The sequence below is a fragment of the Pseudomonas sp. H1_G08 genome, assembly GCF_054681355.1.
In genome coordinates, this window is record NZ_CP162822.1 from 5,204,641 (window position 1) to 5,262,311 (window position 57,671).

At 61.3% G+C, this 57,671-nt stretch carries 48 protein-coding genes and 1 pseudogene (2 of these 49 only partly in view); 26 read left to right on the forward strand and 23 right to left on the reverse strand.

Annotation, left to right across the window (positions count from 1 at the left end; translation table 11 throughout):
* The 8 genes from hutH (AB4N85_RS23640) to mdoH form a co-directional block, all read left to right on the forward strand.
* Nucleotides 1–1,004, forward strand: partial view of a histidine ammonia-lyase gene (gene hutH, locus AB4N85_RS23640; protein WP_252868647.1) — the 3' portion only. The gene continues 520 nt to the left of window position 1, outside the view; the window shows 1,004 of its 1,524 coding nt (coding positions 521–1,524); its start codon lies off the left edge, out of view; it ends in the stop codon at nucleotides 1,002–1,004.
* Between the two features lie 116 nt (nucleotides 1,005–1,120).
* Nucleotides 1,121–2,653, forward strand: coding sequence for a histidine ammonia-lyase (gene hutH, locus AB4N85_RS23645; protein WP_252868648.1), 1,533 nt, complete (start codon nucleotides 1,121–1,123; stop codon nucleotides 2,651–2,653).
* A gap of 244 nt (nucleotides 2,654–2,897) precedes the next feature.
* A complete protein-coding gene (hutI, locus tag AB4N85_RS23650) occupies nucleotides 2,898–4,103 on the forward strand; it encodes an imidazolonepropionase (protein ID WP_252868649.1) in 1,206 nt (401 codons plus the stop codon).
* 10 nt (nucleotides 4,104–4,113) lie between these two features.
* Complete coding sequence (gene hutG / locus AB4N85_RS23655; RefSeq protein WP_252868650.1) at nucleotides 4,114–4,917, forward strand: N-formylglutamate deformylase; 804 nt, start codon at nucleotides 4,114–4,116, stop codon at nucleotides 4,915–4,917.
* A 243-nt stretch (nucleotides 4,918–5,160) separates the two neighbouring features.
* Nucleotides 5,161–6,132, forward strand: coding sequence for a prolyl aminopeptidase (pip, locus tag AB4N85_RS23660; protein WP_056787286.1), 972 nt, complete (start codon nucleotides 5,161–5,163; stop codon nucleotides 6,130–6,132).
* Nucleotides 6,129–6,566, forward strand: coding sequence for a D-aminoacyl-tRNA deacylase (gene dtd / locus AB4N85_RS23665; protein ID WP_056787289.1), 438 nt, complete (start codon nucleotides 6,129–6,131; stop codon nucleotides 6,564–6,566). The genes pip and dtd overlap by 4 nt, the downstream gene beginning before the upstream one ends.
* Before the next feature lie 305 nt (nucleotides 6,567–6,871).
* Nucleotides 6,872–8,653 carry a glucan biosynthesis protein G gene (locus tag AB4N85_RS23670; RefSeq protein WP_162098724.1) on the forward strand — a complete coding sequence of 594 codons (1,782 nt, stop codon included), beginning with the start codon at nucleotides 6,872–6,874 and terminating at the stop codon, nucleotides 8,651–8,653.
* Nucleotides 8,646–11,216 carry a glucans biosynthesis glucosyltransferase MdoH gene (mdoH, locus tag AB4N85_RS23675; RefSeq protein WP_056787293.1) on the forward strand — a complete coding sequence of 857 codons (2,571 nt, stop codon included), beginning with the start codon at nucleotides 8,646–8,648 and terminating at the stop codon, nucleotides 11,214–11,216. Before AB4N85_RS23670 ends, mdoH begins: the two co-directional genes overlap by 8 nt.
* A gap of 253 nt (nucleotides 11,217–11,469) precedes the next feature.
* Here the strand turns inward: mdoH and AB4N85_RS23680 are convergent, their stop codons facing one another.
* From AB4N85_RS23680 to ubiE, 11 genes and pseudogenes are all read right to left on the reverse strand, one after another.
* Nucleotides 11,470–12,342, reverse strand: coding sequence for a methyl-accepting chemotaxis protein (locus tag AB4N85_RS23680; RefSeq protein WP_370695128.1), 873 nt, complete (start codon nucleotides 12,340–12,342; stop codon nucleotides 11,470–11,472).
* Nucleotides 12,325–13,386 (reverse strand): annotated as a pseudogene (locus tag AB4N85_RS23685) (methyl-accepting chemotaxis protein); the annotation flags it as partial. The gene AB4N85_RS23680 and the pseudogene AB4N85_RS23685, both read right to left, overlap by 18 nt.
* A gap of 203 nt (nucleotides 13,387–13,589) precedes the next feature.
* Nucleotides 13,590–14,297 carry a 16S rRNA (uracil(1498)-N(3))-methyltransferase gene (locus AB4N85_RS23690; protein WP_056787298.1) on the reverse strand — a complete coding sequence of 236 codons (708 nt, stop codon included), beginning with the start codon at nucleotides 14,295–14,297 and terminating at the stop codon, nucleotides 13,590–13,592.
* The gene (gene tatC, locus AB4N85_RS23695) at nucleotides 14,294–15,085 is read right to left on the reverse strand and encodes a twin-arginine translocase subunit TatC (RefSeq protein ID WP_016772075.1); all 792 of its coding nucleotides are present in this window, start codon (nucleotides 15,083–15,085) and stop codon (nucleotides 14,294–14,296) included. Before tatC ends, AB4N85_RS23690 begins: the two co-directional genes overlap by 4 nt.
* Entirely contained in the window at nucleotides 15,082–15,525 is a 444-nt protein-coding gene (gene tatB, locus AB4N85_RS23700) for a Sec-independent protein translocase protein TatB (protein WP_095181038.1), read from the reverse strand. Before tatB ends, tatC begins: the two co-directional genes overlap by 4 nt.
* A 10-nt stretch (nucleotides 15,526–15,535) precedes the next feature.
* Nucleotides 15,536–15,817 (reverse strand): twin-arginine translocase TatA/TatE family subunit, encoded by a 282-nt coding sequence (locus AB4N85_RS23705; protein WP_016772073.1) that lies wholly within the window; start codon nucleotides 15,815–15,817, stop codon nucleotides 15,536–15,538.
* A gap of 25 nt (nucleotides 15,818–15,842) precedes the next feature.
* The gene (locus tag AB4N85_RS23710) at nucleotides 15,843–16,175 is read right to left on the reverse strand and encodes a phosphoribosyl-ATP diphosphatase (RefSeq protein WP_003220849.1); all 333 of its coding nucleotides are present in this window, start codon (nucleotides 16,173–16,175) and stop codon (nucleotides 15,843–15,845) included.
* The gene (hisI, locus tag AB4N85_RS23715) at nucleotides 16,168–16,569 is read right to left on the reverse strand and encodes a phosphoribosyl-AMP cyclohydrolase (RefSeq protein ID WP_007899278.1); all 402 of its coding nucleotides are present in this window, start codon (nucleotides 16,567–16,569) and stop codon (nucleotides 16,168–16,170) included. The genes AB4N85_RS23710 and hisI overlap by 8 nt, the downstream gene beginning before the upstream one ends.
* 120 nt (nucleotides 16,570–16,689) lie before the next feature.
* Nucleotides 16,690–18,294, reverse strand: a complete 1,605-nt coding sequence (gene ubiB / locus AB4N85_RS23720; RefSeq protein WP_056787303.1) for a ubiquinone biosynthesis regulatory protein kinase UbiB — start codon at nucleotides 18,292–18,294, stop codon at nucleotides 16,690–16,692.
* Nucleotides 18,291–18,914: a ubiquinone biosynthesis accessory factor UbiJ gene (locus tag AB4N85_RS23725; protein ID WP_150638021.1), complete on the reverse strand. Its 624-nt coding sequence runs from the start codon at nucleotides 18,912–18,914 to the stop codon at nucleotides 18,291–18,293. The genes ubiB and AB4N85_RS23725 overlap by 4 nt, the downstream gene beginning before the upstream one ends.
* Nucleotides 18,914–19,684 carry a bifunctional demethylmenaquinone methyltransferase/2-methoxy-6-polyprenyl-1,4-benzoquinol methylase UbiE gene (ubiE, locus tag AB4N85_RS23730; protein WP_016772069.1) on the reverse strand — a complete coding sequence of 257 codons (771 nt, stop codon included), beginning with the start codon at nucleotides 19,682–19,684 and terminating at the stop codon, nucleotides 18,914–18,916. Before ubiE ends, AB4N85_RS23725 begins: the two co-directional genes overlap by 1 nt.
* Before the next feature lie 154 nt (nucleotides 19,685–19,838).
* Here ubiE and AB4N85_RS23735 point away from each other — a divergent pair, with 154 nt between their 5' ends.
* From AB4N85_RS23735 to AB4N85_RS23745, 3 genes are all read left to right on the forward strand, one after another.
* Nucleotides 19,839–20,114 (forward strand): polyhydroxyalkanoic acid system family protein, encoded by a 276-nt coding sequence (locus tag AB4N85_RS23735; RefSeq protein WP_076565213.1) that lies wholly within the window; start codon nucleotides 19,839–19,841, stop codon nucleotides 20,112–20,114.
* 231 nt (nucleotides 20,115–20,345) lie between these two features.
* Complete coding sequence (locus tag AB4N85_RS23740; RefSeq protein WP_076565216.1) at nucleotides 20,346–20,768, forward strand: phasin family protein; 423 nt, start codon at nucleotides 20,346–20,348, stop codon at nucleotides 20,766–20,768.
* Nucleotides 20,769–20,778: 10 nt separating this feature from the next.
* Nucleotides 20,779–21,684, forward strand: coding sequence for a phasin family protein (locus tag AB4N85_RS23745; protein ID WP_460066105.1), 906 nt, complete (start codon nucleotides 20,779–20,781; stop codon nucleotides 21,682–21,684).
* Between the two features lie 254 nt (nucleotides 21,685–21,938).
* Here the strand turns inward: AB4N85_RS23745 and AB4N85_RS23750 are convergent, their stop codons facing one another.
* The 9 genes from AB4N85_RS23750 to argS all read right to left on the reverse strand — a co-directional run bounded on the left by AB4N85_RS23750 (nucleotide 21,939) and on the right by argS (nucleotide 32,613).
* Nucleotides 21,939–22,559 (reverse strand): TetR/AcrR family transcriptional regulator, encoded by a 621-nt coding sequence (locus tag AB4N85_RS23750; RefSeq protein WP_024011259.1) that lies wholly within the window; start codon nucleotides 22,557–22,559, stop codon nucleotides 21,939–21,941.
* Nucleotides 22,560–22,589: 30 nt separating this feature from the next.
* Nucleotides 22,590–24,272, reverse strand: a complete 1,683-nt coding sequence (phaC, locus tag AB4N85_RS23755; RefSeq protein ID WP_095181035.1) for a class II poly(R)-hydroxyalkanoic acid synthase — start codon at nucleotides 24,270–24,272, stop codon at nucleotides 22,590–22,592.
* Between the two features lie 140 nt (nucleotides 24,273–24,412).
* Entirely contained in the window at nucleotides 24,413–25,267 is an 855-nt protein-coding gene (phaZ, locus tag AB4N85_RS23760; protein ID WP_076565220.1) for a poly(3-hydroxyalkanoate) depolymerase, read from the reverse strand.
* Between the two features lie 215 nt (nucleotides 25,268–25,482).
* Nucleotides 25,483–27,162, reverse strand: a complete 1,680-nt coding sequence (gene phaC / locus AB4N85_RS23765; RefSeq protein WP_460066109.1) for a class II poly(R)-hydroxyalkanoic acid synthase — start codon at nucleotides 27,160–27,162, stop codon at nucleotides 25,483–25,485.
* A gap of 257 nt (nucleotides 27,163–27,419) precedes the next feature.
* Entirely contained in the window at nucleotides 27,420–27,797 is a 378-nt protein-coding gene (locus AB4N85_RS23770) for a gamma-butyrobetaine hydroxylase family protein (protein ID WP_133337328.1), read from the reverse strand.
* Between the two features lie 153 nt (nucleotides 27,798–27,950).
* Entirely contained in the window at nucleotides 27,951–29,288 is a 1,338-nt protein-coding gene (hslU, locus tag AB4N85_RS23775; RefSeq protein ID WP_041477561.1) for an ATP-dependent protease ATPase subunit HslU, read from the reverse strand.
* A 55-nt stretch (nucleotides 29,289–29,343) separates the two neighbouring features.
* Nucleotides 29,344–29,874 (reverse strand): ATP-dependent protease subunit HslV, encoded by a 531-nt coding sequence (gene hslV, locus AB4N85_RS23780; protein ID WP_007968352.1) that lies wholly within the window; start codon nucleotides 29,872–29,874, stop codon nucleotides 29,344–29,346.
* A 290-nt stretch (nucleotides 29,875–30,164) separates the two neighbouring features.
* On the reverse strand, nucleotides 30,165–30,875 hold the full coding sequence (locus AB4N85_RS23785; protein WP_076565226.1) for an SPOR domain-containing protein: 711 nt from the start codon (nucleotides 30,873–30,875) through the stop codon (nucleotides 30,165–30,167).
* Between the two features lies 1 nt (nucleotide 30,876).
* Nucleotides 30,877–32,613, reverse strand: a complete 1,737-nt coding sequence (gene argS, locus AB4N85_RS23790) for an arginine--tRNA ligase (protein WP_041477563.1) — start codon at nucleotides 32,611–32,613, stop codon at nucleotides 30,877–30,879.
* Between argS and AB4N85_RS23795 the strand changes: the two genes are divergently transcribed.
* Entirely contained in the window at nucleotides 32,612–32,734 is a 123-nt protein-coding gene (locus AB4N85_RS23795) for a hypothetical protein (protein WP_016772057.1), read from the forward strand. The genes argS and AB4N85_RS23795 overlap by 2 nt on opposite strands.
* A gap of 118 nt (nucleotides 32,735–32,852) precedes the next feature.
* Here AB4N85_RS23795 and AB4N85_RS23800 read toward each other — a convergent pair whose 3' ends face one another.
* Complete coding sequence (locus tag AB4N85_RS23800; protein WP_041477564.1) at nucleotides 32,853–35,072, reverse strand: primosomal protein N'; 2,220 nt, start codon at nucleotides 35,070–35,072, stop codon at nucleotides 32,853–32,855.
* 284 nt (nucleotides 35,073–35,356) lie between these two features.
* Here AB4N85_RS23800 and rpmE point away from each other — a divergent pair, with 284 nt between their 5' ends.
* The 3 genes from rpmE (at nucleotide 35,357) to AB4N85_RS23815 (ending at nucleotide 37,855) form a co-directional block, all read left to right on the forward strand.
* On the forward strand, nucleotides 35,357–35,578 hold the full coding sequence (gene rpmE, locus AB4N85_RS23805) for a 50S ribosomal protein L31 (RefSeq protein ID WP_041477565.1): 222 nt from the start codon (nucleotides 35,357–35,359) through the stop codon (nucleotides 35,576–35,578).
* A 41-nt stretch (nucleotides 35,579–35,619) separates the two neighbouring features.
* The gene (locus AB4N85_RS23810) at nucleotides 35,620–36,402 is read left to right on the forward strand and encodes a thermonuclease family protein (protein WP_460068388.1); all 783 of its coding nucleotides are present in this window, start codon (nucleotides 35,620–35,622) and stop codon (nucleotides 36,400–36,402) included.
* 184 nt (nucleotides 36,403–36,586) lie between these two features.
* Nucleotides 36,587–37,855 (forward strand): malic enzyme-like NAD(P)-binding protein, encoded by a 1,269-nt coding sequence (locus tag AB4N85_RS23815; protein ID WP_016772053.1) that lies wholly within the window; start codon nucleotides 36,587–36,589, stop codon nucleotides 37,853–37,855.
* Nucleotides 37,856–38,175: 320 nt separating this feature from the next.
* On the opposite strand, the gene AB4N85_RS23820 is transcribed toward AB4N85_RS23815, so the two are convergent.
* Entirely contained in the window at nucleotides 38,176–40,620 is a 2,445-nt protein-coding gene (locus tag AB4N85_RS23820; protein WP_375709703.1) for a penicillin-binding protein 1A, read from the reverse strand.
* 219 nt (nucleotides 40,621–40,839) lie between these two features.
* Here AB4N85_RS23820 and AB4N85_RS23825 point away from each other — a divergent pair, with 219 nt between their 5' ends.
* The 11 genes from AB4N85_RS23825 to hemE all read left to right on the forward strand — a co-directional run bounded on the left by AB4N85_RS23825 (nucleotide 40,840) and on the right by hemE (nucleotide 56,639).
* On the forward strand, nucleotides 40,840–41,904 hold the full coding sequence (locus AB4N85_RS23825; protein ID WP_056787331.1) for a pilus assembly protein PilM: 1,065 nt from the start codon (nucleotides 40,840–40,842) through the stop codon (nucleotides 41,902–41,904).
* The gene (locus AB4N85_RS23830) at nucleotides 41,904–42,470 is read left to right on the forward strand and encodes a PilN domain-containing protein (RefSeq protein ID WP_056787334.1); all 567 of its coding nucleotides are present in this window, start codon (nucleotides 41,904–41,906) and stop codon (nucleotides 42,468–42,470) included. Before AB4N85_RS23825 ends, AB4N85_RS23830 begins: the two co-directional genes overlap by 1 nt.
* Nucleotides 42,467–43,090 (forward strand): type 4a pilus biogenesis protein PilO, encoded by a 624-nt coding sequence (gene pilO / locus AB4N85_RS23835; protein ID WP_041477570.1) that lies wholly within the window; start codon nucleotides 42,467–42,469, stop codon nucleotides 43,088–43,090. Before AB4N85_RS23830 ends, pilO begins: the two co-directional genes overlap by 4 nt.
* The gene (locus AB4N85_RS23840; RefSeq protein WP_460066119.1) at nucleotides 43,087–43,611 is read left to right on the forward strand and encodes a pilus assembly protein PilP; all 525 of its coding nucleotides are present in this window, start codon (nucleotides 43,087–43,089) and stop codon (nucleotides 43,609–43,611) included. The genes pilO and AB4N85_RS23840 overlap by 4 nt, the downstream gene beginning before the upstream one ends.
* Nucleotides 43,612–43,624: 13 nt before the next feature.
* Nucleotides 43,625–45,703 carry a type IV pilus secretin PilQ gene (pilQ, locus tag AB4N85_RS23845; protein ID WP_460066121.1) on the forward strand — a complete coding sequence of 693 codons (2,079 nt, stop codon included), beginning with the start codon at nucleotides 43,625–43,627 and terminating at the stop codon, nucleotides 45,701–45,703.
* A gap of 4 nt (nucleotides 45,704–45,707) precedes the next feature.
* Nucleotides 45,708–46,226 (forward strand): shikimate kinase AroK, encoded by a 519-nt coding sequence (gene aroK / locus AB4N85_RS23850; protein ID WP_024011270.1) that lies wholly within the window; start codon nucleotides 45,708–45,710, stop codon nucleotides 46,224–46,226.
* Nucleotides 46,227–46,378: 152 nt separating this feature from the next.
* Nucleotides 46,379–47,479 carry a 3-dehydroquinate synthase gene (aroB, locus tag AB4N85_RS23855; protein ID WP_073471604.1) on the forward strand — a complete coding sequence of 367 codons (1,101 nt, stop codon included), beginning with the start codon at nucleotides 46,379–46,381 and terminating at the stop codon, nucleotides 47,477–47,479.
* Nucleotides 47,480–47,489: 10 nt separating this feature from the next.
* Complete coding sequence (locus AB4N85_RS23860) at nucleotides 47,490–49,076, forward strand: AAA family ATPase (protein ID WP_056787348.1); 1,587 nt, start codon at nucleotides 47,490–47,492, stop codon at nucleotides 49,074–49,076.
* A 350-nt stretch (nucleotides 49,077–49,426) separates the two neighbouring features.
* On the forward strand, nucleotides 49,427–53,872 hold the full coding sequence (gene gltB, locus AB4N85_RS23865; protein ID WP_460066125.1) for a glutamate synthase large subunit: 4,446 nt from the start codon (nucleotides 49,427–49,429) through the stop codon (nucleotides 53,870–53,872).
* Nucleotides 53,873–53,905: 33 nt separating this feature from the next.
* On the forward strand, nucleotides 53,906–55,324 hold the full coding sequence (locus AB4N85_RS23870; RefSeq protein WP_460066127.1) for an FAD-dependent oxidoreductase: 1,419 nt from the start codon (nucleotides 53,906–53,908) through the stop codon (nucleotides 55,322–55,324).
* A gap of 247 nt (nucleotides 55,325–55,571) precedes the next feature.
* Nucleotides 55,572–56,639 (forward strand): uroporphyrinogen decarboxylase, encoded by a 1,068-nt coding sequence (hemE, locus tag AB4N85_RS23875; protein WP_056787355.1) that lies wholly within the window; start codon nucleotides 55,572–55,574, stop codon nucleotides 56,637–56,639.
* Between the two features lie 177 nt (nucleotides 56,640–56,816).
* Here hemE and AB4N85_RS23880 read toward each other — a convergent pair whose 3' ends face one another.
* Nucleotides 56,817–57,671: the 3' portion of an MFS transporter gene (locus AB4N85_RS23880; RefSeq protein WP_150741720.1), read on the reverse strand. Its footprint extends 420 nt past the window's final position; the window shows 855 of its 1,275 coding nt (coding positions 421–1,275); its start codon lies off the right edge, out of view — the gene reads right to left on this strand; its stop codon occupies nucleotides 56,817–56,819.

Here is a 57,671-nt window from a genome sequence, read left to right on the forward strand (position 1 = left end):
AGGCGCTGGCCGAAGAGGGCCTGCAACCTGTGCAGCTCGGCGCGAAGGATGGCTTGTGTCTGGTCAACGGCACGCCCTGCATGACCGGCCTCAGTTGCCTGGCGATTGCCGATGCTACGCGGCTGTTGCAATGGGCCGATGTCATTGGTGCGATGAGTTTCGAAGCCCAGCGCGGCCAGATCGATGCCTTCGATGCCGAGATCATTGCGCTCAAGCCGCATCCGGGCATGCAGCAGGTCGGCGAAAATCTGCGTGCATTACTCGATGGCAGCCAAGTGATCGCCGCAAGCAAAGGCATTCGCACTCAGGACGCGCTGAGCATCCGTTCGATCCCGCAGGTCCACGGCGCCGCGCGTGATCAACTCGCGCATGCGATCAAACAGGTCGAAGCCGAACTCAACGGCTGCACCGACAACCCGTTACTGCTCGGCACACCGGACAATTTCCGGGTGATGTCGCAGGCCAACCCGCACGGTCAATCCGTGGCGATGGCTGCGGATCTGCTGGCGATTGCCATGGCCGAAATCGGCTCGATTGCCGAGCGCCGTCTGGACCGTTTGGTCAATCCGCACGTCAGCGGTCTGCCGGCGTTTCTGGTGGCCAATCCCGGGGTCAACTCGGGGATGATGATCGTGCAATACGTCGCCGCCTCGCTGTGTGCGGAAAACCGTCAATTGGCGCAACCGGCGGTACTCGACAACTACATCACCTCGGGCCTGCAGGAAGATCACCTGAGCATGGGCACCAACGCCGCGCTGAAGCTGCATCGCGCGCTGGAAAACTGCACGCAGATCCTCGCAATTGAATACCTGCTGGCGGCGCAGGCGTTTGAATTCCTCAAGGAACAGCGCTTTGGCGTGGGCACTGACCGCGCGTGGAAACTGCTGCGCGAAACGGTCCCCGCCTACGATCAGGATCGCTGGCTGGCGCCGGATATCGCTGCCGCTGCGACCGTGCTGAAAGACCCGAATCTGCCGCACAACGTTCTACCGAATTTGCACTGACAACTACCCATACCAGCGTGCCAAGGCGTGGATCGTTCACAAGACGAGAAACGACGGATAACGGAATGCTCCGGAGCGACTGGTAGTTAATAACAATGCCTGACAGGAGCATTTTAATGACTGCGCTGAATCTGATCCCCGGCCAACTGAGCCTGGCCCAACTGCGTGACGTCTATCAGAACCCGGTCACACTGACCCTCGACAACAGCGCCAGCGCGCAGATCGAGGCCAGCGTCGCCTGCGTCGAACAGATCCTCGCCGAGAACCGCACCGCCTACGGCATCAACACCGGTTTCGGCCTGCTGGCCTCGACGCGCATCGCCAGCGAAGACCTGGAGAACCTGCAGCGTTCGCTGGTGCTCTCGCACGCTGCCGGCGTCGGCCAGCCGATCAGCGATGACCTTGTGCGACTGATCATGGTGCTCAAGGTCAACAGTCTCAGCCGTGGTTTTTCCGGCATCCGTCGGCAGGTGATCGATGCGCTGATCGCGCTGATCAATGCCGAGGTCTATCCGCACATTCCGCTGAAAGGTTCGGTCGGTGCGTCGGGGGATCTGGCGCCGTTGGCGCACATGTCGCTGGTGCTGCTGGGCGAGGGCAAGGCGCGCTACAAGGGCGAATGGCTTGAAGCCACCGAAGCACTGAAAGTCGCCGGCCTGGCGCCGCTGACTTTAGCGGCTAAAGAAGGTCTGGCGCTGCTCAACGGTACCCAGGTTTCCACAGCGTTTGCCCTGCGCGGCCTGTTCGAAGGCGAAGATCTGTTTGCCGGTGCAGTGGCGCTGGGCAGTCTCACCGTAGAAGCCGTGCTTGGTTCGCGCTCGCCGTTCGACGCGCGCATTCATGCCGCACGTGGGCAGAGAGGGCAGATCGATGCCGCTGCGGCCTACCGCGATCTGCTCGGTGAGCGCAGCGAAGTCTCCGCCTCGCATCAGAACTGCGACAAGGTCCAGGACCCGTACTCGCTGCGCTGCCAGCCGCAAGTCATGGGCGCCTGCCTGACCCAGTTCCGCCAGGCCGCTGAAGTGCTGGCGGTCGAAGCCAACGCGGTTTCCGACAACCCCTTGGTCTTCGCCGCTGAAGGCGACGTGATTTCCGGCGGCAACTTCCACGCCGAACCGGTAGCCATGGCCGCTGACAACATGGCCCTGGCCATCGCTGAAATCGGCTCGCTGAGCGAACGCCGCATCTCGCTGATGATGGACAAGCACATGTCGCAACTGCCGCCGTTCCTGGTGGCCAATGGCGGGGTGAACTCCGGTTTCATGATCGCCCAGGTCACCGCTGCGGCGCTGGCCAGCGAAAACAAGGCGTTGTCCCACCCGCATTCGGTGGACAGCCTGCCGACCTCGGCCAACCAGGAAGACCATGTATCGATGGCCCCGGCCGCCGGCAAGCGCCTGTGGGAAATGGCTGAGAACACTCGCGGCATTCTCGCCGTGGAGTGGCTGGCGGCAGTGCAGGGCCTGGATCTGCGCAACGGCCTGAAGACTTCGCCGAAGCTGGAACAGGCGCGGGCGATCTTGCGCAAGGAAGTGCCGTTCTATGAGAAGGACCGCTTCTTTGCGCCGGACATCAATGCGGCGACTGAATTGCTGGCGTCGCGGTGCTTGACCCAGCTTGTCGCTGGGCAGTTGTTGCCTAGTTTGTAAGCGCTTTACGGGGAGATTTGTATTGTTAGTGAAATCGCTCCCCCTCACCCCAGCCCTCTCCCCCAAGGGGGAGAGGGGGAAGGGAGCCGATCTTCATTGTTTTCGCAACGTGAGTTCGGCTGAGAAATTTCAGGTCGGCATATCTCGACGGAACAACACGGTCAGTCCCCTCTCCCTCTGGGAGAGGGCTAGGGTGAGGGGCTTTTGAGGCTGCTCACCATACAAACCCAAACGGAGGCCAACAGTGAAAACCCTCTGGCAACACTGCTACGTCGCAACCATGGCCAACGGCGCCTATTCGATCATCGAGGATGCCGCGATCGTGACGTCCGGCACGCTGATCGAGTGGATCGGCCCGCGCACTCAATTGCCGTCCGGCGAATACCCGGCGGTCAATGATTTGCAGGGTGCGTGGGTCACCCCCGGTCTGATCGACTGCCACACCCACACCGTGTTCGGCGGCAACCGCAGCGGCGAATTCGAGCAGCGCCTGCAAGGCGTCAGCTATGCCGAGATCGCCGCGCAGGGCGGCGGCATCGCCAGCACCGTGCGCGCCACTCGCGAAGCCACTGAGCACGAGTTGTTCGCCAGCGCCGCCAAACGCCTGAAAAGCCTGATGCGCGACGGCGTGACCACGGTGGAAATGAAATCCGGCTACGGTCTCGATCTGGCCAACGAGCGCAAGCTGCTGCGGGTCATCCGGCGCTTGGCCGAAGAGCTGCCGATCAGCGTGCGCAGCACTTGCCTGGCGGCGCACGCGTTGCCACCGGAGTACAAGGATCGCGCCGACGATTACATCGATCTGGTCTGCGAGCAGATGCTTCCGGCCCTCGCCGCCGAAGGTTTGGTCGACGCCGTGGATGCGTTCTGCGAATACCTGGCGTTTTCGCCGGAGCAGGTCGAGCGGGTCTTCGTCGCCGCGCAACAACTCGGACTGCCGGTGAAGCTGCACGCCGAGCAATTGTCCTCGCTGCACGGCTCCAGCCTCGCCGCGCGCTACAAAGCCTTGTCCGCCGATCACCTGGAGTTCATGGACGAGGACGATGCCATCGCCATGGCCGCCGCCGACACCGTCGCCGTGCTGCTACCGGGCGCGTTCTACTTTTTGCGCGAAACCCAGTTGCCGCCTATGGAAGCGCTGCGCAAGCACAAGGTGAAAATCGCCATCGCCAGCGACCTCAACCCCGGCACCTCGCCGGCGCTGTCGTTGCGCCTGATGCTGAACATGGCCTGCACCTGTTTCCGCATGACCCCGGAAGAAGCTCTGGCCGGGGCGACCATCCATGCCGCGCAGGCGATGGGCATGGCGCAGACCCATGGCTCGCTGGAGGTCGGCAAGGTCGCTGATTTCGTGGCGTGGGACATCGAGCGTCCAGCGGATCTGGCCTATTGGCTCGGTGGCGATCTGGACAAGCGCGTCGTGCGTCACGGCGTCGAATCGAATTTCTAGGAGGGCGGTTGTGGACAAGGTTCTGAGTTTCAAACAAGGCCGCGTGCCGCTGCTGATCAGCATGCCCCACGCCGGCGTGCGTCTGACCCCGGCGGTCGAAGCCGGGTTGATCCCCGCCGCGAAGAGTTTGCCGGACACCGACTGGCATATCCCGCAGCTCTACGATTTTGCCGAGGAACTGGGCGCCAGCACCCTGGCTGCCGAGTATTCGCGTTTCGTCATCGACCTCAACCGGCCGTCCGACGACAAGCCGTTGTATGCCGGGGCGACCACCGGGTTGTATCCGGCGACGTTGTTCGACGGCATTCCGTTGTTTGAGGAGGGGCAGGAGCCGTCGAAAGAGGAACGCGCGACTTATCTGGAGCAGATCTGGACGCCGTATCACCGCACCTTGCAGGAGGAACTGGCGCGACTGAAAGCCGAATTCGGTTACGCGCTGTTGTTCGATGCGCACTCGATCCGCTCGCTCATCCCGCACCTGTTCGACGGCAAACTGCCGGACTTCAACCTTGGCACCTTCAATGGCGCTAGTTGCGATGCGCAACTGGCGAGTCAACTGGAAGCGATCTGTGCGCAGCACGCGCAGTTCACCCATGTGCTGAACGGTCGCTTCAAAGGCGGGCACATCACCCGCCAATACGGCGACCCGGCGCAGAACATCCACGCCGTGCAGCTGGAACTGTGCCAGTCCACCTACATGGAAGAGTTCGAACCGTTCCGCTACCGCGCCGATCTGGCCGAACCGACGCGGGTGGTGCTCAGGGAATTGCTGCAGGGACTGCTCGCTTGGGGTGAAAAACACCACAACGCCTGATGCACCCCTGTAGGAGCTGCCGAAGGCTGCGATCTTTGATCGTTCCCACGCTCTGCGTGGGAATGCAGCCCGTGACGCTCCGCGTCACTGGACGCGGAGCGTCCCAAGAGGCGTTCCCACGCAGAGCGTGGGAACGATCAGGCCCCGGAGCATGCTCATTGACGCAAATCGGGTTTATGATGCCCAACGGCAGAATAATACGAGTCCCCCCAGGGATGACCTCGACCCCTTACGGAGCGCGCAATGCAGACTTTGTTTCCGCAGATCAAACCCCACGCCCGGCACGATCTGGCTGTCGATGACACCCACACGCTGTACGTCGATGAAAGCGGCTCGCCGGAAGGATTGCCGGTCGTATTCATCCACGGTGGCCCCGGCGCCGGCTGCGACGCCCAGAGCCGACGCTATTTCGATCCGAATCTGTATCGCATCGTCACCTTCGACCAGCGCGGCTGCGGTCGCTCCACCCCGCACGCCAGCCTGGAAAACAACACCACCTGGGATCTGGTCGAAGACCTTGAGCGCATCCGCAAACACCTGGGCATTGAAAAATGGGTGCTGTTCGGCGGCTCGTGGGGTTCGACCCTGGCGCTGGCCTACGCGCAAACCCACCCGGAGCGGGTCCATGGTCTGATTCTGCGCGGGATTTTCCTCTGCCGTCCGCAGGAAATCGAATGGTTCTATCAGGCCGGCGCCAGCCGTCTATTCCCGGATTACTGGCAGGACTACATCGCGCCGATCCCGCTGGACGAGCGCGACGACCTGCTCAGTGCTTTCCACAAACGCCTGACCGGCAACGACCAGATCGCCCAGATGCATGCAGCGAAGGCGTGGTCGACCTGGGAAGGGCGTACCGCGACCCTGCGGCCGAACCCGCTGGTGGTCGATCGTTTCTCCGAGCCGCAGCGCGCGCTGTCGATCGCGCGGATCGAATGCCACTACTTCACCAACAACGCCTTCCTTGAGCCGAACCAGCTGATCCGCGATATGGGCAAGATCGCTCATCTGCCCGGCGTTATCATTCACGGTCGCTACGACGTGATCTGCCCGCTCGACAACGCCTGGGAATTGCACCAGGCCTGGCCGAACAGCGAATTGCAGGTGATCCGCGACGCCGGCCACGCTGCGTCCGAGCCGGGCATCACCGATGCGCTGGTGCGCGCGGCGAGCAAAATGGCCCAGCGCCTGCTCGACTTGCCACTCGAAGAAGCATGAAGGCGCTGTTACAACGCGTAAGCGGCGCGCGGGTAGAGGTCGCCGGCGAGGTAGTCGGCGCAATCGATCAGGGTTTGCTCGTGCTGGTCGCGGTAGAACCCGACGATACGCGTACCAGCGCCGACAAACTTCTGCATAAGCTGCTTAACTATCGAGTATTCAGTGACGCCGAGGGCAAGATGAATCTGTCCCTGGCGGATGTGGGTGGCGGGTTGCTGCTGGTCTCTCAGTTCACACTTGCCGCCGACACCAAAAGCGGCCTGCGCCCGAGCTTTTCCACGGCCGCACCGCCGGCACTGGGTGAGGAATTGTTCGACTATTTATTGAGCCAGGCGAAACAGGTGCATGGCACTGTGGCATCAGGTAGATTCGGCGCCGATATGCAGGTGCACCTGGTCAACGATGGCCCGGTTACCTTTTTGTTACAGACCTGACAGTGCCTGAAACACCTTTTTCGGAAATTTCGACTGTTTTTAGGCTGTTTTCGCGATAAATACTTTGTTACCCCTGATGCGTTGTCATCCGGGCTACTAGATAATCGCGCGCTGCGGGGATCGACATTCGTTGATCCGTTTTGACTTAGGTAGAGACTTGTCTGGATCCGATTGGGGAATCATTTTGCCCCGGCGGAGTCGGAACAATGCTCGCCAACCTGGCATAAAGATAGCTGGCCGTTGGTTTATTGATCTGTTTTCGGCGAGGGTTGCTCGTGATTGTTAGTCCCTGTAATGCAGCAAAAATGTCTGCCAAACGCATGCGAAGTGCTCTGGTAGCGGGTTCGGCGCTCCTGTGCCTGCTCAGCGCCGGTCAGCTTTGGGCGTTCAATCTTGACGACGTATCGGCCAAGGCCAAAGAGCTGGCCGGGCAGAAGTTCGAAGCCCCGCGCAGCAACCTGCCGAACGAATTCCGCGAAATGAAGTTCGCGGACTACCAGAAGATCCGCTTCCTCACCGAAAAGGCTGAGTGGGCCGATCAGAAGACGCCGTTCAAGCTCTCCTTCTATCACCAGGGTATGCACTTCGATACACCGGTGAAAATCAACGAAATCACCACCAATACCGTCTCGGAGATCAAATACGATCCGAGCCGCTTCGATTTCGGCGATCTGAAATTCGATCCGAAAGCCACCGAGCAACTGGGTTATGCCGGTTTCCGTGTGCTTTACCCGATCAACAAGGCCGACAAGCAAGACGAGATCATGACCATGCTCGGCGCGAGCTACTTCCGCGTCGTCGGCAAGGGCCACACCTATGGTCTGTCGGCCCGTGGTCTGGCGATCGATACCGCGCTGCCGTCGGGTGAAGAGTTCCCGCGTTTCCGCGAGTTCTGGATTCAGCAGCCCAAGCCGGGCGACAAGCACCTGGTGATCTTTGCTCTGCTCGACTCGCCGCGTGCCACTGGTGCCTACCGTTTGATCCTGCGTCCGGGCAGCGACACCATCGTCGACGTCAAGGCGCAGATGTTCCTGCGTGACAAGGTCGGCAAACTGGGCATCGCGCCGCTGACCAGCATGTTCCTGTTCGGCGCCAACCAGCCGTCGAAAGTCCTCAACTACCGTCGTGAACTGCACGACTCCAGCGGTCTGTCGATCCATGCCGGCAACGGCGAGTGGATCTGGCGCCCACTGAACAACCCGAAACATCTGGCTGTGAGCAACTTCAGCGTCGAGAACCCGCGTGGTTTCGGTCTGCTGCAGCGTGGCCGTGATTTCAGCCACTACGAAGACCTCGACGACCGCTACGACAAGCGCCCAAGTGCCTGGATCGAGCCGAAGGGCGAGTGGGGCAAGGGCACTGTCGATCTGGTAGAGATTCCGACCGCTGACGAAACCAACGACAACATCGTTGCGTTCTGGAGCCCGGAAAAAATGCCGGAGCCAGGCCAGCCGCTGGACTTCGCCTACCGTATGCACTGGACCATGGACGAAGCAGCACTCCATGCGCCGGACAGCGCCTGGGTGGCGCAGACCCTGCGTTCGACCGGTGACGTCAAGCAATCGAACCTGATCCGTCAGCCCGATGGCAGCGTGGCCTATCTGGTCGACTTCGAAGGCCCGTCGCTGGCGGCCCTGACGCCGGATGCCGACGTGCGCAGTCAGGTCAGCGTCGGTGACAACGCCGAACTGGTCGAGAACAGCGTGCGCTACAACCCGGAAACCAAGGGCTGGCGTTTGACCCTGCGGATGAAGATTAAGGATCCGAGCAAGGCAACCGAGATGCGCGCTGCTCTGGTTCAGCCGGTGGTCACCGCGGATCTGGGCAAATCGGTCCCGGCCTCCAACTCGTCGGTCGCCAAGGCTGACAAGGTTGCTGCCAAGCAACAGGAAAAACTCGACAAGGAAGCCAAGGCCGCCGAAGCCAAACAGGCTGAAGCCAAGCCTGCAGCCGACGCCAAGGACAAGGCCAACAAAGACGCCAAGCAGCCAGTCGCTGCCGACGCGGCCCCAGCCACACCGGAATCGGCGCCGACTGAAGAAGTCCTGACCGAGACCTGGAGCTATCAGTTGCCTGCCGATGAGTAATTCACCAGTACAGCCAGAGACTCTGTCCGAGTATCTGGCGCATCTGCCGATGACCGACGAGCAACGCGCGGAACTCGCGGGTTGCCAGTCGTTCAGCGAGCTGCATGAACGCCTGTCGTCCTCGACATTCGACGCCCCTGCCGAAGCCGCCCAGGCTTCGGTGGGCAAGCGTCTGACCCTGAGCACTGCCGAAGAACTGGCTGAAGCGGAAATGCTGGTGCTCGATGCCAGCGGTCGGGTCAGCCTCAAGGCGACCCCGCCGATCCGCCGCACCAAGGTCGTGCCGGAGCCATGGCGCACCAATATCCTGGTGCGTGGCTGGCGCCGTCTGACCGGGCGCACCAACCCGCCGCAGCCACCGAAGGACGCCAATGTCCTGCCGGCCGCGCGCTGGCGCACGGTCGGTTCGATCCGCCGCTACATTCTGTTGCTGCTGATGCTCGGCCAGACCATCGTTGCCGGTTGGTACATGAAAGGCATCATGCCGTACCAAGGCTGGTCGTTCGTCGATCTGGAAGAAGTCCTGCATCAGCCGCTGCTGCAAACCGCCACGCAAGTGCTGCCGTATGCGCTGCAAACCAGCATCCTGATTCTGTTCGGGATTCTGTTCTGCTGGGTATCGGCCGGTTTCTGGACCGCACTGATGGGCTTCCTCGAGTTGCTCACTGGCCACGATAAATACCGTATCTCCGGGAAAAGCGCGGGTAACGAGCCGATTCCGAAAGATGCGCGTACTGCGCTGGTGATGCCGATCTGCAACGAAGACGTGCCGCGTGTATTCGCCGGTCTGCGTGCGACGTTCGAATCGGTAGCGGCCACCGGTGATCTGGATCGCTTCGACTTCTTCGTCCTCAGTGACAGTAACGACACCGATATCTGCGTCGCCGAGCAACAGGCCTGGCTGGATGTCTGCCGCGAGGCCAAGGGCTTCGGCAAGATCTTCTATCGCCGTCGTCGCCGTCGTGTGAAGCGCAAGAGCGGCAACCTCGACGACTTCTGCCGTCGTTGGGGCGGTGACTACAAGTACATGGTCGTGCTCGACGCCGACTCGGTGATGAGCGGTGAGTGCCTGACCAGTCTGGTGCGCTTGATGGAAGCCACGCCGGACGCCGGGATCATCCAGACCGCGCCGCGTGCGTCGGGCATGGACACCCTGTATGCGCGCATGCAGCAGTTCGCCACCCGCGTGTACGGCCCGCTGTTTACCGCCGGTCTGCACTTCTGGCAGTTGGGTGAATCGCACTACTGGGGTCACAACGCGATCATCCGCATGAAGCCGTTCATCGACCACTGCGCTCTGGCGCCGTTGCCGGGTAAAGGAGCGTTCTCCGGTGCGATCCTGTCCCACGACTTCGTCGAAGCTGCGCTGATGCGCCGTGCCGGCTGGGGCGTGTGGATTGCCTACGACCTGCCGGGCAGTTACGAAGAGTTGCCGCCGAACCTGCTCGACGAACTCAAGCGTGACCGTCGCTGGTGCCACGGCAATCTGATGAACTTCCGCCTGTTCCTGGTCAAGGGCATGCACCCGGTGCACCGCGCGGTGTTCCTGACCGGCGTGATGTCCTACCTGTCGGCGCCGTTGTGGTTCTTCTTCCTGGTGTTGTCGACCGCGCTGCTGGCGGTGAACACGCTGATGGAGCCGCAGTACTTCCTCGAACCGCGCCAGCTCTATCCGCTGTGGCCACAATGGCACCCGGACAAGGCCATCGCGCTGTTCTCGACGACCATCGTGCTGCTGTTCCTGCCGAAGCTGTTGAGCATCATCCTGATCTGGGCCAAGGGCGCGAAAGAGTTCGGCGGCAAGTTCAAGGTGACTCTGTCGATGCTCCTGGAGATGCTGTTCTCCATGCTGCTGGCGCCGGTGCGGATGATTTTCCACACCCGCTTCGTCCTCGCCGCGTTCCTCGGTTGGGCCGCGACCTGGAACTCGCCGCAGCGTGACGACGACTCGACGCCATGGAGCGAAGCGGTCAAGCGCCACGGTCCGCAGACGTTGCTGGGCTTCTTGTGGGCGCTGCTGGTGATCTGGTTGAACCCGAGCTTCCTCTGGTGGCTGGTGCCGATCGTCGGTTCGCTGATGCTGTCGATCCCGGTCTCGGTGATCTCCAGCCGTGTCGGCCTTGGTCTGAAGACCCGTGACGAGAGCCTGTTCCTCATCCCTGAGGAATACAATCCGCCACAGGCCTTGCTGGCAACCGATCAGTACACCCACGAAAACCGCTATCACGCCCTCAACGACGGCTTCGTCCGCGCCGTGGTCGATCCACAGCAGAACGCCCTGGCGTGCTCGCTGGCGACCTCGCGTCACGGCCAGGCCGAGCCGATCGAGTGGCTGCGTCAGGAACGTGTGCGTCACGCGATCAAGGTCGGCCCGGCCGGGCTGAACAACCATGATCGTCTGCAACTGCTCAGCGACCCTGTCGCACTGGCACGCCTGCACGAGCAGGTCTGGGCCGAAGGGCTTGCCGAGTGGCTCGATGCTTGGCGCGCTTCGGTGAAAGCCGATCCGCATGCGCCGTTGCTGCCGCTGCGACCGGTGAGCCTGCAGGCTCAGCCGGCCTGATAAAAGAACCCCGCTGATTCAGCGGGGTTTTTTTATGTCCGCTGTTGAGCTGCGAACAAACACCGATCAAACCTAAAACCAGTGCAAAGCATCCGTCGCCGAATTGGCGCGCCCGTTAACTACGACGCGCAAACCGCGCCGCTGCCTTCGCGAGCAGGCTCGCTCCCACCTTGGAATGCGTTTCCCTGTGGGAGCGAGCCTGCTCGCGAATGGCATCACCTCGGTTACAGGCGAATCGGGGTTGTGCATCAACTCAGACTTTGAAACGGCCTACCAGCATCTGCAGATGCGTGCCCAACCGCGCCAGTTCAACACTGGACGCAGCGGTCTCTTCACTCGCCGCCGAGGTCTGATCCGACACATCGCGCACGTTCAGCACGCTGCGGTTGATCTCTTCGGCCACGGCGCTCTGCTGCTCGGCAGCGGCGGCGATCTGCTGGTTCATCGCCTGGATCGCCGAGACGGTGCGGGTGATGCTCTCCAGTGAGCCACCGGCACGCCGGGTCAGTTCGACGCTGCTGTCGGTGAGGCTGCGGCTGTTGTCCATGATCGTCGCCACTTGCTGAGTGCCGTTTTGCAGGCCGACGATCAGCTCTTCGATCTCTTCGGTGGACTTCTGGGTGCGCTGGGCGAGGCTGCGCACTTCGTCGGCAACCACGGCGAAACCACGTCCGGCTTCCCCGGCACGGGCCGCTTCGATGGCAGCGTTGAGGGCCAACAGGTTGGTTTGTTGGGCGACAGACTTGATCACGTCGAGGACGCTGCCGATCTTGTCGCTTTCACGCTTGAGCTCGCCCATGGCTTCAGTGGAGTGACCCACCTCGATTGCCAGACGCTCGATCTGCGCGATGGCTTCGCCGACGACCTTGTCGCCTTCACGGGCCTGTTGGTCAGCGGCGACAGCGGCCTCTGAGGCTTCTTCAGCATTGCGTGCGACTTCCTGCACGGTGGCGGCCATCTCGTTCATGGCGGTGGCGACCTGATCGGTCTCCACCTTCTGATTGTTGACCCCGGCGCTGGTCTGCTCGGTCACCGCCGAAAGTTCTTCAGCGGCGCTGGCGATCTGCGTGACGCCGTCGCTGATGCCACCGATCAACTCGCGCAGGCCTTGGGTCATGCTTTGCATCGAGCGCTGCAATTGCCCGAGCTCATCGCGACGCAGGGAAACCAGGTTGTGGGTCAGGTCACCGGCGGCCACGCGCTCGGCCACTTTCAGAGTCTGGGTCAGCGGAATGATGATTTGTCGGGTGATCGCCCAAGCGGCAATCAGACCGAAGGCCAGCGCCAGCGCAGTGGCGATCAGCAGCATGTTCTTGGCATGGGCGGCATCGGTGTCGCGCACCACGGTTTGCGATTCGGTGAGCTTCTTGCTGGCCGCGATCAGGATGTCGCCCTGAGCCGACATGTTGGCCAGTGCGGCGGCGTTCTTGACCTGCGAATCGCGGAACTGAGCGACGGCGGCGCGGTAAGCCTTGAGCGAATCGGTGGCTTGCTGCAGGTTGGCGATGTGCTGCTCTGGCACGCGGGTCGGCAGGCTTTCGAGGTTCTTCAAGGCGTTGTCGATGGCGGTCAGCGCCGGTTGCTCGGCATCGGCCTTGCCGCTGTAGGTGTAGCCGCGCACCTGATAGCGCGCCTGCTGCAACAGTTTGCTCAGCTCGATGACAGCGTTGTACTGCGCAACGCTGTCGCCTTGCAGCAGCGCACTTTCGACTTCGCCGACCTTGGCCACAGCATTGTCAGCGTTGGCGCCAAGCTTGCTGCGCGCATCTTCACGGTGCACGGTGGCCTGGGTCATTTCGCCGAAAGCGCGTTTGTATTCGGCGACCGCAGCAAGCTGTTGATCGACCATTGCCACATCCGACGGCTGCTCGATCATGCCGCGTGCCGATTGCAAACCGCTTTCGAGTTTGCTGAGCAATTCATTGACCGCGCCCGGACCCTGTTCACCACGACGCATGTCGTAGTCCATGCGCGCCAGGCGCAGGTCTTTGGTCAGCTCATTGAGGCTGGAAATGAAGCCGAGCTTGTCGCCACGGCTGATGATGCCGCTCATGCCGGTCCAGCCGGTGAACGTGATCAACAGCGTCAGCAACAGCACCAGGCCGAAACCGATGCCCAGCTTGCGTTTGACGCTGACGTTTCCAAGACTCTCGGCTAACCAACGGTACATGCGACCACTCCCTTCGGACCACTTAATTGGACTTATAGGGGCTGTATCGGCTGGGTGGTGGCAATCTGTAACGCCACTTGTCTGCGACTGTAGGGGCTTGTAGGAGCTGACGAGTGCAACGAGGCTGCGATCCTTTGATCTTGCTTTTAAAACAACATCAAGATCGCAGCCTTCGGCAGCTCCTACACAGGATCGGTGTCGCGCTAGAACAGGCGTGCGAGCAGGGCGGTGACGGCGGTTTCGACGCGCAGGATGCGCTCGCCCAATTGCACCGGTTGCAGGCCGGATTTGGCCAGCAGATCGATTTCGTAGGGAATCCAGCCACCCTCGGGGCCAATGGCCAGGGTCACCGGTTCGTTCAGGGCGCGCGGGCAGGGCGGGAAGTGGCCGGGGTGCCCGACCAGGCCGAGGGTGCCCGCGCTGATCGCCGGCAGCCGATCCTCAACGAAAGGCTTGAAGCGCTTTTCGATGACGATCTCCGGCAATACCGTATCGCGAGCCTGTTCGAGCCCGAGGATCAACTGCTCACGAATCGCTTCCGGCTCCAGAAACGGCGTCTGCCAGAAGCTTTTTTCGACGCGATAGCTGTTGACCAGAATCACCTTGGCCACACCCATGGTCGCGACGGTCTGGAACACGCGGCGCAGCATTTTCGGCCGGGGCAGGGCCAGCACCAGGGTCAGCGGCAGCTTGGCCGGCGGTGGCTGATCAAGGCTGACACGCAACTCTGCTTCGCCCGCTTCCAGACGCAGCAGCTCAGCCGAACCCATCAGTCCGTTGATGCGCCCGACGCGCAGGCTGTCGCCGACTTCCGAGCGATGAACTTCCTGCATGTGGGTCAGGCGCCGGTCGCGCAGGACCACGCGGTCGGCCGCAATGAAGTCGGCCTCTTCGAGCAGCAGCAGGTTCATGCCTGGGTCGCTGGCGGCTGGTCGTTGTGGTCGTCGGCCGGCGTTTCGTCCGGGCGTTCGCGCTTGCTGACCAGCGCGCCGAAGAGGATGCCGATCTCGAACAGCATCCACATCGGCACAGCCAGCAGGGTCTGCGAGAAGATGTCCGGCGGGGTCAGGATCATGCCGACCACGAAGCAGCCGATGATCACGTACGGGCGGATCTTCTTCAGGTATTTGACGTCGACCACGCCGATCCACACCAGCAGGACCACGGCCACCGGAATCTCGAACGCCACGCCGAAAGCGAAGAACAGCGTCATGACGAAATCGAGGTAGCTGGCGATGTCGGTCATCATTTCCACGCCGGCCGGGGTGGCAGCGGCGAAGAATTTGAAGATCAATGGAAAGACGAAGTAATAGGCGAACGCCATGCCGATGTAGAACAGCAGGATGCTGGAGATCAGCAGCGGTACCGCGACGCGTTTTTCATGCTTGTACAGGCCCGGAGCGATAAAGCCCCAGATCTGATGCAGGATCACCGGAATCGCAAGAAACAGCGAAACCATCATCGTCAGTTTCAGCGGCGTCAGGAACGGCGACGACACGTCTGTGGCGATCATCGTCGCGCCGACCGGCAGGTACTGGCGCAGCGGCGTCGAGACGAAGGTGTAGATCTGCTGGGTGAACGCGAACAGCCCGGCAAAGATGATGAAGATCGCCGCCACGCAACGCAGCAGGCGGGTGCGCAACTCGGTGAGGTGCGATACCAGCGGCATGTGCTGGTCGTTTTCCGGAAGATCGCTCATGGGGCTCGCGGCGGCAGTGTAGGGTCTTGAGGCGCTGGTGTAGTCGGCGCGGCGGAGGGCGCTACGTGTTCAACCGATGTGTCTGTGGTAACCGGCGCCGGTCCTGGCGGTGTTACAACAGGTGCAGGAGTCGGAGCGGCAGCGCTGTGAATCGTCTGCTCGCCCACAGGCTCGACCGGCGTCGGCTCCTGCTGGTTCGGATTGAAGATCTTCCGCGCCTCTTGCTCCAGCGACAGAATATGTTCGTTGTGCAGTTGCCGACGGATCTCGTCGGCACCGATTTCACGTTCAACTTCCTGTTTGATCGCGTTGAAGCTGCGCTTCAGGCGGCCGACCCACAGACCGGCGGTGCGCGCCGCGCCCGGCAGACGCTCGGGGCCGAGCACCAGCAGGGCGACGAGGCCGACGAGCAGCAGTTCAGAGAAGCTGATACCAAACATTAGTCAGTGCTCACACGTCTTTGCGGATCGGCTCTTCGACTTTCTGCGCCTGCACATCGATGGTGTGCGGCGGGTTGGCCTGAGCGGTGGTTTGCGGCTGCACCGGTGGCACAGGCTGGGCCGGCGGGGTCACGCTCGGCTCGGCCGGTTTTTCGTCGTCGTTCATGGCTTTGCGAAAGCCCTTGATCGATTCGCCAACGTCGGTGCCGAGGTTTTTCAGTTTTTTGGTACCGAACACCAGCACCACGACAATCAGAATGACGACCCAGTGTTTCCAGTCAAAAATGCCCATGTGGCGATTCCTCTCTAAAAGTTGTTCAGGCGGACGGACGCGAGGCTTTCTCGACGTGTCCGGACAAGCCGAAGCGACGGTCCAGTTCATCCAGCACGGCCTGCGGATGCTGCCCCAGTTGGGCGAGCATGACCATGCTGTGGAACCACAGGTCGGCGGTCTCGTAGATCACATCACTGCAATCGCCGCTGATCGCGGCATCCTTGGCGGCAATAATGGTTTCGACCGACTCTTCGCCGACTTTCTCCAGAATCTTGTTCAGCCCCTTGTGATACAGGCTGGCGACATACGAACTGTCGGCGGCTGCGCCTTTGCGCTCTTCAAGTACCTGAGCGAGGCGGGTCAGGGTGTCACTCATGTGTGTGTCCTGCGGAATAGATAGCGTGCGGGTCTTTCAGTACCGGGTCGACCGTTTTCCAGTCGCCGTTTTCGAAGACCCGGTAAAAGCAGCTTTGACGGCCGGTGTGGCAGGCGATGTCGCCGATCTGTTCAACCATCAGGATGATCACGTCGGCGTCACAGTCCAGACGCATTTCATGCAGGGTCTGCACATGGCCGGACTCTTCGCCCTTGCGCCACAGCTTGCCACGGGAACGTGACCAGTAGATTGCACGATTCTCCGCAGCGGTCAGTTCCAGCGCTTCGCGGTTCATCCAGGCCATCATCAATACGCGCCCGGTCTTGTGATCCTGGGCAATCGCCGGCACCAGGCCGTCAGCATCCCACTTGATCTCGTCCAGCCAGTTTTTCATCGTCAAATCTCGAAAAGCAGCAGCAAGCCATGAGCTTCGAGCTGCAAGTAAACGCACGTTGCGGCGTGCCTGTAGCGTCAAGCTTGAAGCTGGCAGCTTATAACTTGCAGCTCAATCGTGCTATCGGCGAACGACCAGATACAAACCGACCGCGATCATGATTCCGGCGGGCCAGTGCGCCCACTCGGTCAACGGACCACCCGCTGCGAGGATCGCGCCGCCGGCCAGATGCGCGCAGCCGAGCAGGCGCAGGAACCAGTCGTCCTTGCGTTTGTGCCACGGCGGCGGAGGGTCTTTGGCGTGGGGTTGCGACATGCGTTCGAGCAGATCGCGGGCCATGTTCGACAGGTGCGGAATCTGCTCCAGCTGGCTCTGCACGTTGCCCAGCAAGGCTTTCGGGCTGACGCGTTCGCGCATCCAGCGCTCGAGAAACGGCTGCGCGGTGTTCCACAGATCCAGATCCGGATACAACTGACGACCGAGGCCTTCGATGTTCAGCAAGGTCTTCTGCAACAGCACCAGTTGCGGCTGCACTTCCATGTTGAAGCGGCGTGCGGTCTGGAACAGGCGCATCAGCACCTGGCCAAATGAAATATCTTTTAACGGTTTTTCGAAGATCGGTTCGCACACCGTACGGATCGCCGCTTCGAATTCGTTGAGTTTGGTTTCCGCCGGCACCCAGCCCGAGTCGATGTGCAGTTGCGCCACACGACGGTAGTCACGCTTGAAGAAGGCGAACAGGTTGCGCGCCAGATAGTCCTGGTCTTCCGGGGTCAGGCTGCCGACGATGCCGCAGTCGATCGCGATGTATTGCGGGCTCCACGGATTGACGGTGCTGACGAAAATGTTGCCCGGGTGCATGTCGGCGTGGAAGAAGCTGTCGCGGAACACTTGAGTGAAGAAAATCTCCACGCCACGCTCGGCGAGCATTTTCATGTCGGTGCGCTGGTCAGCGAGGGTCGCCAGATCGGTGACCTGAATGCCGTAAATGCGCTCCATGACCAGCACTTTCGGCCGGCACCAGTCCCAATAGACTTGCGGTACATAAAGCAACTGCGAGCCTTCGAAGTTGCGGCGCAACTGGCTGGCGTTGGCCGCCTCGCGCAACAGATCGAGTTCGTCGTAAATGGTCTTTTCGTAATCCTGCACCACGTCGACCGGGTGCAGCAGGCGCGCGTCAGCGGAGAATTTTTCCGCCGCGCGGGCGAGGATGAACAGCCATGCCAGATCCTGCGCGATGATCGGTTTCAGGCCTGGGCGAATGACCTTGACCACGACTTCTTCGCCGCTTTTGAGCTGCGCCGCATGCACCTGCGCTACCGAGGCCGAGGCCAGGGGGGCGACGTCGAAACGGCTGAACACTTCGCTGATTTTCTTGCCCAGCTGTTCTTCGATCAGCTTGATCGACAGCTGCGAGTCGAACGGCGGCACGCGGTCCTGCAGCAGCATCAGCTCATCGGCGATGTCTTCCGGCAGCAAGTCGCGGCGGGTCGAAAGAATCTGCCCGAACTTGATGAAGATCGGCCCCAGATCCTGCAACGCCAGACGCAAGCGCGCGCCACGGTTGAGCTCCAGCGGCTTGCGCGGCAGCCAGCGCCACGGCAGCAAAAAGCGCACGGCCAGAAGGAACCAGGGCAGCGGCAGATCGAACAGCAGGTCATCGAGGCGGTAGCGGATCACGACGCGCTGGATGCGCAACAGACGGCGGACGGCAAGCAGCTTCATGCGTTATCGCTTGGGTCGAGGGATCGGGAAAGGCGCTCGAAACGCGCCTCGAGTCGTTCCAGATCGAGTTTGATCCGGTCCAGTTCGCTGAATCGCGCTTCGGCTTCACGCTGCCCGACAAGGGTGCGTGATTCTTCGGCGAGGTATTCGGCAAGATTCTGGTTGAGGCTGGCAAATCCTTGTTGATACCAGCGCGCGCGGCTGCGCAGATGGCCGCCGAGCAATTGCGTGGCGACCGGACCGAGCCAGCGCGAGAGTTCGTACTCCCAGTCCAGCTCGAGGTTTTGCAGCACGCCGGCCAGCTCCAGCAACACACCGCTGTCGCCATCGAGCTCGACTTCCGGGGCGTGCAGCACGGCGGTCTTGTCCTTGCTCAGGGCCAGTTTCACCAGGCTCGATGCCGGTGCGCGCAACGTGCAATCGACATCCGCTGCCCACTGCGAAGCCAGCATCAAGCCTTCGTCGCTGGGCAGGATGAACAGTTGCAGCGCCGGGCTGCGGCAGTCGACGGCAATCACCTTGCCGGTCAGATGCGCCAGGCGCGGCAGCGCCGTGCTGTCGAGACGCAGCACCCGGTTGAGGCCGAGTTCGACGCTGGCGAGCAGCCCGGTGAGCAACATCAGGGTTTGATGCCGCGGTGCAGGGCGACGATGCCTGCGGTCATGTTGTGATAGGTCACGCGGTCGAAACCGGCCTCGACCATCATCGACTTCAGGGTTTCCTGATTCGGGTGCATGCGGATCGATTCGGCCAGGTAGCGATAGCTTTCCGAGTCATTGGTGATCAGCTTGCCCATCAGCGGCATGAAGGCGAACGAGTAGGCGTCGTAGGCTTTGGACATCAGCGCGTTGGTCGGCTTGGAGAATTCCAGCACCAGCAGGCGGCCGCCGGGCTTGAGCACGCGCAGCATCGAACGCAACGCGTCCTCTTTGTGCGTCACGTTGCGCAGGCCGAAGGCGATGGTCACGCAGTCGAAATGGTTGTCCGGGAATGGCAGTTTTTCCGCGTCGGCCTGGACGAATTCGACGTTGCCGGCAACGCCCAGATCGAGCAGACGATCACGGCCGACCTTGAGCATCGACTCGTTGATGTCGGCCAGCACGACCTGGCCGGTCGGGCCGACGAGGTTCGAGAACTTGCGGGTCAGGTCGCCGGTGCCACCAGCGATGTCGAGTACGCGGTTGCCGCTGCGCACGCCGGAAAGCTCGATCGCGAAACGCTTCCACAGACGGTGCATGCCGCCCGACAGAAGGTCGTTCATCAGGTCGTATTTAGCGGCTACGGAATGGAAAACCTCAGCGACTTTTTCCGCTTTCTGGCTTTCCGGAACGTTTTTGAAGCCGAAGTGAGTGGTGGGTTCGGCATCGCTGCCTTTGCGCTGATCAGTCATATCGCTGTCACCAAAAGAGAATGCGCGACATTCTAATCCCCAAGCCATGCTTTGTCTTGGAATGGCTAAAGGTAAGATGGGCAACCTTCGGGACGATTTGCCGCAGATGCGGTCAAGATTCAACGTCAGCCATTCAATCATCAGGAGTCATTCCATGGCCAAAATCAGTGTTGAGCGCGCCCATACCCTGGGCAAGGACGCCGCCCGCGAAAAGGCCGACAAACTGGCCGCAAAGCTCAATGAACAATACGGCCTGGAGCCGCAATGGTCAGGCGACACCCTGAACCTCAAGCGCTCGGGCGTGAAAGGCGAGGTGCATGTGGCGGACGATTCGATCAGGGTCGACGTCGAACTGGGCCTGATGATGTCGGCCATGAGCGGCATGATCAAAGCCGAGATCGAGAAAGCCCTCGACAAAGCCCTGGCCTGATTTTCAGATTGAAATCCAATCCCCTGTGGGAGCGAGCCTGCTCGCGAAAGCGGTGTATCAGTTGACTGAAATGTTGGCTGATATGACGCATTCGCGAGCAGGCTCGCTCCCACATTTGTTTTGTGATGCTCCCGCTGGTTAGGGTGCCCTTTCTAATTTTTCTCCCTACTTTGTGCCTGAGCCCGACACTCGTCCGGCAGTTCCTCAAACCTTCTGCGCGTGAGGTGCACCATGGCCAAAGTCATTTTGAAGAAAAAAATCGACGCTCCGACTTCTACCCTGAGCGACGTCAAATCCTATGCCCGCAAGATCTGGCTGGCAGGCCTGGGCGCCTACACCAAGGTCGGCCAAGAGGGCAGCGAGTACTTTCAAGAGCTCGTAGCCGCCGGTCAAACTGTTGAAAAGAAAGGCAAAAAAGCCGTCAGCGAAAAACTCCATGCGGCCAACGCCGAGATCGATGACGCGGCCACTCAGGTCAGCTCGTTCAAGGGTCGCGTTGAAGTTCAGCTCGACAAGGTCGAGAAGGCCTTCGACAACCGTGTGGCCAGCGCCTTGAATCGGATCGGCATTCCGTCTAAACATGACGTTGAGGCACTCTCTGCTAAGCTCGATGAGCTGACGGCATTGCTCGAACGCGTCGCGCGAAAATCTTAAGGAGAACGGGATGGCTGGCAAAAAGAACACCGATAAAGAAAGCAGCTCGTGGGTCGGGAAGGTCGAGTCCTACTCCCGCAAAATCTGGCTGGCTGGTTTAGGCGTGTACTCGAAGATCGACACTGACGGCAGCAAACTCTTCGATGCATTGGTCAAAGACGGCGAGAAAGCCGAGAAGCTCACCAAGACTGCCGTCGGCAAGAAAGTCGAGGACTCGACCTCCTCGGCCAAGTCGCGTATCAGCGGCGTGAAAGATCGCGCACTGGGCAAGTGGGACGAGCTGGAAGGGGCTTTCGACAAGCGCCTGAACAGCGCGATTTCGCGCCTGGGTGTGCCGAGCCGCAATGAGGTCAAGGCGCTCAACGCCAAGGTCGATACGCTGACCAGGCAGATTGAAAAACTCACCGGTCTGAAAGCTCAGCCTGTGGCGGCGAAAACCGCTGCGGCGAAACCTGCCAGTAAAACTGCAGCGGCCAAACCTGCGGCGAAAACCGCAGCCAAGCCACTGACCAAAGCGGCAGCAAAACCGGCTGCGAAAGCTGCGACCAAAACTGCGGCCGCCAAGCCTGCGGCCAAAGCGGCAGCCAAACCGGTTGCCGCCAAGGCCGCTGCCAAACCGGCAACCAAAGCAGCAGCAAAACCTGCGGCTAAAGCTGCAGCGAAACCAGCGGCCAAGCCAGCAGCGAAAACTGCTGCCGCCAAACCCGCTGCGAAGCCTGCGGCCAAACCGGCTGCGGCGAAAAAGCCAGCAGTGAAAAAACCGGCCGCGCCGAAAGCCGCTGCGCCGAAACCGGCCGCCGCACCATCGACTGCTCCAACAGCTCCGGCCAACGCGGCAAACTCCGCTGCGGCACCTACGGCAGCCGCTACTCCGACTGCAGCATCGACACCGTCGACGCCATCCAGTCAGTCCTGATTTCAGGGCAAATCAAAAACGCCCGGCCTGTGAGGGTCGGGCGTTTTTGTTTGTGCATTCCAAGCGGCCCCTCACCCCAGCCCTCTCCCCAAGGAGAGGGAGCCGACCGAGGTGTCCTGCGTCATACGTCGACCTGAACAAATCGAGTCGATTATCGATTCAAAGAAGCTCGCTCAGGTCGGCGTAGCTCGCGAACATCCCCCAATCAGTCCCCTCTCCCTCCGGGAGAGGGTTAGGGTGAGGGGCTTTTCGGGTCAGTCGTGATCCTCAAGGTATTGCAAGGCCATCCGCTCTGTCGCCACCTTCACCGGCGGCAGCAAATGCGGCGCCACCAGCATCATGATCTGATAAACCACCAACCGAACCTCTCCCTCACGATCAAGAATCCGCTGGTAATCCAGCGAGAACAGCAACGTCATGGTCACCTGCTCCACCAGTTGCCCCAATGCCTGGGTATCGCTGACCAGTTGCCCCGAAGCCTTCAATCGCGCCAGCAACGACGCCAGCGTCCGCTTCAGCGCATTGAGCAGATTGCGAATCCCCTTGGCCAGTTTCGGCAAGCGCCCGGCGAGGTTCGACAGGTCCTGGAACAGGAACCGGTATTGCGCCAGGCGCTCGACGATCAAATGCAGAAACAGCCAGTAATCCTCCGGCGCCAGTTCAACGTCCGGCGGTGGGTCGAGCAGGGGCGCGAGCTCGTGCTGGAAGCGTTCGAACAGGCCGAGAATCAGCGGTTCCTTACCGTGGAAGTGGTAGTAGAGATTGCCCGGGCTGATCCCCATTTCGTTGGCCACCTCCATGGTGGAAACGTTCGGTTCACCCTTTTCGTTGAACAGTTGCAGCGCACATTCGAGGATCCGGTCGCGGGTTTTCATCCAGTCTTCTTAGAAAATTTCGGTTGAGCGTCAGCGCACATGCACATAGGTGCCAGGTGCTGCTTCCATCGGTGGATAGTTCGGATTGCCGAGGGTGGTGCGAGTCTCATTCAGAGCGCCGGAGCGTTGGGCGACCCATTCCAGCCACTGCGGCCACCAGCTGCCGTCGACGTGTTTGGCATCGTAGTACCAGGCACGCGGGTCGCTGCTCAGTTTGGCGTTCTCGACGTAGGCAGCTTTCGGGTTGCTCGGCGGGTTGAGGATGCTCTGCACGTGGCCGCTGTTGGACAGCACGAAACGTCGTTCGCCACCGAGCAGCAGGGTCGAGCGATACACCGCGTCCCACGGCGTGATGTGGTCGTTCATGCCGGCGACGCTGAAGCTGTCGACATTGACCTTCTGCAGATCGATCGGCGTACCGCACACCTCGAGACCGCCAGCGTGGATCAGCGGGTTGTGCTTGAAGAAGTCCAGCAGATCGCCGTGCAGCGCCGCCGGCAGGCGCGTGTTGTCGTTGTTCCAGTAGAGGATGTCGAAGGCTGGCGGCTCCTTGCCCAGCAGGTAGTTGTTGACGAAATAGCTCCAGATCAAATCGTTGGGGCGCATCCAGGCGAAGACCTTGGCCATGTCGCGACCGTCGAGCACGCCTCGCTGGTACGAGCGACGTTTGGCCGCTTCCAGTGTTTGCTCGTCGGCGAACAGCGTCGCCGGGGTTTCGATCTGGCTGTCGAGCAGACTGACCAGGTAAGTCGCGCTGGCGACCCGGCGCAGTTGCCGTTTGGCCTGCAAATGCCCTTGCAGGGCGGCAATGGTCAGGCCGCCGGCGCAGGCGCCCATCAGGTTCACTTCACGCGCGCCGGTAATCGCCCGGCAGATGTTCATCGCTTCTTCGACCGCTTCGACGTAACTCGACAGGCCCCACTCGCGATGGCGCACATCAGGGTTGCGCCAGCTGATCATGAAGGTCTGCAGGCTGTTTTTCAGGGCGTACTGGACGAAGCTGTTCTGCGGGCTCAGATCGAAGATGTAGTACTTGTTGATTTGCGGCGGCACCACCAGCAAGGGCTTGGCGTACTGCTTTTCGCTCATCGATTTGTACTGGATCAACTCGAACATTTCATTGCGAAACACCACAGCCCCAGTGGTGGTCGCTACGGTTTTGCCGACCTCGAACGCCTGCTTGGTCACTTGCCGTGGCAGGCCGTCGTTGTGCAACAGATCATCGAACAGATGGCTCAGGCCACGCACCAGACTCTGCCCGCCGGAATTGAACAGCTCCTTGACCGCCAGCGGATTGAGCAGGGTGTTGGAGGGCGCTACGGCGTCATTGAGCAGAGTGAAAGCGAAGTGCGCACGGGCACGATCTTCAGGGCTCATGTCGCCTTCATCGATCCAGCTCTTGACCTGTTTCTGCCAGGCCAGATACGCCTGCAGGCTGCGCCGGTAGAACGGGTTGAGGCTCCACGCCGGATCGGCGAAGCGGCTGTCTTGCGGATTGGTCGGGTGCAGGGTTTCGCCGAGCAGCACGCGCCCCAACTGCCCGCCAAGCTTCAGCGCGTGCCTGGCGCTGTGCAACGGATTGCGCAAGCCGTGGGCGGCGACGCTGCGCAGTGTCGACAGCAGATCCCTGCCACGCAGACCGGCGATCGCACTTTGGGCGTTGATAAACACGGCGGGGCTGGGCACCACGCCCGTCGCTGGTTTTTCGCGCATGACTCAACACTCCTTCGTCTTCAGGGCAAAAACACACTCACCGAACCAGAACACCATAGACGCTGTTACCGGTTGCTGCCTGCGCGGCGTCCTGCCGCGCGCTTGATTTGGAAAGTGCTGCATAAAGCAGGCCGCCGCGATCAGCCGCCGAGCGGGGTCGGATGCGGGTGCATGACTGCGCGCAGACGCTCCTCTTCGAGAAACTTCATGATGATCGGCGCCACCGCTTCGGCGCGAGTGATCAGGAACAGATGGCCGTCATCGATGATGTGCAACTGCGCGTTGGGAATGCGCCAGGCGAGCATGCGCATGTTGATCAGCGGAATCAGTGGGTCGTCATCGCCGGCCAGCACCAGCGTCGGCTGATGGATCTTGTGCAGCCAGTGGATGCTGGTCCAGCCGAGGCCGGCGAACAGCTGCCAGTAGTAACCGAGCTTGCCCGCCGAGCGCACTTTCGCCGCATGGCTGGCCGCCAGCGTCGGATCGCGGCGGAACGAGCCGCCGTAGATCATCGGCGCGATGCGGATCACATGGGATGGCTGAATGTAGCGGCGCGGGCTGGCCATCATCCACAGCACTTTCGGTTTGCCGGGGACCATCACCGCACCGGCCGCGGTCGCCGCCAGTACCAGTTTCTTGCAGCGCTCGGGGTAGTCGTAGGCAAACTGCTGCGCCAGGGCGCCGCCCCACGACACGCCGATCACATTGACCTTACCGTAGTCGAGATAGTCGAGCATCCGCGCCGTCAGTTTGGCCAGGCCGGGGAAGCGATACGGCCGGTTCGGCGTCGACGAGCCGCCGACCCCTGGCACGTCGAAGGCGATCACTTCCAGATCCGGGTCGAGCGCCGCGACAAACGGGAACACCAGCTCCAGGTTGGCGCCGATGCCGTTGAAAATCAGCAGAGGCGTCAAATGAGGCTTGCCGGGACGCACCGCCGTGCGGAGGGTCTGGCCATCCAGATCGACGGTGCGGAATATGAACGGTTGCGGCATGCGTGAGGCCCTGTAGATTTCAAGTCCACCCGTATTCCTGTAGGAGCGGACCTTGTGGTGAGGGGATTTATCCCCGTTCGGCTGCGAAGCAGTCGTGAATCGAGTAGCCGCGGTGCGTCTGACAAATCACGGTTTCAGGATTCGGGGTCGCTTCGCAACCCAACGGGGATAAATCCCCTCGCCACAAGGCCCTCTCCCACAATGGGTGGTGTCAGTTACCGCTCGTGAACATAAGTGCCCGGCGAAGCCTCGCCTGCCGGGTACGCTTTGTTGCCCAATTTCGTCGGGGCCTTTTTCAGGTTGCCCGAGCGCTCGGCCAGCCATGCCTGCCAGTACAGCCACCAGGAATCGGTGTGCTTGGTCGAGTTTTCCTGCCAGTCATCGGCAGTCGCCGCCATCTCTTCGCTGGTCATGTAACGCGATTTCGGATTGCCCGGCGGGTTGAGGATGCTTTGGATATGGCCGCTGCTCGACAGCACGAATTCAACTTTACCGCCGAACAGTTGCGCCGACTTGTAGCAGGACTTCCACGGCGTGATGTGATCGTTGGTGCCGGCCAGCGAGAAGATGTCGGCGGTGACCTGCTTGAGGTCGATCGGCGTGCCGCACACTTCCAGTGCATTGGGGCGGATCAGTGGATTGTTTTTGAACATCTCGATCAGGTCGCCGTGGAACGCAGCGGGCAGGCGGGTGGTGTCGTTGTTCCAGAACAGAATGTCGAACACTGGCGGCTCATTGCCGAGCAGGTAGTTGTTGACCCAGTAGTTCCAGATCAGATCGTTGGGGCGCATCCAGGCGAAGACCTTGGCCATGTCTTTGCCTTCGAGCACGCCGGCCTGGTAGGAGTGGCGCTTGGCGGTCTCCAGAGTCTGCTCATCGACGAACAGGGCGACGTCGCTGTCCAGGGTGGTGTCGAGCACGCTGACCAGCAGGGTGAGGGCGTTGACCTTGTTCTCGCCGAGGGCGGCGTAGTGGCCGAGCAGGGCGGTGCAGGTGATGCCGCCGGAGCAGGCGCCGAGCATGTTCACATCTTTGCTGCCGGTGATCGCCGTGACCACATCGACGGCTTCTTTCAGCGCTTCGATGTAGGTAGACAGGCCCCACTCGCGCTGGGCCTTGGTCGGGTTGCGCCAGCTGATGATGAAGGTCGGCACGTTGTTGCGCAGGCAGAAGCGCGCCAGGCTCTTGTCCGGGCTCAAGTCGAAGACGTAGAACTTGTTGATCTGCGGCGGCACTACCAGCAGCGGGCGTTCGTGGACCTGCTCGGTGATCGGCCGGTACTGGATCAGCTCCAGCACATCATTGCGGAACACCACAGCACCTTCGGTGACGCCCAGGCTCTTGCCGACCTCGAACGCGCCCATGTTGACCTGGCTCGGCATGCCGCCGTTGTGCACCAGATCCTTGGCCAGATGCGAGAGGCCATCGAGCAGGCTTTTGCCGCCGGTTTCGAAGAAGCGTTTGACCGCCGCCGGGTTGGCCGCCGTGTTGGTCGGCGCCATGGCTTCGGTCATCAGGTTGATGACGAAATGGCCGCGAGCGATGTCCTTGGGGGGCAGGCTGCTGTCATCGATCCAGGCATGCAGTTCCTTGCGCCAGGCCAGGTAGGTTTGCAGATAACGTTTGTACAGCGGGTTCTGGCTCCACGCCGGGTCGGCGAAACGGCGGTCGTCACCGGCCGGTTGCAGCGCGGACTTACCCAGCAGCACGTTCTTCAGCTCGAGGCCGAAATGGGTCACGTGCCTGACGCTGTGAATCGGTTGTCTGATGGCCTGTTTCAGCACCATTCGAGCAGAGGCCAGCAGATCCTTTCCGCGCAGCCCGACGACGGGGTTAAGCCCCAGAGTGTTTTCCGAGGCTTGGTACTTCAGGTCATCGTTATTCTTGTCACTCATCTACGACGCTCCATTGTCCTGAGACGAGTACCCGGTTTCACGCTGTCGCTTCCACAGCCAATGCCGGGTACTACTGCTCGGGTGACCGTTGATTCTGCATAGCTGCTTTACAGTCGTAGAGCACTGCAGGGAACTTGCCAGCTCCATTGGTTACCCGAGTTTAATTTTTTTCGCAAGCGGCCGATCCGGGGCCATATGCGCGGAGCATTCAAACAGATGAAGTTAGAAAATGCCCTCTAAAGAGCAAGAGCCACGGCCTAGAGCATCAGCTTGACGAACGACTCGTTCGGATCGCGGGATTTTCCGGCAGCGCGCAGCTCGGCAAGATAATCGTCCCAGAGTTCGTTCTGGCGCTTGCCGAGTTCATAGAGGTATTCCCAAGTGAACAGGCCGCTGTCGTGACCGTCGTCGAAGGTCAGTTTCAGTGCATAGTTGCCGGCCGGCTCCAGCTTGCTCAGACCCACGTTGAGCTTGCCGAATTGCAGGATCGGTTTGCCGTGGCCCTGGACCTCGGCGGAGGGGGAGTGCACGCGCAGAAACTCCGCGGGCAGGGTGAATTCCTCGCCGGACGCGTAAGTGAGCGTCAGGGTTTTCGAGGCTTTGTGCAGTTTGATGTCGGTGGGGATTCGATTCATGGGCTGGCGTCCGATGTGTGGGCGACCCTGATTCAAATGTGGGAGCGAGCCTGCTCGCGAAAGCGGCGGGTCAGACGGCATTGATACCGCCTGACACGACCTCTTCGCGAGCAGGCTCGCTCCCACAGGGTCCGCTACCGCTGTAAGTATGGCTTACAGGATATAACGGGACAGATCTTCGTTCTGCGCCAATTCGCCGAGGTGGCTGTTGACGTAGTCGGCGTCGATCAGAATCGCCTTGTCATCGTGGGCGCTGGCCAGGTCGCCGGCGCTGAACGACACCTCTTCGAGCAGACGCTCAAGCAGGGTGTGCAGGCGACGGGCACCGATGTTCTCGGTTTTCTCGTTGACCTGCCAGGCGATCTCCGCCAGACGCTTGATGCCCTCGGGCTGGAACTGGATGTTCAGGCCTTCGGTTTTCAGCAGCGCGCAGTATTGCTCGGTGAGCGAGGCGTGCGGTTCGCTGAGGATGCGTTCGAAGTCTTCCGGGCTCAGGGCCTTGAGCTCGACGCGGATCGGCAGACGACCTTGCAGCTCCGGCACCAGATCGCTTGGCTTGCTCAAGTGGAACGCGCCGGAGGCGATGAACAGGATGTGGTCAGTCTTGACCATGCCCAGCTTGGTGTTGACGGTGCAGCCTTCGATCAGCGGCAGCAGGTCGCGCTGTACGCCTTCACGGGAGACATCGGCGCCGCCGACATTGCCGCGCTTGGCGACCTTGTCGATCTCGTCGATGAAGACGATACCGTGCTGCTCGACCGCTTCCAGCGCCTTGGCCTTCAGTTCTTCTTCGTTGACCAGACGCCCGGCTTCTTCATCGCGCACCAGTTTCAGCGCTTCCTTGACCTTGAGCTTGCGCGACTTCTTCTTGCCCTTGCCCATGTTGGCAAACAGCGATTGCAGCTGGTTGGTCATCTCTTCCATGCCTGGCGGCGTGGCGATCTCGATGCCGGAGACTTCGGCGACTTCGATCTCGATTTCCTTGTCGTCCAACTGGCCTTCGCGCAGACGCTTGCGGAACAGCTGACGCGTGTTGGAATCGGAACTCTGCGCCTCTTCATTGCTGAAGCCCATGCGTGCCGGCGGCAGCAACGCGTCGAGGATGCGGTCCTCGGCAGCGTCTTCGGCGCGGTGGCGTACGCGGGTCATTTCCTGTTCGCGGAGCATCTTGATCGCGGCATCGGCCAGATCACGGATGATCGACTCGACGTCACGGCCGACATAACCGACTTCGGTGAATTTGGTCGCTTCGACCTTGATGAACGGCGCATTGGCCAGTTTCGCCAGGCGACGGGCGATCTCGGTTTTACCGACACCGGTCGGGCCGATCATCAGGATGTTCTTCGGGGTCACCTCAACGCGCAGCTCTTCAGGCAGCTGCATGCGGCGCCAGCGGTTGCGCAGGGCAATCGCGACGGCGCGCTTGGCATCGTCCTGGCCGATGATATGGCGGTTGAGTTCGTGGACGATTTCGCGGGGAGTCATGGACATAATAATTGACGGTCCTCAAGCAGAAACAAGCCGTGGCACACGGGCCGCAACAGGCTTACTCAGCGAGATCCTGCTCCTCAATGGTCTGGGTGTGGTTGGTGAATACGCAGATGTCGCCAGCGATGCCGAGAGCGGTTTCGACGATCTCGCGCGCTGACAAGTCGGTCTTTTTCAGCAGGGCGCTGGCGGCGGCTTGCGCGTAGGCGCCGCCGGAACCCATGGCGATCAGGCCATCTTCGGGTTCGACCACGTCACCGTTGCCGGTGATGATCAGCGAGGCGTCCTTGTTGGCGACCGCGAGCATCGCTTCGAGGCGGCTCAGGGAGCGGTCGGTGCGCCATTCTTTGGCGAGTTCGACGGCGGCGCGGATCAGGTGACCCTGATGTTTTTCGAGCTGGCCTTCGAAACGTTCGAACAGGGTGAAGGCGTCGGCGGTGGCACCGGCGAAACCGGCGATGACCTGGCCGTGGTACAGGCGACGGACTTTTTTGGCGTTGCCTTTCATCACGGTGTTGCCGAGAGAAACCTGGCCGTCGCCGCCCATGACGACTTTGCCGTGGCGGCGGACTGAAACGATGGTGGTCAAGGGAAGAGTCTCCACGCAGCGGGGCGAAAATGCCTTATGCCCATTCATATGGGGGTGCTGGAGGGGATTTCAACCGGCAGGGACGATGGGAGACGAATGGTGTGTGTGATGACTGTGGCGAGGGGATTTATCCCCGTTCGGCTGCGGAGCAGTCGCGAAACCATCATTTGCGGTATGCCTGCTGCACCGCAATGGCTGGTTTCAGGGCTGCTCCGCAGCCAAACGGGGATAAATCCCCTCGCCACAAAGTTTGAAGGTCACCTGCAAGTTGCAGCTGACCTCTGAGAGCCTTAGCGGCTCTGGCGTTGTTGTAACAACAGGTTGCTGAAGCCGGCGCCAGCCAGTTGTTTCTGCGCCGTGGTCAGTTGTTCACGGTTGCTGAACGGGCCGACCAGCACGCGATACCAGGTTTCATCCTTGACCGTGCCGGACTCCACCGACACGGCCTGGCCGAGCAGAATGATCTGCGCGCGAACCTTGTCGGCATCGGTTTCCTTGCGGAACGAACCGGCCTGGAGGAAAAACTTGGTCACTGGCGCGGCCTTGCTCACCGGTGGCGCTGGCGGCGGCGTGATCCCCGCCAGAGCTGCCTGTGCCCGTGCGGTGTCGATCTTCGCCGCTTCGGCCGGGGTTACCGGCGTGGTCGGGACGGCCGGCACTTGCGGCGTCGGCAGGGTCTTTTCCGGCACCGCGTCCGGCGGCACGATCACTTCCGATTCCGGCAGCAGGGTGTAGAAGTCGTACTTCGGTTTCACCGGTTGCGTCGGGCTCGGCGGGGTCTTGTTGGCCTCGGCGATCTTCGACGCTTTCTGCTGCTGTTCGACCTTCTCGCGCTTGACCGTGTCGCTGCCCTTGCCCGGTTCCAGTTTCATCAGAAACACGATGAACGCGCCGACGGTCAGGCCGATGGCCATCCACAGCCAGCCCGGAATCGGTTGTTTCGCCGGGGCCTGATAGCGGCTGGCGCCGCGTTTGGGTGCAGGTTTTTTCTTGGCAGCCAACTTACATACGCTCCAGAGTTTCCAGACCCAACAGCTCCAGGCCTTGCTTGAGGGTGCGACCGGTCAGTGCGGCCAGACGCAGACGGCTCTGCATCTGTGCCGGGGTGTCGGCGGCGAGGATCGGGCAGTTCTCGTAAAAGCTGGAGAACAGGCCGGCGACGTCGTACAGGTAAGTGCAGAGAATGTGCGGCGTGCCTTTTTCAGCCACGTTGTTCAGCACTTCGCCGAACTGCGCCAGCTTCGCCGCCAGCTCCTGCTCGTGCGCCGCTTCGAGGACGATCTGGCCGTCGACTTCGCTGAAGTCCTTGCCCAGTTTGCGGAACACACCGGCCACACGGGTGTAGGCGTACAGCAGGTACGGCGCGGTGTTGCCTTCGAAATTGAGCATCAGGTCGAAGTTGAAGCTGTAGTCGCTGGTGCGATGCTTGGACAGGTCGGCGTATTTCACCGCGCCGATGCCGACGACCTTGGCGATGTTGCGCAACTCGTCTTCGGCCAGGGTCGGGTTCTTCTCTTTCACCAGGTTGTAGGCACGTTCCTGGGCTTCGGTCAGCAGGTCGATCAGCTTCACGGTGCCGCCATCACGGGTCTTGAACGGACGCCCATCGGCGCCGTTCATGGTGCCGAACCCCATGTGCTCCATTTCCATCGGATGGGTGACGAAACCGGCCTTGCGCGCCACCGCGAAGACCTGCTGGAAGTGCAGGGCCTGGCGCTGGTCGACGAAATACAACGCGCGATCAGCCTTGAGCTTGCCGCTGCGGTAGCGCACGGCCGCCAGGTCAGTGGTGGCGTACAGGTAACCGCCATCGGCCTTGACGATGATCACCGGCAGCGGGTCGCCATCGGCGTTCTTGAACTCGTCGAGGAACACGCACTGGGCGCCGTTGCTCTCGACCAGCATGCCCGCTGCTTTCAGGTCGTTGACCACGTTGATCAGGTCGTCGTTGTAGGCGCTTTCGCCCATCACGTCGGCCATGGTCAGTTTGACGTTGAGCAGTTCGTAGATCTTCTGGCAGTGCGACAGCGAGATGTCCTTGAACTTGGTCCACAGTGCCAGGCATTCGGCATCGCCAGCCTGCAACTTGACCACCAGGCCACGGGCGCGATCGGCAAATTCTTCGGACTCGTCGAAACGCTGCTTGGCCGCACGGTAGAAGTTTTCCAGATCGGACAATTCGTCGCTGGTGATCGGGTTTTCCTGCAGGTACGCCATCAACATGCCGAACTGGGTGCCCCAGTCGCCGACGTGGTTCTGGCGGATCACTTCGTCGCCGAGGAACTCAAGCACGCGGGCCACGCCGTCGCCGATGATGGTCGAGCGCAAGTGGCCGACGTGCATCTCTTTGGCCAGGTTCGGCGCCGACAGATCGACCACGGTGCGCTGCGCCGGGCCGGCCTTGCGCACGCCGACATGGGCGTCGGCCAGTGCGGCGTCGAGGCGCGAGGCCAGTGCCTGGGTGTTCTGGAAAAAATTGATGAAGCCCGGGCCGGCGATTTCGGCCTTGGTGACGTTCTCGTCAGCGGGCAGTGCGGCGATGATTTTCTCCGCCAGATCCCGTGGCTTCATGCCGGCCGGCTTGGCCAGCATCATGGCGATGTTGCTGGCGAAGTCGCCGTGGGTCTTGTCGCGGGCGTTCTCCACCTGGATCGCCGGCGTCAGGCCTTCAGGCAACACACCTTCGTTGACGAGTTGGGTGAGGGCTTGCTGGATCAGCTGGCGAATGGTGTCTTTCATGGTCTTCTCTTTCGACCGCAAGCGCGGCGGGCGCATCGATGCGCGGGTGGAAAAACTGGGCATTATCCGTTGCGAAGACGGGCTTGCCAACCTTAGCAGGCAGGATGTGGATATGTGGTGACAAAAAGTCCGCTTTCGCGAGCAGGCTCGCTCCCACAAGGTTTTGCGCAGGACACACAAGGTATGTACGGCGCTGATCCACTGTGGGAGCGAGCCTGCTCGCGAAAGCGATCTTCAGCTCAATACAGATCCACCGGATCAACATCCAGCGACCAGCGCACCGCCCGCCCACTCGGCATCTGCTCCAGCACCAGCATCCAGCTCGCCAGCAAGCGGTGCAGCGGTGCCCGCGCGGTCGCCTGTAACAACAGCTGGGCGCGATAACGACCGGCTCGGCGCTCCATCGGCGCCGGCACCGGCCCGAGCAACTCGATGCCGCTCAGATTCAATTCGGCCAGCAAGCGTTCGGCCGCGCTGCACGCTTCATCGAGAAAGCCTTCCGCCTGCCCCGGCTTGTGCGCTTCGGCACGCAACAGCGCCAAATGGGCAAACGGCGGCAACCCCGCGGCGCGGCGCTCGCTCAAGGCTTGTTCGGCAAAGGCGAAATATCCTTGCTCGGTCAGTTGCACCAATAAAGGGTGGTCGGCCAAATGCGTCTGGATGATCACCCTGCCCGGCTCCTCAGCCCGGCCGGCGCGCCCGGCGACCTGGACGATCAACTGCGCCATGCGCTCGCTGGCGCGGAAGTCGCCGGAAAACAGGCCACCGTCGGCATCCAGAATCGATACCAGCGTCACCCTTGGGAAATGGTGCCCTTTGGCCAACATCTGCGTGCCCACCAGAATGCACGGCTGACCCTTTTGAATCGTCGCAAACAGCTGATTCATCGCGTCCTTGCGCGAGGTGCTGTCGCGATCGACGCGCAGTACCGGGTAATCCGGGAACAGAATCGCCAGGCGTTCTTCGGCGCGTTCGGTGCCGGCGCCGACGGGGCGCAGATCGACCTTGCTGCACTTCGGGCACTGGCGCGGCGTGCGCTCGACGTTGCCGCAGTGGTGGCAGCGCAACTCGCCGTAACGTTGATGCACGGTCATGCGCGCATCGCAGCGCGAGCACTCGGACATCCAGCCGCAATCGTGGCAGAGCAGGGTCGGGGCAAAGCCGCGACGGTTGAGGAACACCAGCACCTGCTGGCCGTTGGCGAGGGTCTGGCCGATGGCTTGCTGCATCGGTCCGGAAATACCGCTGTCGAGCGGACGGCTTTTCACGTCCAGCCGCAGGAAGCGCGGTTGCTTGGCGCCGCCGGCGCGTTCGTTCAGGCGCAACAGGCCATAGCGGCCGGTGTAAGCGTTGTGCAGACTTTCCAGCGACGGCGTGGCGGAGCCGAGCACGATCGGGATGTTTTCCTGCCGCGCGCGTACCAGTGCCAGATCGCGAGCGTGGTAGCGCAGACCTTCCTGCTGTTTATAGGAGCCGTCGTGCTCTTCATCGATGATGATCAGCCCGGGATTTTTCATCGGCGTGAACAGCGCCGAACGGGTGCCGATAATAATGTCGGCCTCGCCATCGCGGGCGGCGAGCCACGCGTCGAGGCGTTCGCGATCATTCACTGCCGAATGCAGCAGGGCGATACGCGCATTGAAGCGCTGTTCGAAACGCGCCAGGGTTTGCGGGCCGAGGTTGATCTCCGGAATCAGCACCAAGGCTTGCTTGCCGGCTTCGAGGGTTTCGCGGATCAGTTGCAGATAGACTTCGGTCTTGCCGCTGCCGGTGACGCCGGCCAGGAGAAACGCGTGATAACTGTCGAAACCGGCGCGAATCGCTTCATACGCCGCGCGTTGTTCGCTGTTGAGCGGCAGCTCCGGTTGTGCCAGCCAGTGTTCATGGCGGACGCCGGGGGCGTGGCGGCGGATTTCGACTTGCACCAGTCCCTTGGCCAGCAGCAGATCGAGGCTGTCCTTGCTCAGCATCAGTTTGCTCAGCAACTGATGGGCGACGCCGTGGGGGTGCTGGGCCAGCGTGGTCAGCGCCTCGCGCTGGCGTGGCGCACGGGCCACTCGCGGGTCATCGACGCTGGCGCCGGGGGCCACCGACCAGAAGCGTTCCTGGCGGGCTTCGGCCAGCTCGCCCTGACGCAGCAGCACTGGCAAGGCCCAGTTCAAGGTGTCGCCGAGGCTGTGCTGATAATACTGCGCCGTCCACAGGCACAGCTTGAACAGCGCCGGCGGCAGCGGTGAAGTCGAGTCGAGGAGGGCCAGTGCCGGTTTGAGTTTTTCTGCCGGCACCTCGCTGGTGTCGGTGACCTCGACCAGAATCCCGATCATCTCGCGCCGACCGAACGGCACCCGCAAGCGCATGCCCGGCTGCAATTGCTCACGCCGCACCCCGGCCGGCGCCCGGTAATCGAACAGGCGGCGCAAAGGCGAAGGCAGGGCAAGGCGCAAAATGGCGTCGGGCACGCGGGGGGATCTCGATACGCAAAATGATCGGATATGCATGACCTGTGGGAGCGAGCCTGCTCGCGAAGGCGGTGGGTCAGGCAACACATGTGTCGACTGCCATGGCGCCTTCGCGAGCAGGCTCGCTCCCCCAGGGAAGTGCGTTCAAGGCCGGGAGCCTAGCAGACGGTCGGTCTCGGTGACAGCTTGCGCGATTGAAAAGGTCTGGTAGAATCCGCGGCCTAATTACGTGCGGTATTCAACAATAGTGTTGGGTGGCGGCACGCTAGCCTGAGGAAGACACCATGAAAGCCGATATCCATCCGAACTACCCGGAAATTGCTGTTACCTGCAGCTGCGGTAACAAGTTCGAAACTCGTTCGACCTACGGCAAAGCCCTGGCGATCGACGTTTGCAACGAATGCCACCCGTTCTACACCGGTAAGCAGAAGACTCTGGACACCGGCGGCCGTGTGCAGAAGTTCGCAGACCGTTTCGCTACTTTCGGCGTCGGCAAAAAAGCCTGAGGCTGATCATTTTGGAAGGTCGTTTCGACTTCTCCAGACTGATGAAAAAGGCGTCCCTTGCGGGCGCCTTTTTTGTGTCTGCGATTTGGCTGTCCGCCGCCCAGGCGTTCTGCCCGACACCCGCAGGGCTGACCAGCGTCTCCGTGCAGCGGGTGGTCGATGGCGACACCCTGCGCCTGAGCGACGGGCGCAATGTGCGCATGATCGGCCTCAATACGCCGGAGCTGGGCAAGCAGGGCCGCAGCGACGAACCGTTCGCCGTGGCGGCGCGTAAACGCCTGCAAGCGCTGGTCGATGACAGCGGCGGCCGGGTCGGCTTGCGGCCCGGCAAGCAGGCGAAAGACCATTACGGCCGTACGCTCGCGCATGTTTACAGCGTCAGCGGAGTGAATCTCGAAGCGCTAATGCTTGCCGATGGCCTGGGTTTTCACGTTGCGGTCGCGCCGAATGTCGACCTGGTCGCCTGCCAGCAGGCCGCCGAACGCAGCGCTCGACAGGCCGGGCTTGGTCTCTGGCGGCAATCGCCGGTGCAGAAAGCGCAGGAGATCCAGCGTTCGGGCTTTGCCGTAGTCAGCGGTCGGGTGAGCAAGGTGCAGCGCAATCGCGGCGGAATCTGGATCGAGTTGCAGGACAGGGTTGTATTGCGGGTTGCACCCAATCTGCTCGGACGATTTGACAGTGCTGATCTGGAAGCGCTGAAAAGCAGGCAGATCGAGGCGCGTGGCTGGGTGGTTGACCGATCCCGGCGCGGTGGATTGCAAAAAGGTCAGGCGCGCTGGGTGCTGCCGTTGACCGATCCTTCGATGCTGCACGTACCGCGCTGAAGAAAAATTGTAGACATTTTTCCGGTTGATTGTGAACAGTCCAGCCCTTGTGCGCCGTGGCTCTTGGCCCAAAGTCGTAGGGCAGGGCGCTTGACAGCGGTGACTGCCCAGTCTTGTGGGGACTTTGCGAGGCGCGTATCCTCGCTGACCAGTCTGTCCAACAGTAAAAAAGCGGAATGCCAAAATGTCTGATCTGAAAACTGCCGCTCTCGAATACCACGCCAATCCTCGTCCGGGGAAGCTGAGTGTCGAGCTCACCAAGGCCACTGCTACCGCCCGCGACCTGTCGCTGGCCTACAGCCCCGGCGTAGCTGAACCAGTACGCGAGATCGCTCGCGATCCTGAACTGGCCTACAAATACACCGGCAAGGGCAACCTGGTGGCAGTCATTTCCGATGGCACCGCGATTCTCGGCCTGGGCAACCTCGGCCCGTTGGCGTCCAAGCCTGTGATGGAAGGCAAGGGCGTACTGTTCAAGCGTTTCGCCGGCATCGACGTATTCGACATCGAAGTCGACTCGGAAAGCCCGCAAGCCTTCATCGACACCGTCAAGCGCATCTCCATCACCTTCGGTGGCATCAACCTGGAAGACATCAAGGCGCCAGAGTGCTTTGAGATCGAACGCGCTCTGATCGAGCAGTGCGACATTCCGGTGTTCCACGATGACCAGCATGGCACCGCAATCGTGACCGCTGCCGGCATGATCAACGCCCTGGAAATCGCTGGCAAAACCCTGCCGGAAGCAAAAATCGTCTGCCTGGGCGCCGGCGCTGCCGCCATCTCCTGCATGAAACTGCTGGTGAGCATGGGCGCTCGCATCGAAAACATCTTCATGGTTGACCGTACCGGCGTGATCCACTCCGGCCGTGACGACCTGAACCAGTACAAAGCCGTGTTCGCCCACGCTACCGAGAAGCGCACCCTGGCAGACGCACTGGCAGGCGCTGACGTATTCGTCGGTCTATCCGGTCCGAACCTGCTGAGCGCCGAAGGCCTGCTGTCGATGGCGGCCAACCCGATCGTGTTCGCCTGCTCCAACCCGGATCCGGAAATCTCCCCGGAACTGGCGCACGCCACCCGTAGCGATGTGATCATGGCAACCGGCCGTTCGGACTACCCGAATCAGGTCAACAACGTACTGGGCTTCCCGTTCATCTTCCGTGGTGCCCTGGACGTTCGCGCCAAGCGCATCAACGAAGAAATGAAAGTCGCCGCCGCCAACGCCCTGCGCGAACTTGCCAAACTGCCTGTTCCACAGGACGTGTGCGATGCCTACGGCGGTGCTCCGCTGGAGTTCGGCCGTGAGTACATCATTCCGAAGCCAATGGACAAGCGCCTGATCACCCTGATCTCCGACGCCGTGGCCAAGGCCGCGATCGAGACCGGCGTTGCTACTCTGCCGTATCCGAAGAACTACCCGCTGAAAAGCGTGGATGACGTGTTCAACGGCTAAGTCGTTGTAGCGTTTCAAACAAAAGCCCCGGCTCGTGAGAGTCGGGGTTTTTTTTGCCTGAAGATCAAGAGCCCCTCACCCTAACCCTCTCCCAGAGGGGAGAGGGGACTGATTGGGGGACGCTTGGGAGCTACGCCGACCTGAATGTATGGTTTTGAATCCATAATCGACACCACACTTTCAGGTCGGTGTTTGACCCCAGACAACTCGGTAAGTCCCCTCTCCCTCTTGGAGAGGGTTAGGGTGAGGGGCTTTTGATCTTCGGGTAATAAAAAGCCCCGCACTTCTCACGAAGACGGGGGCTTTTTGCGGCATCAGGATCAGAACAAATCGATCGGCGCCTGTTCATCCGCCGGCAGCGGGCTGCCTGGCACTGCGCCGTTGCCCAGCTCGTTCACCGACGGCGGCGTGTCTTCGGCCTTGAACAGTTCGAAGTATGCGCCCGGTGTGCTCGGTGTTGCTGCACGGCCGCTGACCGGGTCTACCCGCAGGCTGAGCAAGCCTTCTGGCTCAGGCTGCACATGCGGCGGCTTGTCTTTCAGCGCGGCCGACATGTAATTCATCCATATTGGCAGCGCCACAGTACCGCCGAACTCACGGCGTCCGAGGCTTTCCGGTTGGTCGAAACCAGTCCACACCGTGGTTACGTAATCAGCGTTGTAGCCAGAGAACCAGGCATCTTTCGATTCGTTGGTGGTACCGGTCTTGCCCGCGATGTCACTGCGGCCCATGGCCAGTGCGCGCCGGCCGGTGCCGAGTTTGATTACGTCCTGCAGCATGCTGTTGAGGATGTAGGTGGTACGTCCATCGACAATCCGTTCGGCCACGGCCGGCGCTTGCGGCACTGCCGGATTGGCCGACGCTTCACCGGCAACCGGAGCGGCATTGACCGTGAACGACTCGGTAGCCGGCGCAGCGATACCGTCGGTCGCCGCGCCACCCTGTGGCACGGTCGGCGGGTTGGCGACGAACAAAGTGTCACCGTTACGGCTTTCGATCTTGTCGATGATGTACGGGGTGATCTTGTAGCCACCGTTGGCAAAGGTGCTCCAGCCAGTGGCGATTTCCATCGGCGTCAGCGTTGCGGTGCCGAGTGCCAGCGACAGGTTCGGCGGCAGGTCCTGCTTGTTGAAGCCGAAGCGGGTGATGTAGTCGATGGTCTTGCCCACGCCCATGGCCTGCAACAGGCGGATCGACACCAGGTTGCGCGACTTGTACAGCGCTTCACGCAGGCGGATCGGGCCGAGGAAGGTGTTGGTGTCGTTCTTCGGGCGCCAGACCTTGTCCAGGTACTCGTCGACGAACACGATCGGCGCATCGTTGACCAGGCTGGCAGCGGTGTAGCCGTTATCCAGCGCGGCGCTGTAAACGAATGGCTTGAAGCTCGAACCCGGCTGACGCTTGGCCTGCATGGCGCGGTTGTAGTTGCTCTGCTCGAAAGCGAAGCCACCCACCAGCGAACGGATCGCACCGTTTTGCGGATCCAGCGACACCAGTGCGCCCTGAGCCTGTGGTATCTGGCTGAATTTCAGCGAATTGTCCGTCTGGCGCTGCACGCGGATCAAATCACCGACCTGCGCCACATCCGACGGCTGGCGCGGGTTGGCGCCCATGCTGTTGGTGTTGAGGAACGGTCGCGCCCATTTCATCGTGTCCCAGGCTACGTGCTCTTCACCGGTGCGGGTCAACACCTGCAGGCCGGTTTTATCGACCTGGGTGACGATCGCAGGTTCGAGGCTGCTGATGGTGCGCTGCTTGGTCAGCTCGCTGGCCCAGGCTTCGCGGGTCTTGCCCGGCAGGCGCGACTCGGGGCCACGGTAGCCGTGGCGCTGGTCGTAGGTCATCAAGCCTTCGTGCAGCGCGGTGTTGGCCATTTCCTGCAGATTGCTTGGCACCGTGGTGGTGACACGGAAGCCTTCGGTGTAGGCGTCGCTGCCATAACGGCCGACCATTTCGGCACGGGCCATTTCGGCGATGTACGGTGCGTTCACTTCCGGGGTCGGCACGTGGTAGCTGGCGTTCAGCGGCTCGTTGATCGCCGCGGTGTAGTCGGCTTCGCTGATCTTGCCCAGCTTATACATGCGCCCGAGGATCCAGTCGCGGCGTTCTTTGCTGCGCGCCGGGTTGGCCAGCGGGTTGAAACGCGACGGTGCTTTTGGCAGACCGGCGATCATCGCCATCTGCGCCAGGCTGATGTCACGGATCGATTTGCCGTAATACACCTGCGCCGCCGCCTCGATGCCGTAGGCGCGGTTGCCCAGGTAGATCTTGTTGACGTACAGCTCAAGAATCTCGTCCTTGGTCAGTTGTCGTTCGATCTGCAGGGCCAGAAGAATTTCGGTGGTTTTGCGCGAGAAGCTGCGCTCGCTGGTGAGGAAGAAGTTCTTCGCCACCTGCATGGTGATGGTGCTGCCGCCGGACTGAATATGTCCGCTCTTGACCAGTTGCGTCGCCGCGCGCATCAGGCTGCTCGGGTCGACGCCATAGTGGTTGGCAAAATTGTCGTCTTCAGCACTTAGTAACGCATTGATGAAGTTGGGCGGAATGTCGGCGAAACGAATCGGTGTACGGCGCATTTCGCCAAATTCTGCGATCAACTTGTTGTCGCTGCTGTAGACGCGCAGAGGAATCTGCAACTGAATGCTTCTCAGCGCCTCCACAGACGGCAAACCCGGACTAAGGTAAAGAAAGGCGCCGCTGAGACCTAAGAGCAGTCCGCAGAAAACGGCGACGATGGACCAACCGAAAAATTTCAGCAGACGAATCAAGGCTTTTGGACATCCAGGGCAAAGAATGAATTTGGCACGGGGCTGCGGTTACACACAGAGCCATCCGCGCTGGCAGTAAAAAGCGGAAAAAATCGCTGGGCATTATAAGCACTTTTCCGTCGGGGGCGTCATTGGCGCTTCTGTCAAGACGGGGGTGAAGGAACGCAATGCGTATTACAGAGTCCGTAACTCACGGAAAGTCATAGGGAATTGGTAGTGCTGGGACTCTTCAATAAAAAGACCAATGCGTTACTGGGGATCGACATCAGCTCCACGTCGGTGAAGCTGCTGGAACTGAGCCGTCAGGGCGAGCGCTACCGGGTCGAGGCCTATGCGGTGGAGCCGTTGCCGGCGAACGCCGTGGTCGAAAAGAACATCGCCGACCTCGAAGGCGTCGGCCAGGCGCTGAGCCGGTTGCTGGTGAAAGCGCGAACCGGGGTCAAGAGCGTGGCGGTGGCGGTGGCCGGTTCTGCGGTGATCACCAAGGTCATCGAGATGGACGCCGGGCTGTCTGACGACGAACTGGAAAACCAGCTCAAGATCGAGGCCGACCAATACATTCCCTATCCGCTGGACGAAGTCGCCATCGATTTTGAAGTCCAGGGCGTCTCGCCGCGCAACCCGGATCGGGTCAACGTGCTGCTTGCCGCCTGTCGCAAGGAAAACGTCGAGGTGCGTGAAGCGGCGCTGGCGCTCGCCGGCCTGACCGCGCGGGTGGTGGACGTCGAGGCCTACGCCCTCGAGCGCTCGTTCGGTCTGCTGGCGACGCATCTGGCGGCCTCCCAGGAGCGCCTGACCGTGGCGGTGGTCGACATCGGTGCGACCATGACCACTCTCAGCGTCCTGCACAACGGCAAGATCATCTATACCCGAGAGCAATTGTTCGGCGGACGCCAGCTCACCGAAGAGATCCAGCGCCGCTACGGCCTCACGGTCGAACAGGCGGGCCTGGCGAAAAAACAGGGCGGGCTGCCTGACGATTACGTCAGCGAGGTCTTGCAGCCATTTCGCGAGGCGCTGGTGCAGCAAGTCTCGCGTTCGCTGCAGTTCTTCTTCGCCTCCGGGCAGTACAACGCGGTCGACCATATCCTGTTGGCCGGCGGCACCGCCTCGGTGCCCGGCCTGGACCGTCTGATCGAACAGCGGCTGGACACGCCGACGCAGGTCGCCAACCCATTCGCCGACATGGCCTTGGGCAGCAAGGTCAACGCAGGAGCGCTGGCCAGCGACGCGCCAGCCTTGATGATTGCCTGCGGGCTCGCGCTCAGGAGTTTCGACTGATGGCGCGGATCAACCTTCTCCCCTGGCGCGAGGAACGCCGCGAAGAACGGCGCAAACGCTTTCTGCTGGTCCTGATCGGCGTGCTGGCCGGCTCGATCGGCGCGGTGCTGATTGCCGACCAGATCATCACCGCAGCGATCGAGCGGCAGATGGCGCGCAACGATTACATCGGCAAACAGATTGCCGTGGTCGACGAACGCATCAAACAGATCAGCGAACTCAAGGCGCGCCGCCAGCAACTGGTCGAGCGCATGCGCATCATCCAGGACCTGCAGGGCAATCGGCAGATCAGCGGGCGGGTCTTCGACCAACTGGCGCGTACCCTGCCGGACGGCGTGTATTTCACCGATGTGAAAATGGCCGGCAAGACCCTGTCCATCAGTGGCGCGGCGGAGTCGAACAACCGGGTCTCCGAGCTGATGCGCAATCTCGACGCGTCCGACTGGTTCGACGCGCCAAGCCTGAATGAGGTCAAGGCCACCAGCGCCGATCAGGTCGAACAGGCCAATGTCTTCCAGCTTACCGTCCGTCAGACTCAGCCCAAGGTTGTGGAGGACGAGCAATGAACGCCTCCGAATGGCTGCAAAGCCTGCGCAATATCGATTTCAACGACCTCGACACCAGCAACATCGGCTCCTGGCCCCCGGCGGTAAAAACCCTGTGCGGTGCGCTGGTGATGGTGTTGATCCTCGCGCTTGGCTATTACTTCTTCATCAGCGACATGGAAAATCAGCTCGACCTCAAGCGCGAAGAGGAAACCACCCTCAAGGAACAATTCGCCAGCAAGGCGCGGCTGTCGGCGAACCTTGAGCTGTATACCCAGCAAATGAAGGAAATGGAAAACACCTTCGGCGTATTGCTGCGGCAATTGCCCAGCGACACTGAAGTGCCGGGCCTGCTCGAAGACATCACCCGCACTGGTCTGGGCAGCGGCCTGGAATTCGAGGAAATCAAGCTGCTGCCGGAAGTGACCCAGCCGTTCTACATCGAGCTGCCGATCCAGATCACCGTGACAGGCGCCTATCACGACCTCGCGACCTTCGTCAGCGGCGTCGCCGGGCTGCCACGAATTGTCACTCTGCACGATTTCGAACTGGCGCCAGCCAATCCCGAGGGCGGGACGAAGCTGCGCATGAGCATTCTTGCCAAGACGTACCGCTATAACGACAAGGGGCTGGAGAAATGACCCCGATTCGTTATCTCGTCCTGCCCATGGTGCTGGCGCTGAGCGGCTGCGGTGGCGGTGATGACTTCAGCGACCTCGACGCGTACCTCAACGAAGTGCGTCTGCGTCCGGCGGGCAGGATTGAACCAACGCCGACATTCCGGTCTTACCCCACATTCACTTACAGCGCCGCCAACCTGCGCAGTCCGTTTTCGCGGCAGGCGCGGGTCTATCTGGCCGGGCAGAAACACGGCTCGCGCAACGTCAAACCCGACCCTAACCGGGTCAAGCAATATCTTGAAGGATTCAATATCGAGCAGTTCGAAATGGTCGGCACGATCGCCAATGCCTCGGGCTCGTTTGCGCTGTTGCGCGGCGCAGGCGGGGTGCATCGCCTGAAGGTCGGCGACTACCTGGGCCGCAACGACGGCCGCATCGTCGCCATCAGCCCTACCCAGGTCGATGTCGTGGAAATCGTGCCCGACGGCGCCGGCGCCTGGCTGGAGCGGCCGCGCACCATTCCTTTGAAAGAGCACTCATAGTGGAAGTCGAATAATGAACAGGATTTTCTCCACCCTCGGTTTTTCGCTATGGATAGCGCTGGTGTCACCGATGGTAATGGCGGCCAGTCTGAAAGCGCTGGATGTTGCCGCGCTGCCGGGTGACCGCGTCGAACTGAAGCTGTCATTCGACGGCCCGCCACCACAGCCCAAGGGCTACACAACCGAGTCACCGGCACGCATTGCACTGGATCTGCCGGGCGTGACCAGCCAGCTGGCCAACAAGAATCTTGATCTGGGCAGCGGCAACGCGCGCACGGCCACGGTGGCCGAAGCCAAGGATCGCACGCGGCTGATTGTCAGCCTGACGCAGTTGGCGCCTTACAGCACGCGGGTCGAGGGCAATAATCTGTTTGTGGTGGTCGGTCAGGGCGCCTCCACGACAGCGCCGCGCCCGGCTGCCGTTGCACCGCGTGCCGCCATGGCCGCTGCGGCACCGGCCAGACCAGCCGCGCAACGCAGCAGGGCGATTCGCGGTGTCGATTTCCAGCGCGGCACCGAGGGCGAGGGCAACGTAGTCATCGACCTCTCTGATCCGACCATCGCCCCGGATATCCAGGAGCACGATGGCAAGATCATCCTCAGCTTCGCCCGCACGCAATTGCCGGAAAAGCTGCGCGTGCGCCTCGACGTCAAGGATTTCGCCACGCCGGTGCAGTTCGTCAATGCCGCGGTAACCGGTGATCGCGCAGTGATCAGCGTCGAGCCCAGCGGCACCTTCGACTATTCCACATTCCAGACCGACAACAAGCTCACCGTGAGCGTTCGGCCGATGAGCATCGACGACCTGCAAAAGCGCAACGCCGACCGTCAGGCCTATGTCGGCGACAAGCTCTCGCTGAATTTTCAGGACATCGACGTGCGCTCGGTGCTGCAACTGATCGCGGACTTCACCAATCTCAATCTGGTGGCGAGCGATACGGTGCAGGGCGGTATCACTTTGCGCCTGCAGAACGTGCCGTGGGATCAGGCACTGGATCTGGTGCTGAAAACCAAGGGGCTGGACAAGCGCAAGATCGGCAACGTGCTGCTGGTCGCGCCGGCCGATGAAATTGCCGCTCGCGAGCGTCAGGAACTGGAATCGCAGAAGCAGATCGCCGAGCTGGCGCCCCTGCGTCGCGAGCTGCTGCAAGTCAATTACGCCAAGGCAGCGGACATCGCCAAGCTGTTCCAGTCGGTGACCAGCGCCGAGGCCAAGGTCGACGAGCGCGGTTCGATTACCGTCGATGAGCGAACCAACAACATCATTGCCTACCAGACCCAGGATCGCCTCGACGAACTCCGGCGGATCGTCGCGCAGCTGGATATTCCGGTACGCCAGGTGATGATCGAGGCGCGCATCGTTGAGGCCAACGTCGATTATGACAAGAGCCTGGGCGTGCGCTGGGGCGGTTCGGTGCAGAACAAGGGCAACTGGAACGCCTCCGGGGTCAACGGTTCGTCGAGCACTATCGGTACGCCGGGCAGCACCGGCACCAACTCGCCGTTCGTCGACATGGGCACGGTCAATAACACTTCGGGGATCGGCATTGCTTTCATCACCGACAACGTACTGCTGGATCTCGAACTGACGGCGATGGAAAAGACCGGCAACGGCGAAATCGTCTCGCAGCCGAAGGTGGTCACCTCGGACAAGGAAACCGCGAAGATCCTCAAAGGCACCGAGATTCCCTATCAGGAGGCGAGCTCCAGCGGCGCGACCTCGGTGTCGTTCAAGGAGGCTTCGCTGTCACTGGAAGTCACCCCGCAGATCACCCCGGACAACCGCATCATCATGGAGGTCAAGGTCACCAAGGATGAGCCGGACTACCTGAACAAAGTGCAGGATGTGCCGCCGATCAAGAAAAACGAGGTCAACGCCAAAGTGCTGGTAAATGACGGCGAGACCATCGTAATCGGCGGTGTTTTTTCAAATACTCAGAGCAAGGTCGTAGATAAGGTGCCATTTCTTGGCGATGTGCCGTATCTTGGCCGCCTTTTCCGGCGTGATGTGGTTTCGGAGAAAAAATCCGAGCTGCTGGTATTTCTCACTCCGCGTATCATGAATAACCAGGCGATTGCTGTGAGTCGTTGATTCTGTGCGAAATTTGATACTTGTAGGACCGATGGGTGCTGGCAAAAGCACCATCGGCCGATTGCTGGCCAAAGAGCTGCGCCTGCCGTTCAAGGATTCCGACAAGGAAATTGAGCTGCGCACGGGTGCCAATATCCCATGGATCTTCGACAAGGAAGGCGAGCCCGGCTTTCGTGACCGCGAGCAGGCGATGATCGCCGAGCTCTGCGCGTTCGATGGTGTGGTGCTGGCGACCGGCGGCGGCGCGGTGATGCGTGATGCCAATCGCAAGGCCCTGCATGAAGGCGGGCGCGTAGTGTATCTGCACGCCTCCGTCGAGCAGCAGGTCGGCCGCACCTCCCGCGATCGCAATCGGCCGCTGCTGCGTACCGCCGATCCGGCGAAAACCCTGCGCGACCTGCTCGAGATCCGGGATCCGCTTTATCGGGAAATTGCCGACCTGGTGGTGGAAACCGACGAGCGGCCGCCACGCATGGTGGTGCTCGACATTCTCGACCGTCTCGCGCAGTTGCCACCCCGTTAAAGCATCGCCCGAAATGCGCTATCCTCGGCGTCCTGTCAGCGCCCGCCGAGGGTGTGGCGGATGCCGGGCGAGCGGCGTCATACCGCTACAGGCCGCAGAACACCAATAATTTCAGGGCAGGACGCCTGCTTCCATCTTCACTGTGGGGACACATGCAGACACTCAAGGTCGATCTAGGCGAGCGCAGCTACCCGATTCATATTGGCGAAGGTCTGTTGGATCAGCCGGAACTGCTGGCGCCGCATATCCACGGGCGGCAGGTGGCAATCATCTCCAACGAAACCGTCGCGCCGCTCTATCTCGAACGTCTGACCCGCAGCCTTGCGCAGTTTTCGGTTATCTCGGTGGTGTTGCCTGACGGCGAAGCCTTCAAGAACTGGGAAACCCTGCAACTGATTTTCGACGGTTTGCTGACCGCCCGTCATGACCGCCGCACCACCGTGATCGCCTTGGGCGGCGGGGTGATCGGCGACATGGCCGGTTTCGCCGCCGCCTGTTATCAGCGCGGTGTCGATTTCATCCAGATTCCTACCACGCTGTTGTCGCAGGTCGATTCCTCGGTCGGCGGCAAGACCGGCATCAACCATCCGCTGGGCAAGAACATGGTCGGCGCGTTCTATCAGCCGAACGTGGTGCTGATCGATACCGCATCGCTGAAAACCCTGCCGGAGCGCGAGTTGTCGGCGGGCCTGGCGGAAGTCATCAAGTACGGCCTGATCTGCGACGAGCCGTTCCTGACCTGGCTGGAAGAAAACGTCGACGCTCTGCGCGCGCTGGATCAAACCGCGCTGACCTATGCGATCGAGCGTTCCTGCGCGGCCAAGGCTGCGGTGGTCGGCGCCGATGAAAAGGAAACCGGCGTACGCGCCACGCTCAACCTCGGCCACACCTTCGGCCACGCCATCGAAACCCACATGGGCTATGGTGTCTGGCTGCATGGCGAGGCGGTGGCGGCGGGCACGGTGATGGCGCTGGAAATGTCCGCGCGCCTGGGCTGGATCAGCGAGCAGGAGCGTGACCGCGGCATTCGTCTGTTCCAGCGGGCCGGTCTGCCGGTCATTCCGCCTGAAGAGATGAGCGAAGCCGATTTTCTCCAACACATGGCAATTGATAAAAAAGTGATCGACGGTCGTCTGCGCCTGGTGCTGCTGCGCCGGATGGGCGAAGCGGTAGTGACCGACGATTATCCGAAAGAGGTTCTACAGGCCACGCTGGGAGCGGATTACCGCGCCCTGGCTCAGCTTAAAGGTTAAAACGATTCCGATGACTAGTTTGCATGCCGACGAGGCGTTTCTCGGCCATTTCCAGTTAAGTCACGACCCGTTCGCGCCACGGGTGCCGGGCTTCAAATTCTTCCCGGCCCAGCGCAAACCGGTGCTGGGTCAACTGCATCATCTGGCGCGTTACAGCCAGTTGCTGCTGGTGGTCACCGGCCCGCAGGGCAGCGGCAAGACCCTGCTGCGGCAAGCGCTCGTTGCCAGTACCAACAAGCAATCGGTGCAGAGCGTGGTGGTTTCCGCCCGTGGCGCCGGTGATGCGGCCGGCGTGCTGCGCCAGGTGGCGCAGGCGCTGGATGTCGCTCAGGCCGAAGTCGGCGCGATTCTCGAGCAGGTGGTGCAACTGGGTCTGACCGGGCAGGAAGTCTATCTGCTCGTGGACGATGCCGAGCAGCTCGACGAGTCCGCGCTGGAAGCATTGATGGCGCTCGGCGCCGGCACGCCGGAAGGTCGTCCGCATGTGTTCCTGTTCGGCGAGTCGTCGCTGATCGCTCAGCTTGAGGCGTTGCAGCTCGAAGAAGAGCGTTTCCACGTCATCGAATTGCAGCCGTACACCGAAGAAGAGACCCGCGAATATCTCGACCAGCGGCTGGAAGGCGCGGGCCGGGGTGTCGAACTTTTCACCGCAGATCAGATCTCTGATATTCACGAAAGCTCCGAGGGCTGGCCGGGCAACATCAACCAGGTCGCTCGCGATGCACTGATCGAAGTCATGATTGCCAGCCGCTCCGCGGTCAAGCGTCCAAGTATGGGGTTCAACATGCCGAAGAAACACGTATTGGCGATTTCCGCCGTCGTTGTGGTCGCGGTTGCCGCCGCCTGGCTGATGCCGGGTCGCAGCAAGGCACCGACCACCGGTGCTCCGGCCAATGAACAGGCGCAACTGCCATTGGGTCAGGGTGCAGCGAACGGCGCCAACCCGTCCGTCGAATTCGCCGGCAACACCCAGCCGATGCCGCTGCCATTGGTCGGCAACTCGCAGCCGGTCATGCGTGGCCCGCTGGCAGAAGCCGCCGGTGGCATCACCGAAGGCGACGACGGCGTGCCCCTGGAAGGCTCCAGCGATACGCCGCCGACCGTAACCACCTCCGCACCGCCTGCGGGCGTTCCGGCCGGTCCCGCGCCGACACCGGCTCCGACTCCTGCCGCCAAACCGGCGCCAACCCCGGCACCGACGCAGATCGCCACAGCCAAGCCTGCTCCGGCCACCCCGGCGCCAGCTGCGAAACCGGCTCCTGCTCCGGCCAAGCCTGCCGACAAGCCCGTTACCGTGGCCAAGGCTGCCGGTGGCAGCTGGTACGCCGGTCAGCCGACCAGCAACTATGTCGTGCAGATCCTCGGCACCAGCTCGGAGACCGCCGCGCAGAACTTCGTCAAGGAGCAGGGCGGCGAGTACCGTTATTTCAAGAAAGTCCTCAACGGCAAGCCGCTTTACGTGATCACCTACGGCAACTTTGCCAATCGTGATGCGGCCGTTTCTGCCATCAAGGCCTTGCCAGCGAAGGTTCAGGCTGGTAAACCTTGGCCTCGCACTGTCGCCAGCGTCCAACAGGAACTGGCAACAACTCGCTGAAGATTCGGCGGCCTTACCCAGGCCGCCTCTCCCGGCACCTCAAAATCTCCACGAGTGCGCGCCGCCTGAAAGGGCCGCGTGCCTTGTGGTGTCTGCGTCACAGTAGTCTTTGAGTCGTTGCGGTCAAAATTAAAAAAGTTTTGACTAGCACAGCAGATCGCTTTAAACCTTTCACAAATGCGACATGAATTTGCGACAGTTCGTCGTCAAATTTGTGAGCCTCTGTGTCGCTGTGTACAATGACCACCCTTTTGCCCCCGCTAAGCCGGCGTACGTTCGGCGCGGAACGCAAGTGGTTGAATTGAAAAGAAATTTGCCTCGAATAGAGGCAGCCTGGTGAGAAAGTGTCTATGAAAGCAGGTCTGTACCAACCAGATGAATTCAAGGATAACTGCGGTTTCGGCCTGATAGCTCATATGCAGGGCGAGCCCAGTCATACCCTTTTGCAAACGGCCATCGAGGCCCTGACCTGCATGACCCACCGCGGTGGGATTAATGCCGACGGCAAGACCGGTGACGGTTGCGGTCTGCTGATTCAAAAACCCGACGCCTTCCTGCGAGCCATTGCCCAGGAAAGCTTCGGCGTCGAAATGCCCAAGCAATATGCCGTGGGCATGGTGTTCTTCAATCAGGATCCGGCCAAGGCCGAAGCCGCTCGCGAGAACATGAACCGCGAGATCCTCGCCGAAGGCCTGCAACTGATCGGCTGGCGCAAAGTGCCGATCGACACCAGCGTCCTCGGCCGCCTGGCCCTTGAGCGCCTGCCGCAGATCGAGCAGGTCTACATCGGCGGCGAAGGCCTGAGCGATCAGGACATGGCGGTGAAGCTGTTCAGCGCCCGTCGCCGTTCGTCGGTGGCCAACGCCGCTGACACCGACCACTACATCTGCAGCTTTTCGCACAAGACCATCATCTATAAAGGCCTGATGATGCCGGCCGACCTGGCCGCGTTCTATCCGGACCTGAGTGACGAGCGCCTGCAAACCGCGATCTGCGTGTTCCACCAGCGCTTCTCCACCAACACCCTGCCGAAATGGCCGCTGGCGCAGCCGTTCCGCTTCCTCGCCCACAACGGCGAAATCAACACCATCACCGGTAACCGCAACTGGGCGCAGGCCCGTCGGACCAAGTTCACCAATGATCTGATGGATCTGGAAGAGCTCGGCCCGCTGGTCAACCGTGTCGGTTCCGACTCCTCGAGCATGGACAACATGCTCGAACTGATGGTCACCGGTGGCATCGACCTGTTCCGTGGCGTGCGGATGATCATTCCGCCAGCGTGGCAGAACGTCGAGACCATGGACCCGGATCTGCGTGCGTTCTACGAGTACAACTCGATGCACATGGAGCCGTGGGACGGCCCGGCCGGCGTAGTAATGACCGACGGTCGCTACGCGGTGTGCCTGCTCGACCGTAACGGTCTGCGTCCGGCGCGCTGGGTCACCACCAAGAATGGTTTCATTACCCTCGCCTCGGAAATCGGCGTGTGGAACTACCAGCCTGAAGACGTGCTCGCCAAGGGTCGCGTCGGCCCGGGCCAGATCTTCGCCGTGGACACCGAGACCGGGCAGATCCTCGACACCGATGCGATCGACAACCGTCTGAAATCCCGTCATCCGTACAAGCAATGGCTGCGCAAGAATGCCCTGCGCATTCAGGCGACCATGGAAGACAATGACCACGGTTCGGCTTTCTACGACGTCGACCAGCTCAAGCAGTACATGAAGATGTATCAGGTCACGTTCGAAGAGCGTGATCAGGTGCTGCGTCCGCTTGGCGAGCAAGGTTACGAAGCCGTGGGCTCGATGGGCGACGACACGCCGATGGCCGTGCTGTCCCAGCGTGTGCGCACGCCGTACGACTATTTCCGCCAGCAGTTCGCGCAGGTCACCAACCCGCCGATCGACCCGCTGCGTGAAGCGATCGTGATGTCGCTGGAAATCTGCCTCGGTGCCGAGCGCAACATTTTCCAGGAGTCGCCGGAACACGCCTCGCGCGTGATCCTCAGCTCGCCAGTGATCTCTCCGGCCAAGTGGCGCTCGCTGATGAACCTCGACCGTCCGGGTTTCGAACGGGCGATCATCGACCTCAACTACGACGAAAGCCTTGGCCTCGAAGCGGCGATCCGCAACGTTGCCGATCAGGCTGAAGAAGCCGTGCGCGCCGGGCGTACCCAGATCGTCCTGAGCGACCGTCATATCGCCCCGGGCAAGCTGCCGATCCACGCTTCGCTGGCGACCGGTGCGGTGCACCACCGTCTGACCGAAAAAGGCTTGCGTTGCGATTCCAACATCCTTGTTGAAACCGCGACCGCCCGTGACCCGCATCACTTCGCCGTGCTGATCGGTTTCGGCGCCTCGGCTGTCTATCCGTTCCTGGCCTACGAAGTATTGGGCGACCTGATTCGTACCGGTGAAGTGCTGGGCGACCTCTACGAGGTGTTCAAGAACTACCGCAAGGGCATCACCAAAGGTCTGCTGAAGATCCTGTCGAAGATGGGTATCTCGACCATCGCTTCGTACCGTGGTGCGCAGCTGTTCGAGGCCATCGGCCTGTCCGAAGAAGTCTGCGAACTGAGCTTCCGTGGCGTGCCGAGCCGGATCAAGGGTGCACGTTTCGTCGACATCGAAGCCGAGCAGAAAGCCCTCGCCGTCGAAGCCTGGAGTCCGCGCAAGCCGATCCAGCAGGGCGGTCTGCTGAAGTTCGTCCACGGTGGCGAATATCACGCCTACAACCCGGACGTGGTCAACACCCTGCAAGCCGCCGTGCAGCAGGGCGACTACGCCAAGTTCAAGGAATACACCTCACTGGTGGACAACCGTCCGGTGTCGATGATTCGCGACCTGTTCAAGGTCAAGACCCTCGACACGCCGCTGGATATCAGTGAAGTCGAGCCGCTGGAGTCGGTGCTCAAGCGTTTCGATTCCGCCGGTATCTCGCTGGGGGCACTGTCGCCGGAAGCTCACGAAGCCCTGGCCGAAGCCATGAACCGCCTCGGTGCGCGTTCCAACTCCGGCGAAGGCGGCGAAGATCCGGCGCGTTACGGCACCATCAAGAGCTCGAAAATCAAGCAGGTTGCCACCGGCCGTTTCGGTGTAACCCCGGAATACCTGGTCAACGCCGAAGTGCTGCAGATCAAGGTCGCCCAAGGCGCCAAGCCGGGCGAGGGCGGGCAACTGCCGGGCGGCAAGGTCAACGGGCTGATCGCCAAACTGCGTTACGCAGTGCCGGGCGTGACCCTGATTTCGCCACCGCCGCACCACGATATCTACTCGATCGAAGACTTGTCGCAACTGATCTTTGACCTCAAGCAGGTCAACCCGCAGGCGCTGGTTTCGGTGAAGCTGGTAGCTGAAGCGGGCGTCGGCACCATCGCCGCCGGTGTGGCCAAGGCCTATGCCGACCTGATCACCATTTCCGGCTATGACGGCGGCACCGGTGCTTCGCCGCTGACTTCGATCAAATACGCCGGCGCACCTTGGGAACTCGGCCTCGCTGAAACCCACCAGACCCTGCGCGGCAACGACCTGCGCGGCAAAGTCCGGGTGCAGACCGACGGCGGCCTGAAAACCGGCCTCGACGTGATCAAAGCGGCAATCCTCGGCGCCGAGAGCTTCGGCTTCGGTACCGCGCCGATGATCGCACTGGGCTGCAAATACCTGCGCATCTGCCACCTGAACAACTGCGCCACTGGCGTCGCGACGCAGAACGAGAAGCTGCGCAAGGATCACTACATCGGCACCGTCGACATGGTGGTGAATTTCTTCACCTACGTCGCCGAAGAAACCCGTGAGTGGCTGGCCAAGCTTGGTGTGCGCTCCCTCGAAGAGCTGATCGGTCGCACTGATCTGCTGGAAATCCTCGAAGGCCAGACCGCCAAGCAACATCACCTGGACCTGACCCCGCTGCTGGGCAGCGATCACATCCCGGCGGACAAACCGCAGTTCTGCGGCGTCGAGCGCAACCCGCCGTTCGATAAAGGTCTGCTGGCGGAGAAGATGGTCGAGCTGGCCGCGTCGGCGATCAACGACCTCAGCGGTGCTGAGTTTGAGCTGGATATCTGCAACTGCGACCGTTCGATCGGCGCCCGGATCTCCGGCGAAATCGCGCGCAAGCACGGCAACCAGGGCATGGCCAAGGCGCCGATCACCTTCCGTTTCAAAGGCACGGCCGGGCAGAGCTTCGGTGTGTGGAACGCCGGCGGTCTGAACATGTACCTGGAAGGCGACGCCAACGACTACGTCGGCAAAGGCATGACCGGCGGCAAGCTGGTCATCGTGCCGCCGAAGGGCAGCGTCTATAAAACTCAGGAAAGCGCCATCATCGGCAACACCTGCCTGTACGGCGCCACTGGCGGCAAGTTGTTCGCCGCCGGCACCGCAGGCGAGCGTTTCGCCGTGCGTAACTCCGGTGCCCACACCGTCGTGGAAGGCACTGGCGATCACTGCTGCGAGTACATGACCGGTGGTTTCGTCTGCGTGCTGGGCAAGACCGGTTACAACTTCGGTTCTGGCATGACCGGTGGTTTCGCCTACGTGCTCGATCAGGACAACACCTTCGTTGACCGGGTCAATCACGAACTGGTGGAAATCCAGCGGATCAGCGGCGAGGCGATGGAAGCCTATCGCAGCCACCTGCAGAAGGTGCTGAACGAGTACGTCGCCGAAACCGACAGCGAGTGGGGTCGTGAACTCGCCGAGAACCTCGACGATTACTTGCGGCGTTTCTGGTTGGTCAAGCCCAAGGCTGCCAGCTTGAAAACCCTGCTTTCCAGCACTCGTGCCAACCCGCAGTGATATGCGCCTGAAGAGTTTGATGAGGTTTTAACAATGGCTGAACGTCTGAATAACGACTTCCAGTTCATCGATGTCGGGCGCAAGGATCCGAAGAAGAAACTGTTGCGTCAACGCAAGAAAGAGTTCGTTGAAATCTACGAACCGTTCAAACCCCAGCAGTCGGCCGATCAGGCCCACCGCTGCCTGGGTTGCGGCAACCCGTATTGCGAATGGAAGTGCCCGGTGCACAACTTCATTCCCAACTGGCTCAAATTGGTGGCCGAGGGCAACATCCTTCAGGCCGCCGAGTTGTCGCACCAGACCAATACCCTGCCGGAAGTCTGCGGCCGGGTGTGCCCGCAGGATCGTCTGTGCGAGGGTGCCTGCACCCTGAACGACGGCTTCGGCGCGGTGACCATCGGTTCGGTCGAGAAGTACATCACCGACACCGCGTTCGCCATGGGCTGGCGCCCGGACATGTCCAAGGTCAAGCCGACCGGCAAACGTGTCGCGATCATCGGCGCAGGCCCGGCGGGTCTGGGTTGCGCCGACGTGCTGGTGCGTGGCGGTGTAACTCCGGTGGTGTTCGACAAGAACCCGGAAATCGGTGGCCTGCTGACCTTCGGCATCCCCGAGTTCAAGCTGGAAAAGACCGTGCTGAGCAATCGTCGCGAAGTCTTCACCGGCATGGGCATCGAGTTCCGTCTCAACACCGAAGTCGGTAAAGACGTGACCATGGAACAACTGCTCGCCGAATACGACGCGGTGTTCATGGGCATGGGCACCTACACCTACATGAAGGGCGGTTTTGCCGGTGAGGACCTGCCGGGCGTTTATGACGCGCTGGATTTCCTCATCGCCAACGTCAACCGCAACCTGGGCTTTGAAAAGTCGCCGGAAGAATTCGTCGACATGAAAGGCAAGAAGGTCGTGGTACTCGGCGGCGGCGACACGGCGATGGACTGCAACCGCACCTCGATCCGTCAGGGCGCCAAGTCGGTGACCTGTGCCTATCGTCGTGACGAAGCGAACATGCCCGGCTCGCGCAAAGAGGTGAAGAACGCCAAGGAAGAAGGCGTGAAATTCCTCTACAACCGCCAGCCGATCGCCATCATCGGTGAAGACAAGGTCGAAGGCGTGAAGGTGGTCGAGACCCGTCTCGGCGAACCGGATGCCCGTGGCCGTCGCAGCCCCGAGCCGATCCCGGGTTCCGAAGAGATCATCCCGGCCGATGCCGTGGTCATCGCCTTCGGCTTCCGCCCGAGCCCGGCGCCGTGGTTCGAACAGTTCGAGATCCAGACCGATAGCCAGGGCCGCGTTGTTGCGCCCGAGCAAGGTCAGTACAAGCACCAGACCAGCAACCCGAAAATCTTCGCCGGTGGCGACATGGTGCGCGGTTCCGACCTGGTGGTGACGGCGATCTTTGAAGGGCGCAATGCGGCTGAAGGGATCCTCGATTACCTGGGTGTGTAAACGCCGCTCGAAACTGCAATGCGATACCTGTGGGAGCTGGCTTGCCAGCGATAGCATCTCCTTGGTTTACCTGACAAACCGAGTTGTCTGCATCGCTGGCAAGCCAGCTCCCACAGTTGTTTTGTGGTGCTGCAAATTCTGTATTCCAGCGCAATAAATTGACCCGATAGACAAAAGGCTGACCCACATCCGTGCCTTTTGCCTCGCGCTCTGAGAAAATGCCCGCACTTTTTTTCCGGATGCCGACATGACTGCCCTGAAGAACGACCGTTTCCTCCGCGCCCTGCTCAAGCAACCCGTTGACGTCACCCCTGTGTGGATGATGCGCCAGGCCGGTCGCTACCTGCCGGAGTACCGCGCCAGCCGCGCGCATGCCGGCGACTTCATGAGCCTGTGCATGAATCCGCAATTCGCCTGCGAAGTCACCCTGCAACCGCTCGACCGCTACCCGCAACTGGATGCGGCGATCCTGTTTTCCGACATCCTCACCATTCCCGATGCCATGGGCCAGGGCCTGTACTTCGAGACCGGTGAAGGTCCGCGCTTCAAAAAAGTCGTCAGCACGATGGCCGACATCGAAGCGTTGCCGATCCCGGATCCGCACAAAGACCTCGGTTACGTCATGGACGCGGTCAGCACCATCCGTCGCGAACTCAACGGTCGCGTGCCGTTGATCGGTTTCTCCGGCAGTCCGTGGACCCTCGCGACTTACATGGTTGAAGGCGGCTCGTCGAAAGACTTCCGCAAGACCAAGGCGATGCTTTACGACAACCCGCAAGCCATGCACCTGCTGCTCGACAAACTGGCGCAGTCGGTGACGTCGTACCTCAACGGCCAGATCATGGCGGGTGCGCAAGCGGTACAGATCTTCGATACCTGGGGCGGCAACCTGTCGGCAGCCGCGTATCAGGAATTCTCCCTGGCCTACATGAAGAAAATCGTCAGCGGCCTGATCCGCGAGAACGACGGACGCAAAGTGCCGGTGATTCTGTTCACCAAGAACGGCGGCCTGTGGCTGGAAAGCATCGCCGAAGCCGGCGCCGACGCCCTCGGCCTGGACTGGACCTGCGACATCGGCAACGCCCGTGCCCGTGTCGGCGACAAGGTCGCGCTGCAAGGCAACATGGACCCGACCGTGCTCTACGCCAAACCGGAAGCGATCCGCACTGAAGTCGGGCGCATTCTGGCCAGCTACGGCAAGGGCAGCGGCCACGTGTTCAACCTTGGTCATGGCATCACCCCGGAAGTCGATCCGGAACATGCCGGCGCATTCCTGCGTGCGGTGCATGAGCTGTCGGCGCAGTATCACGAGTGATCAGCGCCCAATAAAAAACGCCCGGCCAAGTGCCGGGCGTTTTCTTTTGCACGATCTAATGTCGTACCCAAATCAACTGTGGGAGCGAGCCTGCTCGCGAAAGGGGTGTGTCATTCAACACTGATGTTGCCTGACACAGTGCATTCGCGAGCAGGCTCGCTCCCACAGGGTTTTATGTCAGGCTTTGACACCCTGCAACGGCGGCAACTTCGCCAGCTTCAACGCCACCAGAAGGGCAATCAGCAACAGCGCACCAATAAACAAGCCGATGCCGTTCCACCCGCCCAGATGCCAGAACACCCCGCCCGCCGTCCCGGCAATGCTCGATCCGGCGTAATAACTGAACAGATACAGCGACGACGCCTGACCCTTGGCCGTCAACGCGCGCCGGCCGATCCAGCTGCTCGCCACCGAGTGCGCGGCGAAGAAGCCGAAGGTGAACACCAGCATGCCGATGATGACCAGCAACAGCGGCGTGAACATCGTCAGCGCGAGCCCGGCGAACATCAGCGCAATCGTCGCCCAGAGCACTCTGCGCCGCCCCAGTTTGTCCGCCAGCGAACCGATCTTCGCCGAGCTGTAGATCCCCGACAGGTAGACCACCGAGAGCAATCCGACAAATACCTGATCGAGGTTGTACGGCGCAGCCAGCAAGCGGTAGCCGATGTAGTTGAACAGCGTGACAAACGCGCCCATCAGCACAAACGCTTCAAGAAACAGCAGCGGCAGACCGGCGTCGCGAAAGTGCATGGTGAAGCCGTCGAGCAGGCTGCGCGGGTGCAGCGAGCGGGCGCGGAAGTTGCGCGACTCCGGGAGGATCTTCCAGAACACCGCCGCTGCGACCAGCGCCAGACCGCCAATCACCAGCATCGCCGTGTGCCAGCTGACGAAGTCGATCAGCACGCCAGTTATCAAGCGTCCGCTCATTCCGCCGATCGCGTTGCCGCCGATGTACAAACCCATCGCCAGGCCGATGTGCTGTGGATGGATTTCTTCGCTCAGATAGGTCATCGCCACTGCTGCCAGGCCGCT

Excerpts from the sequence above, each read along its gene's own strand:
- argS (WP_041477563.1), bottom strand. The coding sequence starts at position 32,613 with ATGAAAGACACCATTCGCCAGCTGATCCAGCAAGCCCTCACCCAACTC.
- hisI (WP_007899278.1), bottom strand. The coding sequence starts at position 16,569 with ATGAAAAACTGGCTGGACGAGATCAAGTGGGATGCTGACGGCCTGGTG.
- AB4N85_RS23830 (WP_056787334.1), top strand. The coding sequence starts at position 41,904 with ATGGCGCGGATCAACCTTCTCCCCTGGCGCGAGGAACGCCGCGAAGAA.
- rpmE (WP_041477565.1), top strand. The coding sequence starts at position 35,357 with ATGAAAGCCGATATCCATCCGAACTACCCGGAAATTGCTGTTACCTGC.
- AB4N85_RS23705 (WP_016772073.1), bottom strand. The coding sequence starts at position 15,817 with ATGGGCATTTTTGACTGGAAACACTGGGTCGTCATTCTGATTGTCGTG.
- tatC (WP_016772075.1), bottom strand. The coding sequence starts at position 15,085 with ATGAGCGATCTTCCGGAAAACGACCAGCACATGCCGCTGGTATCGCAC.
- AB4N85_RS23710 (WP_003220849.1), bottom strand. The coding sequence starts at position 16,175 with ATGAGTGACACCCTGACCCGCCTCGCTCAGGTACTTGAAGAGCGCAAA.
- mdoH (WP_056787293.1), top strand. The coding sequence starts at position 8,646 with ATGAGTAATTCACCAGTACAGCCAGAGACTCTGTCCGAGTATCTGGCG.
- AB4N85_RS23770 (WP_133337328.1), bottom strand. The coding sequence starts at position 27,797 with ATGAATCGAATCCCCACCGACATCAAACTGCACAAAGCCTCGAAAACC.
- AB4N85_RS23815 (WP_016772053.1), top strand. The coding sequence starts at position 36,587 with ATGTCTGATCTGAAAACTGCCGCTCTCGAATACCACGCCAATCCTCGT.
- AB4N85_RS23690 (WP_056787298.1), bottom strand. The coding sequence starts at position 14,297 with ATGAACCTGCTGCTGCTCGAAGAGGCCGACTTCATTGCGGCCGACCGC.
- AB4N85_RS23795 (WP_016772057.1), top strand. The coding sequence starts at position 32,612 with ATGGTCTTCTCTTTCGACCGCAAGCGCGGCGGGCGCATCGATGCGCGG.
- pilQ (WP_460066121.1), top strand. The coding sequence starts at position 43,625 with ATGAACAGGATTTTCTCCACCCTCGGTTTTTCGCTATGGATAGCGCTG.
- hemE (WP_056787355.1), top strand. The coding sequence starts at position 55,572 with ATGACTGCCCTGAAGAACGACCGTTTCCTCCGCGCCCTGCTCAAGCAA.
- ubiB (WP_056787303.1), bottom strand. The coding sequence starts at position 18,294 with ATGAAGCTGCTTGCCGTCCGCCGTCTGTTGCGCATCCAGCGCGTCGTG.
- phaC (WP_095181035.1), bottom strand. The coding sequence starts at position 24,272 with ATGCGCGAAAAACCAGCGACGGGCGTGGTGCCCAGCCCCGCCGTGTTT.
- phaC (WP_460066109.1), bottom strand. The coding sequence starts at position 27,162 with ATGAGTGACAAGAATAACGATGACCTGAAGTACCAAGCCTCGGAAAAC.
- AB4N85_RS23735 (WP_076565213.1), top strand. The coding sequence starts at position 19,839 with ATGGCCAAAATCAGTGTTGAGCGCGCCCATACCCTGGGCAAGGACGCC.
- AB4N85_RS23840 (WP_460066119.1), top strand. The coding sequence starts at position 43,087 with ATGACCCCGATTCGTTATCTCGTCCTGCCCATGGTGCTGGCGCTGAGC.
- AB4N85_RS23740 (WP_076565216.1), top strand. The coding sequence starts at position 20,346 with ATGGCCAAAGTCATTTTGAAGAAAAAAATCGACGCTCCGACTTCTACC.
- AB4N85_RS23810 (WP_460068388.1), top strand. The coding sequence starts at position 35,620 with ATGAAAAAGGCGTCCCTTGCGGGCGCCTTTTTTGTGTCTGCGATTTGG.
- AB4N85_RS23745 (WP_460066105.1), top strand. The coding sequence starts at position 20,779 with ATGGCTGGCAAAAAGAACACCGATAAAGAAAGCAGCTCGTGGGTCGGG.
- AB4N85_RS23725 (WP_150638021.1), bottom strand. The coding sequence starts at position 18,914 with ATGTTGCTCACCGGGCTGCTCGCCAGCGTCGAACTCGGCCTCAACCGG.
- aroB (WP_073471604.1), top strand. The coding sequence starts at position 46,379 with ATGCAGACACTCAAGGTCGATCTAGGCGAGCGCAGCTACCCGATTCAT.
- phaZ (WP_076565220.1), bottom strand. The coding sequence starts at position 25,267 with ATGCCGCAACCGTTCATATTCCGCACCGTCGATCTGGATGGCCAGACC.
- tatB (WP_095181038.1), bottom strand. The coding sequence starts at position 15,525 with ATGTTTGGTATCAGCTTCTCTGAACTGCTGCTCGTCGGCCTCGTCGCC.
- hutH (WP_252868648.1), top strand. The coding sequence starts at position 1,121 with ATGACTGCGCTGAATCTGATCCCCGGCCAACTGAGCCTGGCCCAACTG.
- AB4N85_RS23670 (WP_162098724.1), top strand. The coding sequence starts at position 6,872 with ATGTCTGCCAAACGCATGCGAAGTGCTCTGGTAGCGGGTTCGGCGCTC.
- AB4N85_RS23860 (WP_056787348.1), top strand. The coding sequence starts at position 47,490 with ATGACTAGTTTGCATGCCGACGAGGCGTTTCTCGGCCATTTCCAGTTA.
- AB4N85_RS23750 (WP_024011259.1), bottom strand. The coding sequence starts at position 22,559 with ATGAAAACCCGCGACCGGATCCTCGAATGTGCGCTGCAACTGTTCAAC.
- pilO (WP_041477570.1), top strand. The coding sequence starts at position 42,467 with ATGAACGCCTCCGAATGGCTGCAAAGCCTGCGCAATATCGATTTCAAC.
- pip (WP_056787286.1), top strand. The coding sequence starts at position 5,161 with ATGCAGACTTTGTTTCCGCAGATCAAACCCCACGCCCGGCACGATCTG.
- hslU (WP_041477561.1), bottom strand. The coding sequence starts at position 29,288 with ATGTCCATGACTCCCCGCGAAATCGTCCACGAACTCAACCGCCATATC.
- AB4N85_RS23680 (WP_370695128.1), bottom strand. The coding sequence starts at position 12,342 with ATGCAAAGCATGACCCAAGGCCTGCGCGAGTTGATCGGTGGCATCAGC.
- gltB (WP_460066125.1), top strand. The coding sequence starts at position 49,427 with ATGAAAGCAGGTCTGTACCAACCAGATGAATTCAAGGATAACTGCGGT.
- AB4N85_RS23870 (WP_460066127.1), top strand. The coding sequence starts at position 53,906 with ATGGCTGAACGTCTGAATAACGACTTCCAGTTCATCGATGTCGGGCGC.
- ubiE (WP_016772069.1), bottom strand. The coding sequence starts at position 19,684 with ATGACTGATCAGCGCAAAGGCAGCGATGCCGAACCCACCACTCACTTC.
- dtd (WP_056787289.1), top strand. The coding sequence starts at position 6,129 with ATGAAGGCGCTGTTACAACGCGTAAGCGGCGCGCGGGTAGAGGTCGCC.